The organism is Pseudomonas sp. BAY1663 (assembly GCF_000582595.1).
In the GTDB taxonomy this organism is placed as follows: Bacteria; Pseudomonadota; Gammaproteobacteria; order Pseudomonadales; family Pseudomonadaceae; genus Stutzerimonas; species Stutzerimonas stutzeri_AF.
Window position 1 is genome coordinate 1 of record NZ_AZSV01000019.1, and the last position, 57,671, is coordinate 57,671.

At 67.0% G+C, this 57,671-nt stretch carries 38 protein-coding genes, 1 tRNA gene, 9 pseudogenes and 2 riboswitches (1 of these 50 running past the window's edge); of the genes and pseudogenes, 15 read left to right on the forward strand and 33 right to left on the reverse strand.

Annotated elements, in window-relative coordinates; genetic code table 11:
• From BAY1663_RS07870 to BAY1663_RS07880, 3 genes and pseudogenes are all read left to right on the forward strand, one after another.
• On the forward strand, positions 1–336 hold a 336-nt coding region (locus tag BAY1663_RS07870; RefSeq protein ID WP_164838440.1), incomplete at its 5' end, for an energy transducer TonB.
• Positions 337–347: 11 nt separating this feature from the next.
• Complete coding sequence (locus tag BAY1663_RS07875) at positions 348–2,309, forward strand: PhoX family phosphatase (protein WP_037039260.1); 1,962 nt, start codon at positions 348–350, stop codon at positions 2,307–2,309.
• Positions 2,310–2,738: 429 nt separating this feature from the next.
• Positions 2,739–4,690, forward strand: a pseudogene (locus BAY1663_RS07880) (UvrD-helicase domain-containing protein).
• Between the two features lie 45 nt (positions 4,691–4,735).
• Here the strand turns inward: BAY1663_RS07880 and BAY1663_RS07885 are convergent.
• Positions 4,736–5,494: an NAD-dependent deacylase gene (locus tag BAY1663_RS07885; protein WP_037039263.1), complete on the reverse strand. Its 759-nt coding sequence runs from the start codon at positions 5,492–5,494 to the stop codon at positions 4,736–4,738.
• Between the two features lie 330 nt (positions 5,495–5,824).
• Here BAY1663_RS07885 and BAY1663_RS07890 point away from each other — a divergent pair, with 330 nt between their 5' ends.
• From BAY1663_RS07890 to hemH, 4 genes and pseudogenes are all read left to right on the forward strand, one after another.
• Positions 5,825–6,139, forward strand: coding sequence for a c-type cytochrome (locus BAY1663_RS07890; protein WP_037039266.1), 315 nt, complete (start codon positions 5,825–5,827; stop codon positions 6,137–6,139).
• A 202-nt stretch (positions 6,140–6,341) separates the two neighbouring features.
• Positions 6,342–7,757, forward strand: coding sequence for a coproporphyrinogen III oxidase (locus BAY1663_RS07895; RefSeq protein WP_128576162.1), 1,416 nt, complete (start codon positions 6,342–6,344; stop codon positions 7,755–7,757).
• A gap of 123 nt (positions 7,758–7,880) precedes the next feature.
• Positions 7,881–8,797 (forward strand): annotated as a pseudogene (locus tag BAY1663_RS07900) (TIGR01777 family oxidoreductase).
• A gap of 114 nt (positions 8,798–8,911) precedes the next feature.
• Positions 8,912–9,937 carry a ferrochelatase gene (hemH, locus tag BAY1663_RS07905; protein ID WP_037039268.1) on the forward strand — a complete coding sequence of 342 codons (1,026 nt, stop codon included), beginning with the start codon at positions 8,912–8,914 and terminating at the stop codon, positions 9,935–9,937.
• Between the two features lie 125 nt (positions 9,938–10,062).
• On the opposite strand, the gene BAY1663_RS07910 is transcribed toward hemH, so the two are convergent.
• Complete coding sequence (locus tag BAY1663_RS07910) at positions 10,063–12,684, reverse strand: EAL domain-containing protein (protein WP_371257596.1); 2,622 nt, start codon at positions 12,682–12,684, stop codon at positions 10,063–10,065.
• A gap of 446 nt (positions 12,685–13,130) precedes the next feature.
• On the opposite strand from BAY1663_RS07910, the gene pqqF reads away from it, so the two are divergent.
• The 4 genes from pqqF (at position 13,131) to nahK (ending at position 21,203) form a co-directional block, all read left to right on the forward strand.
• A complete protein-coding gene (gene pqqF / locus BAY1663_RS07915; RefSeq protein ID WP_037039274.1) occupies positions 13,131–15,656 on the forward strand; it encodes a pyrroloquinoline quinone biosynthesis protein PqqF in 2,526 nt (841 codons plus the stop codon).
• 226 nt (positions 15,657–15,882) lie between these two features.
• A complete protein-coding gene (locus BAY1663_RS07920) occupies positions 15,883–17,070 on the forward strand; it encodes a porin (RefSeq protein ID WP_037039277.1) in 1,188 nt (395 codons plus the stop codon).
• Between the two features lie 436 nt (positions 17,071–17,506).
• Entirely contained in the window at positions 17,507–18,634 is a 1,128-nt protein-coding gene (gene nosP / locus BAY1663_RS07925; RefSeq protein WP_164838441.1) for a nitric oxide-sensing protein NosP, read from the forward strand.
• Entirely contained in the window at positions 18,564–21,203 is a 2,640-nt protein-coding gene (gene nahK, locus BAY1663_RS07930) for a hybrid sensor histidine kinase/response regulator NahK/ErcS' (protein WP_128576163.1), read from the forward strand. The genes nosP and nahK overlap by 71 nt, the downstream gene beginning before the upstream one ends.
• A gap of 202 nt (positions 21,204–21,405) precedes the next feature.
• On the opposite strand, the gene BAY1663_RS07935 is transcribed toward nahK, so the two are convergent.
• The 7 genes and pseudogenes from BAY1663_RS07935 to BAY1663_RS07965 all read right to left on the reverse strand — a co-directional run bounded on the left by BAY1663_RS07935 (position 21,406) and on the right by BAY1663_RS07965 (position 25,730).
• Positions 21,406–22,407, reverse strand: a complete 1,002-nt coding sequence (locus BAY1663_RS07935; RefSeq protein WP_037039285.1) for a glutathione S-transferase family protein — start codon at positions 22,405–22,407, stop codon at positions 21,406–21,408.
• Positions 22,408–22,491: 84 nt separating this feature from the next.
• Positions 22,492–23,474, reverse strand: a pseudogene (locus BAY1663_RS07940) (glycosyl transferase family protein).
• The gene (locus BAY1663_RS07945; protein WP_037039287.1) at positions 23,471–23,806 is read right to left on the reverse strand and encodes a TusE/DsrC/DsvC family sulfur relay protein; all 336 of its coding nucleotides are present in this window, start codon (positions 23,804–23,806) and stop codon (positions 23,471–23,473) included. Before BAY1663_RS07945 ends, BAY1663_RS07940 begins: the two are co-directional and overlap by 4 nt.
• Positions 23,803–24,105 (reverse strand): sulfurtransferase complex subunit TusB, encoded by a 303-nt coding sequence (gene tusB / locus BAY1663_RS07950; RefSeq protein ID WP_037039290.1) that lies wholly within the window; start codon positions 24,103–24,105, stop codon positions 23,803–23,805. The genes BAY1663_RS07945 and tusB overlap by 4 nt, the downstream gene beginning before the upstream one ends.
• Complete coding sequence (gene tusC, locus BAY1663_RS07955) at positions 24,105–24,464, reverse strand: sulfurtransferase complex subunit TusC (protein WP_037039293.1); 360 nt, start codon at positions 24,462–24,464, stop codon at positions 24,105–24,107. The genes tusB and tusC overlap by 1 nt, the downstream gene beginning before the upstream one ends.
• Positions 24,464–24,856 (reverse strand): sulfurtransferase complex subunit TusD, encoded by a 393-nt coding sequence (gene tusD / locus BAY1663_RS07960; RefSeq protein WP_037039295.1) that lies wholly within the window; start codon positions 24,854–24,856, stop codon positions 24,464–24,466. The genes tusC and tusD overlap by 1 nt, the downstream gene beginning before the upstream one ends.
• Positions 24,857–25,061: 205 nt before the next feature.
• Entirely contained in the window at positions 25,062–25,730 is a 669-nt protein-coding gene (locus BAY1663_RS07965) for a Bax inhibitor-1/YccA family protein (RefSeq protein ID WP_037039297.1), read from the reverse strand.
• A gap of 125 nt (positions 25,731–25,855) precedes the next feature.
• Between BAY1663_RS07965 and BAY1663_RS07970 the strand changes: the two genes are divergently transcribed.
• Positions 25,856–25,945, forward strand: a tRNA-Ser gene (locus BAY1663_RS07970).
• 63 nt (positions 25,946–26,008) lie between these two features.
• Here BAY1663_RS07970 and BAY1663_RS07975 read toward each other — a convergent pair.
• The 3 genes and pseudogenes from BAY1663_RS07975 to glnT all read right to left on the reverse strand — a co-directional run bounded on the left by BAY1663_RS07975 (position 26,009) and on the right by glnT (position 29,146).
• Positions 26,009–26,635 carry a TetR family transcriptional regulator gene (locus BAY1663_RS07975; RefSeq protein ID WP_037039298.1) on the reverse strand — a complete coding sequence of 209 codons (627 nt, stop codon included), beginning with the start codon at positions 26,633–26,635 and terminating at the stop codon, positions 26,009–26,011.
• Between the two features lie 64 nt (positions 26,636–26,699).
• Positions 26,700–27,766, reverse strand: a pseudogene (locus BAY1663_RS07980) (putative urea ABC transporter substrate-binding protein).
• Between the two features lie 15 nt (positions 27,767–27,781).
• A complete protein-coding gene (gene glnT / locus BAY1663_RS07985; protein WP_037039300.1) occupies positions 27,782–29,146 on the reverse strand; it encodes a type III glutamate--ammonia ligase in 1,365 nt (454 codons plus the stop codon).
• Positions 29,147–29,289: 143 nt separating this feature from the next.
• Here glnT and BAY1663_RS07990 point away from each other — a divergent pair, with 143 nt between their 5' ends.
• On the forward strand, positions 29,290–30,315 hold the full coding sequence (locus tag BAY1663_RS07990) for an alpha/beta fold hydrolase (protein WP_037039302.1): 1,026 nt from the start codon (positions 29,290–29,292) through the stop codon (positions 30,313–30,315).
• A 161-nt stretch (positions 30,316–30,476) separates the two neighbouring features.
• The gene (gene amt, locus BAY1663_RS07995) at positions 30,477–33,884 is read left to right on the forward strand and encodes an ammonium transporter (protein WP_037039363.1); all 3,408 of its coding nucleotides are present in this window, start codon (positions 30,477–30,479) and stop codon (positions 33,882–33,884) included.
• A 7-nt stretch (positions 33,885–33,891) separates the two neighbouring features.
• On the opposite strand, the gene BAY1663_RS08000 is transcribed toward amt, so the two are convergent.
• The 21 genes and pseudogenes from BAY1663_RS08000 to BAY1663_RS08095 all read right to left on the reverse strand — a co-directional run bounded on the left by BAY1663_RS08000 (position 33,892) and on the right by BAY1663_RS08095 (position 56,704).
• Entirely contained in the window at positions 33,892–34,731 is an 840-nt protein-coding gene (locus tag BAY1663_RS08000; RefSeq protein ID WP_177325803.1) for an ABC transporter ATP-binding protein, read from the reverse strand.
• Between the two features lie 2 nt (positions 34,732–34,733).
• A pseudogene (locus tag BAY1663_RS25855) lies at positions 34,734–35,527 on the reverse strand (ABC transporter permease).
• 74 nt (positions 35,528–35,601) lie between these two features.
• Positions 35,602–36,411, reverse strand: a complete 810-nt coding sequence (locus BAY1663_RS08010; RefSeq protein ID WP_037039307.1) for a hypothetical protein — start codon at positions 36,409–36,411, stop codon at positions 35,602–35,604.
• Complete coding sequence (locus tag BAY1663_RS08015) at positions 36,408–37,190, reverse strand: N-acyl homoserine lactonase family protein (RefSeq protein WP_037039310.1); 783 nt, start codon at positions 37,188–37,190, stop codon at positions 36,408–36,410. Before BAY1663_RS08015 ends, BAY1663_RS08010 begins: the two co-directional genes overlap by 4 nt.
• Positions 37,187–37,846 carry a cysteine hydrolase family protein gene (locus BAY1663_RS08020; RefSeq protein WP_037039312.1) on the reverse strand — a complete coding sequence of 220 codons (660 nt, stop codon included), beginning with the start codon at positions 37,844–37,846 and terminating at the stop codon, positions 37,187–37,189. The genes BAY1663_RS08015 and BAY1663_RS08020 overlap by 4 nt, the downstream gene beginning before the upstream one ends.
• Positions 37,843–38,603, reverse strand: a pseudogene (locus tag BAY1663_RS08025) (creatininase). The gene BAY1663_RS08020 and the pseudogene BAY1663_RS08025 overlap by 4 nt, the downstream one beginning before the upstream one ends.
• Positions 38,600–39,483: pseudogene (locus tag BAY1663_RS08030) on the reverse strand (DMT family transporter). Before BAY1663_RS08030 ends, BAY1663_RS08025 begins: the two co-directional pseudogenes overlap by 4 nt.
• On the reverse strand, positions 39,480–40,235 hold the full coding sequence (locus tag BAY1663_RS08035) for an SDR family NAD(P)-dependent oxidoreductase (RefSeq protein ID WP_037039314.1): 756 nt from the start codon (positions 40,233–40,235) through the stop codon (positions 39,480–39,482). Before BAY1663_RS08035 ends, BAY1663_RS08030 begins: the two are co-directional and overlap by 4 nt.
• Positions 40,235–41,022 (reverse strand): annotated as a pseudogene (locus tag BAY1663_RS08040) (SDR family NAD(P)-dependent oxidoreductase). Before BAY1663_RS08040 ends, BAY1663_RS08035 begins: the two are co-directional and overlap by 1 nt.
• A 1-nt stretch (position 41,023) precedes the next feature.
• Positions 41,024–42,046 (reverse strand): fatty acid desaturase, encoded by a 1,023-nt coding sequence (locus BAY1663_RS08045; RefSeq protein ID WP_037039322.1) that lies wholly within the window; start codon positions 42,044–42,046, stop codon positions 41,024–41,026.
• Positions 42,047–42,090: 44 nt separating this feature from the next.
• Positions 42,091–43,092 (reverse strand): ABC transporter substrate-binding protein, encoded by a 1,002-nt coding sequence (locus BAY1663_RS08050; RefSeq protein WP_037039324.1) that lies wholly within the window; start codon positions 43,090–43,092, stop codon positions 42,091–42,093.
• A 48-nt stretch (positions 43,093–43,140) separates the two neighbouring features.
• Positions 43,141–43,243, reverse strand: a riboswitch (guanidine-I (ykkC/yxkD leader).
• Between the two features lie 576 nt (positions 43,244–43,819).
• Positions 43,820–44,791, reverse strand: a complete 972-nt coding sequence (locus BAY1663_RS08055) for an aldo/keto reductase (RefSeq protein ID WP_037039326.1) — start codon at positions 44,789–44,791, stop codon at positions 43,820–43,822.
• Between the two features lie 225 nt (positions 44,792–45,016).
• A pseudogene (gene atzF / locus BAY1663_RS08060) lies at positions 45,017–46,815 on the reverse strand (allophanate hydrolase).
• Positions 46,816–46,925: 110 nt separating this feature from the next.
• Positions 46,926–50,063, reverse strand: coding sequence for an urea carboxylase (gene uca, locus BAY1663_RS08065; protein ID WP_371257594.1), 3,138 nt, complete (start codon positions 50,061–50,063; stop codon positions 46,926–46,928).
• On the reverse strand, positions 50,063–50,524 hold the full coding sequence (locus tag BAY1663_RS25860) for a biotin carboxylase N-terminal domain-containing protein (protein WP_371257595.1): 462 nt from the start codon (positions 50,522–50,524) through the stop codon (positions 50,063–50,065). Before BAY1663_RS25860 ends, uca begins: the two co-directional genes overlap by 1 nt.
• A gap of 152 nt (positions 50,525–50,676) precedes the next feature.
• Positions 50,677–51,312 carry an urea amidolyase associated protein UAAP2 gene (locus BAY1663_RS08070; protein ID WP_037039330.1) on the reverse strand — a complete coding sequence of 212 codons (636 nt, stop codon included), beginning with the start codon at positions 51,310–51,312 and terminating at the stop codon, positions 50,677–50,679.
• A gap of 10 nt (positions 51,313–51,322) precedes the next feature.
• Complete coding sequence (locus BAY1663_RS08075; protein ID WP_037039333.1) at positions 51,323–52,051, reverse strand: urea amidolyase associated protein UAAP1; 729 nt, start codon at positions 52,049–52,051, stop codon at positions 51,323–51,325.
• Between the two features lies 1 nt (position 52,052).
• Entirely contained in the window at positions 52,053–52,874 is an 822-nt protein-coding gene (locus BAY1663_RS08080; RefSeq protein WP_037039336.1) for an ABC transporter ATP-binding protein, read from the reverse strand.
• Positions 52,871–53,686, reverse strand: a complete 816-nt coding sequence (locus BAY1663_RS08085) for an ABC transporter permease (RefSeq protein ID WP_037039338.1) — start codon at positions 53,684–53,686, stop codon at positions 52,871–52,873. Before BAY1663_RS08085 ends, BAY1663_RS08080 begins: the two co-directional genes overlap by 4 nt.
• A gap of 173 nt (positions 53,687–53,859) precedes the next feature.
• Positions 53,860–53,958, reverse strand: a riboswitch (guanidine-I (ykkC/yxkD leader).
• 368 nt (positions 53,959–54,326) lie between these two features.
• Entirely contained in the window at positions 54,327–55,796 is a 1,470-nt protein-coding gene (locus tag BAY1663_RS08090; protein WP_037039345.1) for a methyl-accepting chemotaxis protein, read from the reverse strand.
• Positions 55,797–55,897: 101 nt separating this feature from the next.
• Complete coding sequence (locus BAY1663_RS08095; protein WP_037039366.1) at positions 55,898–56,704, reverse strand: TatD family hydrolase; 807 nt, start codon at positions 56,702–56,704, stop codon at positions 55,898–55,900.
• Between the two features lie 172 nt (positions 56,705–56,876).
• On the opposite strand from BAY1663_RS08095, the gene BAY1663_RS08100 reads away from it, so the two are divergent.
• Positions 56,877–57,671: the 5' portion of a transglycosylase SLT domain-containing protein gene (locus BAY1663_RS08100; RefSeq protein ID WP_037039348.1), read on the forward strand. Its footprint extends 618 nt past the window's final position; the window shows 795 of its 1,413 coding nt (coding positions 1–795); it begins with the start codon at positions 56,877–56,879; the stop codon falls past the right edge of the window.

The following is a 57,671-nucleotide window of genomic DNA, read 5'->3' on the forward strand; positions in this document are numbered from 1 at the left end:
CTCGAAGCCGAGGCGGCTGCCCGCACCGAGGCGGCCGAGCGGGCCCGGCTGGCGGCCGAAGTGGCGAGCCGACAGTACCTGCCGATCGCCAAGCAGCCGCCTAGCTACCCGCAGCGGGCGCTGGACATGGGCCTGCAGGGCGAGTGCACGGTGAGCTACACGGTCGATCGGCAGGGGCGCGTCGAATCGCCGACGGTGGTGGGCGACTGCCATCCGCTATTCATCCGGCCCTCCCTGGCCGCCGCGAAGACCTTCCGCTACCAGCCGCGCATCGTCGACGGGCGCGCCGTGGCGGTGCCCGACGTGCGCAACACCTTCCACTACCGTATCGAGTGAACGAGCCCCACATGAAACAGGATTTCAACGACTTTCACGCCCGCCTCGCGGCCCATGACGACCAGGCGATCAACCCCAGCGGCAACGCCCCCCTGCGGGAACTGATCGACCCGCGCCGCCGCGGCTTGCTCAAGGGCAGCCTGGGCCTGGCCGGGCTGGCATTCCTCGGCGGCGGGCTGTCGGCCTGCAAGGCCGTGGCCCAGCGTAAATCGCTGCTCGGCTTCGAGGCGATTCCGCCGCAGCTCGACCCGGCGTTCGACAGCGTGCAGGTCGCGCCCGGCTATAGCGCGCGGGTGTTCTTCTCCTGGGGCGACCCGGTGCTGGCCGATGCGCCGGCTTGGAAGGCGGACGCCAGCGACGGCTGGCAGGCGCAGCTGATGCAGGCCGGCGACAACCACGACGGCATGCATTTCTTCCCGTTCCCGGACGCGCCCGATGACCATGGCCTGCTGGCCATCAACCACGAGTACGTCAACCCGCCGCTGCATCCGCACGGCATGAACCTGGTCGACGGCAAGCGCCCGCTGACCGAGGTGCGCAAGGAGCAGGCGGCCCACGGCGTGAGCGTCATCGAGGTCCGCAAGGACGCGCAGGGCCGCTGGCAGCGCGTGCTGCCGTCGCGCTACAACCGGCGCATCTCGACCCTGACGCCGATGGCACTGGCCGGGCCGCTGGCCGGCCATGCGCTGATGAAGACCGTCGCCGACCCCAGCGGCCTCGAGGTACTCGGCACGCTGAACAACTGCTCCAGCGGCTTCACGCCCTGGGGTACCTACCTCGCCTGTGAGGAGAACTGGCACAACTACTTCGTCAACCACGATCCCGACGACCTGGCCGCGCGCGTCTCGCACAACCGCTACGGCATTGCCGGCAGCGGCCCGAGCAAGAACTACGGCTGGGAAACCGCCGATCCGCGCTTCGATGCCACGCCGGACCCGCGGCAGCCGCATGGCGGCCACGTGCACGAGCCGCACCGTTTCGGCTGGGTGGTGGAAATCGACCCCTTCGACCCGGCGAGCACGCCGGTCAAGCGCACCGCGTTCGGCCGCTACTGCCGCGAATGCTCGGTGCTGTCGCTGGGCGAGGATGGCCGCATGGCCTTCTATTCCGGCGACGACACCAAGGGCGAGTACGTCTACAAGTTCGTGCCCGCCGGCCGCTATGTGCCCGGTGCGGACCAGTCCAATCGCCGCCTGCTCGACAGCGGCACGCTCTACGTTGCGCGTTTCGATGCCGATGGCAGCGGCGAGTGGCTGGCGCTGGAGCACGGGCGCAACGGCCTGACCGCCGAGAACGGTTTCCCCGGCCAGGCCGAGGTGCTGCTCAATGCCCGCGTCGCGGCGGACCGCGCCGGTGCGACGCCGATGGATCGCCCCGAATGGGTCGCGGTGCATCCGCACAGTCGCGAGGTCTACGTCACCCTGACCAACAACGACGAGCGCGGCGGCAGGCAGCCGCTGGACAAGGCCAATCCGCGCCCGCACAACCTGCACGGGCAGATCGTGCGCTGGCGGGAAGAGGGCGGCGATCCCACGGCCACGCGCTTCCAGTGGGAAATCTTCCTGCTCGCCGGCGAGCCGCAGGGCGCGCGCGACGCCGCCGGCCAGCCGCTGGCGGCGAACCTGATCGGCACCATCGAGGGCGACCGTTTTTCCTCGCCGGACGGCCTGGCCTTCGATGGCGAAGGGCGGCTGTGGATCGAGACCGACTACGGCGACGACGAACCGGCGATGCTGGCGATGGGCACCAACCAGTTGCTCTGCGCCGATCCCGTCACTCGCGAGGTGCGCCGCTTCCTGGTCGGCCCGCGTGGCTGCGAGATCACCGGCATCACCTGGAGTCCGGACTACCGCGCCATGTGGATCAACGTGCAGCACCCGGAACTGAGCTTCCCCGCCAGCGACGGCAAGACCCGCCCGCGCTCGTCCACGCTGTTGATCACCAAGGATGATGGTGGGGTAATCGGTACCTGATGTCGTTGCCCAAAGCCTGGAGCTTGAAGCTTAAGAGCATCGCCCCGAGGTCGGACAATCCATAGGAATGTGGTGAATGCCGCAAGTCCGTCGGCCGCCTTCCACAAAAGCAGCCGGTGCACGCCGAACCCCGTGGGAGGCGCGCCCTCGCGGCGATAGCAGGCCATAGGCCTGCCAGGGGCTGAAAAAGCGGTCGCCCCGGGTCGGGCCTCCCACCCGAGCAGCGAGCGCCCCGCGAGCCTGTAGGCGCGCCCTCGCGGCGATAGCAGGCCATAGGCCTGCCCAAAGCCTGCCAGGGCCTCCGACAAAAGAAAGCCCCCGCGCCATGCCCTTGTGCCACAACCTCGGCGCCGTTCCTCGCGCCGCCACCAGTGCCATGGGAAAAACATATACCATATCAACGACATACCTGAAGCCCTGGGTCGTTGCATGCTCTCTGCCGTCAAGCGCTACAAATCCCTCGTCACCGGAGCGCTGGCGCGTTGTTTTCCCCGTACCACGGCCTATCTGCGCGACGAGGACGAGCGAGTGTTCCGCCGCTGGCCCGATGCGCGACCGCAGCAAGTTAGTGGTCGAACAGCCAAGGCGAAGGGCAAGGCGAAGGCGAAGAAGCCGGCGCGCAAGCCTGCCGCCAAGCCGCGCAAACCCGCCGCCGAGGGTATCTACGCGGCGGCGCAGCTGCCGATCGACGAGGCGCAGGTCCAGGCCATGCGCGCGCAGGTCGCGCGGGCGGTGACGGCCGGGGTCGTCAATCCCCCTTCGCAAGAGCAGTGGGCAATGATCCTTGGCCGCAGTCCGGTGACGCGGGTCTTCGCCGGCGCGGGATCGGGCAAGTCGACCACCTTGCTGCTGCGCGTGGTGTTCATGCTCTGCCACCTGGGCATCGAGCCCGGGCGGCTGACGGTGATTTCCTTCACCAATGCCTCCTGCGCGCAACTGCGCGAACAGCTGATCGCGGTACTGGCCTTCTGGGACTACCCGTTCGACGCGGCGCAGGCGCGCCAGTGCGTGCGCACCTTTCATTCCGCCATGGCCATGCTGGCCCGAGACGTACTGGTCAAGCCGGTCTGGTTCGAGCAACTGGCCGACAAGACCGCCACGGACGACGAACCGGACAATGCGCTGGCCGCCACGCGCCTGCGTCCCGCCCAGCAGCGCCTGCTCAAGCAGGCTTACCAGCGCTGCTATGCCGAGCAGGCGGATTTTCGCCGGCTGGTGCACGAGCTGCTGGGATTGCCGTCGCCGGCCGACGAACCGAAGGGCCGGCGCGGTGCCGTGAAAGCGCCGCTGGATGGCTTCAGGCTGGCCGGCGAACTGAACGCGTTGCCGCTCTACGAGCCTTTCATGTCCAGGCCGGCTTCGTCGAGAGCATCGGCATTCGCATCGACCGGATCGAGCCCGCGGCGCTGCAGTGTTCGGCGCGGGAGCGACAGTTCGTCGAGGCGCTGGTTCTGTTCCAGCGCTGCTTCGAGGACGATCTGCGCGCGCAGGGCCTGGTCACTTTCAATGGCGCCTTCCAGCAGCTCGGCAAGCGCCTGGCCGACGGCGCGCAGGGTATCGCCAGGGAGAGCCTGCTGCCGTTCAGCCATCTGCTGATCGACGAGTTCCAGGACATCTCCCCGCAGATCGTCCAGTGGCTGCAGGCGCTGCACCGACAGCTGGCGCGCCAGGGCACTGCGCCGAGCCTGATGGCCATCGGCGACGACTGGCAGTCGATCTACGGCTGGCGCGGCAGTTCGCCGGAGCTGTTCATGGACTTCGACCGCTACTTCCCGCGCAAGGGCTCGGCGAAGAACAGCGCGGTGCTGATGCTGGAGGCCAATTACCGCTCCATCGAGCCGGTGATCCGCGACGGCGAGGCGGTGCTGGCCGGCGTCGCCTTCAAGCAGGCCAAGACCAGCCGGGCCTGCCGGCCGATGCAGCCGGGCGACCACGGGGTGAAGCTGGTGACTGGCTTCGACCTGCAAAACCGCCTGCCGGAACTGGCCGACGCGATCCGCGCGCAATGCGCACAGGCGGCCCAGCGCGGCAGTCGCGAGCGGACCGCGGTGCTGCTGCTCAGCCGGCGCAACGAGCCGCTGCGCATGATCCAGGCGCAGCTGGAGCGCAAGTTGCCGGTCAAGGCCTATACCATCCACCGCGCCAAGGGCTTGCAGGCGGAAGTGGCGATCATCGTCGACGATATCCTGCCGCCGGAGCCGCATCCGCTGCGCAATGCGCTGTATGCCTATTCGGGATTCTTCCGCAACAGCTACGACCAGGCGATGGCCGACGAGAGCCTGCGCCTGGCCTATGTGGCGATCACCCGTGGCGTCAGCCGGGTGCTGTGGTACAGCCGCAAGCCCCAGGGCGCGGCACGAGTGCTGGCGGCGCGCGGTTGACGCCGCTCCACGTGCCTGTCGGGCTTCGCTGCGCTCAGCGCCAACCTACGCTCCGAAGGCCTGGCGCAGCAGCTCCGGCAGTTCTTCGCCGGCCGGGCCGCGCAGGACGAACTCCCGTTCCCCCGGTTGCGCGACCGCCTGCGGGTTGACGTGCAGCACCACGGCCCCCGCATCCAGGGCGACTCGCGGGACCTCCGCCGCCGGATAGACCACGCCCGAGGTACCCACCGAGATCAGCAGGTCGCATCGCCGGGCGGCGTCGAACGCGGCGTTCAGCGCCGCGGCCGGCAGGCTTTCGCCGAACCACACCACGCCGGGCCGCAGGCGCCCGCCGCAATGCGCGCAGCGCGGTGGTTCCAGGCGGCGACCGTCTTCGGGCTCGTCCGCGGGGGCGAGCGGTGCGGCGGGTGAACGGGCACAGGCGAAGCAGCGCGGCTGATGCAGGCTGCCGTGCAGATGGATCGCTGCGTCGCTGCCGGCGCGCTCGTGCAGGTCATCGACGTTCTGCGTGATCAGGGTGAATTCGGGAACGTGCCGGGCCAGTTCGGCGATGGCCCGGTGTGCCGGGTTCGGCTGCGCTTGCAGCACTTTCATGCGGCGCCATTCGTACCAGCCCCAGACCAGCGCCGGGTCCCGGCGGAAGGCTTGCGGCGTGGCCAGCGCAGCGGGGTCGAAGCGTTGCCAGAGGCCACTCAGCGCATCACGGAAGGTCGGGATGCCGCTTTCGGCGGAAACCCCGGCTCCGGTGAAAACCACCAGATGGCGTGCCGAGCGCAGGGCGGTAAGCAGCGGGGATGGGAGCACGGTCGGGGTCCTCTAAGCAGGGTTGCGACTACCGGCAGCACCGTGACGCCACGCTTTCCGAACGGCCGTGTTGGCGTGCATGCCGGTCGATTCAAAAAAGTTGTTGCCAAGCAGCAATGTTATTCATTGGAGTCGAGCAATTGCCGCGCGGACAATGTCCGAGTTTCCGGATGGAGCTGGAAGGGAAGCTGGAACGATACTGCCCAGGTGCCAGTCGCCTTCCGCTCCGGATACAGAGCTCTAAAACCATATCAGGCCGATGGCAACCGCGCTCCTCTGGGCTCTGAGGAATGTCTTGCGCAGCTGCCGTAACGCCTCAAGGAACTTCGCATGAAAAAAATCGTGATTGCATTGCTGGCGGGTAGCGGGCTTCTGGCCTTGCAACCGGCCCTGGCCGCAGATGGCGAGTCGCTCTTCAAGAGCAAGGCCTGTGCGGCCTGCCATGCCATCGATACCAAGCTTGTCGGCCCGGCCTACAAGGATGTCGCGGCCAAGTACGCCGGTCAGGCGGATGCGGTGGAGCTGCTGTCGGGGCACATCAAGAATGGCAGCCAGGGTGTCTGGGGCCCGATCCCCATGCCGCCAAACGCAGTGACCGACGAAGAGGCGAAGATCCTCGCCGAGTGGGTGCTGAGCCACAAGTAAGGCCAGCGGCATGCAACGGTCCCGCTTGCGCAGGCAGGACGGGACCGTTTTTCTTTCCCGAACCCAAGCGCAAGCCTCGTTTTAGAACCGTTCGGCTGTTCCCGCGCTCCATTCGTCCCGTACTTGACGGGGGTCAACGCCGTCCATCAGCGCAACCGGATGATGCCAACGTGAAGCGATAATCGATGCCGGGAGGCTCCTTATGCTTGGCTCAGTTATCTGGGACGACAGCCTGGTACAACGCTACGGACAGGCCCGACAGCCGCAGTGCGGCTATCCGACGGCCGACGATTTCAACGAGCGGATCGCGCCCCTCGACCTGCTGCGCGCATTACGCGAGAGCCGCAAGGCCCGGCGCCCGCTTTCGATTGCCATTCATCTACCCGCCAATGCCGCGCTGCAACACGACGACCTGACGACCTACCTGGGGCAGCTGCAGCGAGAAATCGAACAGCTCAGCTGCCACGTCGGGCCCGCGCAGCAGGTCGAGCAATTGTGGTTGCATGTCGGCGCCCTGGGCATCACCGAGTTGCGCAGCCTGGTTGCCCTGCTCGAATCCCGCTTTCGCTTCGCCGAACCCGCTGTCGCCAGTTTCACCGCCGAGGTCGAACTGGCCCACGCCGACTGGTCGCTGGTCGGTGCGCTGCACGAGCTGGGCTTCGACCACCTGAGCGTGAGCGTTCCCGACCTGGGGGCGGACGAGGGCGGGACGGTGGAATGGTTTCGCAGCTCGACGCGCATCCGTGCGGTCGTCGAGGCGGCGCATACGCTGCATTACCGCTCGGTGAACGTCGACCTCGGCTACGGCAGGGCCTGGCAGACGCCGGCCACGTTCGCCCGCAAGCTGGCGGCGATCATCGAACTGGCGCCCGACCGGGTGAGCCTGTTCGACTATCGCGATTCGCTGCAGGCGGCGCAAGGAAACGCCAGGCTCGGCCTGGCATCACCCGCGGATACCCTGGCCATGCATCGGCATGGCATCGAGCAGCTCGGCGCTGCGGGCTATCGCCATATCGGCCTGGGCAGGTTCGTGCTGCCGCACGACGACCTGGCGATGGCCCAGGAGACCGGTACGCTCAATCACGGTGTCATGGGCTATACGCCGCACGGCGACTGCGATCATCTCGGCCTGGGCGTTGGCGCAATCAGCCGAGTGGGGGAGCTGTTTTCCCGCAACCTGGTCGACGCCCGGGCCTACCAGCAGGCGCTCGACCGGGGCCTGCTGCCGAGCGACCTCGGTGTGCGTCCGGCGAGCATCGACAGGCTCCGCCTGGCACTCTTCGACAGTCTGCTGTGCGAATTCCAGCTGGACTTCGCCGCGCTCGCCGCCCGAACCGGGGTGGACGTACGCCAGCGCTATGCCCAGCACTGGCCGGCACTGCAGCAACTGCACCGCGATGGCCTCGTGTTGCTGGAGGAGGATCGGCTCGAGATCCTGCCGCGTGGCTGCCTGCTGCTCGCGCCGATATGCGCCATCTTCAACCTGCCAACCGACGCCGTGGCAGACGCTGCGAGCGGCCGCGGGGTTCCCCGCAGGCGTACGGCGCTCGATGGCGGGAGCCATTCGCTGCGTCGTGGAGCGCGCGGGCCGCAGAATTCATACGGAGTGGATTGGTGAACGGCGGGTTGTCGCTATGCTGATTGATAGGGGCCGTTGAGATCCCCTTACCTTCGCAGGGTATTGGGCGGCCTCCATGCGCTTTCGAATGATCGGGCAGAGCGACAGGACGCGAGGTTCACCATGAACATATTGCTGACTGGCGGTACCGGGCTGATCGGTCGTGCCCTGTGCCGTCGCTGGATCGCCGAAGGGCACCGGTTGTGGGTCTGGAGCCGGACGCCGGAGCGGGTCGCACAGGTATGCGGGCCGCAGGTGCAAGGCGTTGGCGAGCTGCAGCAGATCACCACGGTGCCGCTGGATGCGGTCATCAACCTGGCCGGTGCGCCGATCGCCGATCGCCCCTGGACCAAGGCCCGCAAGACGCTGCTGTGGGACAGCCGGGTGAAGCTCACCGAGCATTTGCTCGAGTGGTTCGCACGGCGCGAGCAAAGGCCGGCGCTGCTGATTTCCGGTTCGGCGATGGCTGGTACGGCGATGCCGGCGAACACCGCCTGACCGAGGCAGACCCGGTCGTCACCAGCGATTTCGCCAGCCAGCTGTGCAACGCCTGGGAGGAGCGCGCCAGCGAGGCGACGGCCTTGGGGACGCGCGTGGTGCTGGTGCGTACCGCGCTGGTGCTGGCGCGCGACGGCGGCTTCCTCCAGCGGCTGCTGCCGCTGTTCCGTCTCGGCCTGGGCGGTCGCCTGGGCACTGGCCGGCAATGGATGTCCTGGGTCCATATCGAAGATCAAATCGGCCTGATCGATTTTCTCCTGCACCAGCCTGACGCCAGCGGCCCTTACAATGCCTGCGCGCCCGCACCGGTACGCAATGCCGATTTCGCCCGCAGCCTCGCGCATTGCCTGCATCGTCCGTTGCTGCTGCCGGTGCCGGCCGTAGTCATGAAGGCGACGCTCGGCGAGCTCGCCGGGTTGCTGCTCGGTGGCCAGCATGGGCAACCGGCACGCCTGCAGGACGAGGGCTTTCGCTTTCGTTTCGGCGATCTGGATGCGGCGCTGGCCGATCTGCTGGATCAGGCCGCCAAGCCCAACGGGTAGACGCGGTCGCGAGCGAAACGGGAACGGCGCCCGGAAGCGCTTTCCTGTGTGAGAATAGCCGCGCCTGCCGCTTGGAGCCGGGCATCACCTTCAAACCGTAGTCAGGAAACGTGCATGACAGAGCAGGCGTTGTTGTTGGTCAATCTGGGCTCGCCGGCCTCCACCGAAGTAGCCGATGTACGCCGCTATCTCGACCAGTTCCTCATGGACCCCTATGTGGTCGATCTGCCGTGGCCGCTGCGGCGCCTGCTGGTTTCGCTGATCCTGATCAAGCGCCCGGCGCAATCGGCGCATGCCTATGCCTCGATCTGGTGGCCGGAAGGCTCGCCGCTGATCGTGCTCAGCCGCCGCCTGCAGGATGCACTGCGCCCGCACTGGCCGCAGGGGCCGGTGGAACTGGCGATGCGTTACGGCGAACCCTCCATCGAAGGTGCGCTGGTCAAGCTGGCCGGGCAAGGCATCAGCCAGGTGACCCTGGCACCGCTCTACCCGCAGTTCGCCGACAGCACCACCACCACCGTCATCCAGGAAGCACGGCGGGTCATCCGCGAGCGCGGCCTGGCGCTGCAACTGTCGATCCTGCAACCGTTCTACGACCAGCCGGAATACCTCGATGCGCTGGTGGCCAGCGCCAGGCCGTATCTGGAGCAGGACTTCGACCATCTGCTGCTGAGTTTCCACGGCCTCCCCGAGCGCCATCTGCACAAGAGCGATCCGACCGGCGCGCATTGCCTGAAAGGCGCCGATTGCTGCCAGCGGGCCGAGGGCGAGGTGCTCGCCAGCTGCTACCGCGCGCAATGCCTGCGCAGCGCTGCCGGCTTCGCGGCACGTGCCGGGCTGCGGGACGATCAGTGGTCGGTTTCATTCCAGTCGCGCCTGGGACGGGCGAAGTGGATCGAGCCCTACACCGAAACGCGGCTGGATGAACTGGCCGGGCAGGGCGTGAAGAAGTTGCTGGTGATGTGCCCGGCGTTCGTTTCCGACTGTATCGAGACCCTCGAGGAAATCGGTGATCGCGGACGCGAGCAGTTCGTCGCTGCCGGCGGCGAGGAGCTGCTGCTGGTGCCGTGCCTGAATAGCCACGAAGAATGGGTGCAGGCGCTGGCCAAACTCTGCAGCCGCGCACCGCAGGTGCTTTGACGGCAGGAGGCGCGTAGGAGCCGGGGGGGCGCCGAGTCCTTGCCGGCGATCATCGACGTTGCGGCGGATCGCCCGCTAGCGGGTTCCTACCGCGCGGCTACCTGTCTTTTCGGCACGCCACGGGCTCAGCCGGGAACTGTTTCCCCTTCCGCATACTCGTTGGCCAGGCGCTCGAATTCCTCCACCGGCAGGGGTTTGCCGAACAGGTAGCCCTGGAAACGGTGGCAGCCATTGGCGAGCAGCAGGCTGCGTTGTGACTCCTGCTCGACCCCCTCGGCAATGACCTCCAGGCCGAGCCCGGCGGCCAGTGCGCAGGTGGCGCGAACGATGGTCAGGCTGCTGGTATCGTCCGGCAGGCCGCGCACGAAGGCCTGGTCGATCTTCAACTGGTCCAGCGGCAGCTGCTGCAAGTAGCTCATCGACGAATAGCCGGTGCCGAAGTCGTCGATGGAGAAGCGAATGCCATGCTGCTTGAGCTGGTTCATCCTGGCGATGGCTTCGGGCATGTTGTCCAGCAGCAGGGTTTCGGTCAGTTCGAGCTTGAGCCGGGTGGGGTTGGCGCCGGTGCGTTCCAGCAGCTCGAGCACGCGGGCGACGAAATGCTCCTGGTAGAGCAGGTGGGCGCTGAGGTTGACGGCCAGGGTCAGGTCGGCGAAATGCGGCATCCTGGCCCAGCGTGCAAGCTGCTCGCAGGCCTGCTTGAGCACCACGATATCCAGTTCCTGGATCAGCCCGGCGCGTTCCGCCTGGCTGATGAAGGCGGCCGGAGCCAGCAGGCCCCGCTGCGGATGCCGCCAGCGCACCAGCGCCTCGGCTCCGACCACGCCTCCGGCCTGTTCGAGCTGCGGCTGGAAATGCAGTACGAACTCACCGGCCCGGAGACCTTCGCGAATCTGCTCCTCCAGGCGCAGCCGTTCCTGCACTGCCTGCTGCATGTGCGGGTCGAAGAAGCGCAGGGCGTTCTTGCCCGACACCTTGGCCTCGTACATGGACATGTCGGCACGCTTCATCAGCTCTTCGCGGCTGCTGTCGTCTTCGCCGAACAGCACCACGCCGATGCTGGCGCTGCTGTGCAGGCCCAGCTCGCCCAGGCGGTAGGGCTTGTCCAGCGAGGCGAGCAGCTTCATGCCGACGTGTTCGGCCTGGCTGGCGGCGTGCTCGGGATCGACACCGAGCCTGCCGAGCATCACCACGAATTCGTCGCCACCCAGGCGAGCCACGGTATCGCTGGCGCGAACTTCGTGGCTCAGCCGCTCGGCCGTCAGGCAGAGCATCTGGTCGCCGGTCTGGTGGCCGTGCAGGTCATTGATGTTCTTGAAGTTATCCAGATCGATGAACATCAGTGCGCCGATCTGGCCGCTGCGCTTGCTGGCGGCCATGGCCTGCTGCAGGCGGTCGAGTAGCAGGCGCCGGTTGGGCAGCCCGGTCAACGGGTCATAGAACGCCAGTTGATGGATATGTTCTTCGGCGGCCTTGCGTTCGGTAATGTCGGTGAAGGCGGCGACGTAATGGCTGATCTCGCCCTGGGCGTTGCGGACCGTGCTGATCGTCAGCCACTCGGGGTAGATTTCGCCGCTCTTGCGCCGGTTCCAGACCTCGCCCTCCCAGGCCCCGGTGTTCATGATGTCGGCCCACATTGCATGGTAGAACTCCGGGCCGTGCTTGCCGGAGGCCAGCAGACGGGTTGTCTGGCCCACGGCTTCCTCGGCGCTGAAGCCACTGATCTGGGTGAAGGCGCGGTTGACGCGGATGATGCGGTTCTGGGCATCGGCGATCAGCATGCCCTGCTGCGATTCGAAGGCGATGGCGGCGATCCGCCGCTCCAGCTCGGACTGGACGCGTTCGGTGATATCGCGGCTGAGCCAGACCACGGCACGTTTGCTGCCGGCGTACATCTCCAGCGGCAGGGCACGGCCTTCGAAGACCCGCGGGCCGTTCAGGGTCTGCTTCGAATATTCGATCAGCTGGGGCGCGTTGTTGCGCAGTGTCTGCTGGATGAAGGCGAGCAGGCGCTGTTCCTCGATGGCCGGCATCACGTCACGCAGGTGTCGGCCCACCAGCCGGGCGGCGTCGTCATAAAGCGGGCTGTGCCGAGAGCAGATGACTTCCTCGTAGCGGCCGTCCTCGTCGATGACCAGCAACAGGTCCGGGATGGCCTGAGTGATGGCCCGCAGACGTGCCTCGCTGAATTTCAGCGCCTGTTCGGTCTGGTTGCGTTCGAGCAGGTCATTGAGCAGCAGGCCGAGCGCAGCGGTGGCCAGCGGCAATGCCAGCAGCACCGGCAGGGCGACTTCCTGCACCGTTGCCCATGCCAGCGATTGCGGCAACAGCATGAGTACCGCCAGCACGCCGAGATGCAGCACCAGGCCGAACCCGAACAGTTGCCAGAATCCGAAGCCCAGCAGGCCGCGGCGATAGGCTTGCCGGTAGGCGAGGCCGAGCAGGACTGCCAGCAGGATATTGATGAGCCCCGGTAGCGTCCCGATGCCGCCCAGCCAGAGACGATAGCCGGCGGCCATCGCGCCGGCCACGCCGGCAACCAGGGGCCCGCCAAACAAGCCGGCCATGCTCAGTACCACGGTCCGGGCATCGAACACGATGCCGGCCTCGATGGCGCCGGGAAGGGCCATGCCGAAGATGCAGGCGCTACCGAACCACAGGCCGGCGAGGAATTTTGCGGAGGGCTTCGGGTTCTCGTTCCAGTCGCGGGTATTGAAGGCCAGCAACCAGCACAACGCGAGCAACATGACCGCGTTTTCTGCAAGGGCGTAGGTAGTCAAGAGCTTCTTCCAAGGCGCAGCGGCGCCGACTGCGGAGAGGGTATGGCTGTTTGCCATTATTCCATATCGTCAATACCTGGGGGTATATGCCCTTGGTCGGGAAGGCTGGGCATGTATGGCTCCAGGCAGGTCAGCGATGCCCTCGCTCCAGCTCTTTCGTCGCCGTACAGGTTGGTAGAGGCCGCTGGAAACGCTGGGTTACACTGTCGCCACCTTTCCCGGCCTGGATCGAACGCGGCGTAGCGGTGAGCAGGGCCGGCGACATCGTCGTGTATCCGGAAGATACCCGGGCCTGTATGGCAGCTGTTGCTGTGCCAGGACGAATCGGCCGGACCCGTGGGCGGTCGTTCCTTGCCGGCCGGCTCGATAGCCAAGCGGCGCAACCTGCGGGGCCGCAATCACGAGTGCTTTCCATGTCTTCAGCCAGCTTCGAGTTCTGTTCGCCTCCGCAGCGCCTGGTATTGCCCGATGGCCTGCGGCTGGGATTCCTCCCGCAGCCGCCGGGGGGGCAGGCTGCGGCGCTGGTGCGGGTGCATGCCGGTTCGCACGACGCTCCGGCTGCCTATCCTGGCCTGGCGCATTTCCTCGAGCACCTGCTGTTCCTGGGCAGCGCGGCCTATCCGCCGGCACAGGGCCTGATGCCCTTCGTGCAGGGATGCGGCGGCCAGCTGAACGCCTCGACCCGCGAGCGGCACACCGACTATTTCTTTCAGGTGCCGGCCGAGGCGTTTGCCGAAGCGCTCAAGCGGCTGCTCGACATGCTTGCCCGGCCGCTGCTCGACCCTGCGGCACAACGGCGTGAGCGCGAGGTGTTGCAGGCGGAGTTCCTGGCCCGCGCCAAGGACCGCGAAACCCTCTGCGATGCCGCGATCGGCACCGTCCTGGCTGCGCCGCATCCCTTCGCCGGCTTCCATGCCGGCCACCGTGACACCCTGCCTGTCGAAAGCGCCGAATTCCAGCAGGCGCTGCTGGGCTACCACCAGCGCTTCTACCATGCGGGACAGCTGGAATTGCTGGTCGCCGCGCCCTGCAACCTCGAACGGCTGCAGGCATTGCTGCGCAGCGACGAATGCCGGCTGCCGGCCGCGCCGGAGGTTTGCCGGCCGCTCATCCCGCTGCCGGCGGCCGATGCCGCGCCGCTGTACTTGCAGGTCGAGGGATCCCGGACTTACCTCGACCTGGCGTTCGTCCTGGATGGCCTGCCGGATGGCATCGCCGTCGCGCTGGATGTGCTGGCCACCTGGCTCGGGTCGCAGGCTCCCGGCAGCCTGTTCGCAACCCTGCGTGGCGAAGGATGGTGCGAGGCCGTGGCACTGCGCGTGCCGTATTGGCATGCCGGGCAGGGCGTGATCATCGTCGAGCTGCAATTGAGCGAACAGGGCGTGCCGGCCCGCGGGCAGATCGTCGCGGCGGTGCGCGACTGGCTGGGCTTCCTCACCCGGCAGGCTCCCTGGGCCGAGCTCTGGCACGAGTACGTGCGGATTCGCCAGCGCAGCCTGCTCGGCAAGGAGCCGCTGGCCTGCCTGCGTTATTGGGTGGAGCCCGCTGCCTGGCAGCCCTCGACCGATGCGCATCGGGTACAGCAGGCATTGCAGGTGCTTGGCGCACAGCTGCGCGGCAGGGTGCCGATCGTGCTCAGTGTCGGCCGGGCAGCCGGCACGGGAGAACGAATCGTCAACACGGGGGCCGGCTTCCCCCTGCAGCTGGCAACGGATCGCTTGCCGGATGCCGCCCCACGCCAATGGCACTGGCGCCTGCCCGAGCGCAACCGCTGGCTGGATATCCGGCCGCAGCCACGTGTAGCGCCGCTGGCAGCGATGCCGTGCTGGGTGCAGGCGGATGCCGCGAGCGGGGAGGGTGCGCTTTATGTGCGCTGGCGCTTCGACGACGGGCAGCCGCCGGCAGGCCTCTGGCACGTGCTGCAGGCGGCATTGCGGGGCTATATCCCGGCGGCTGCGCAGGCTGGCGTCGAGCTGCGCTTCGAGAACCATGGGCATGGCTGGTGCCTGACGCTGTTCGGCTATGCCGAAGCGCTGCCGGTGGTATTGCAGGATCTGCTCGATGTGCTGGCCAGGCCACCGGCCTCGGCGTTCGACGAAGGGCAGCGGCTGGCGGTCGAGGCGCAGCGGCCTGGCGCCGACGAGTTGCTCCTGCGCCAACTGATGCGGCAGTTGCCGCTGTTGCTCGATCCCGTTCCGCCTGCCGCGGGTTTGCCGCTTCTGGACCAGGCTGCCTTGACCCGCGCCTGGCGGCATGCCCGCTGGGATGTCCTGGCCATGGGGCTGGCGGCATCGCTGAGCGGGCCGCTGCAGGATGCCTTGCGCGCGATGCCCGGGATACCGGAAACGCAGGCCTTGCCGGTCCCAGCCGCTGCCGTCGCCCATCCTTACGTGTGGTGTGGTTTCGGCGAGCCGGCGGCGGAGACCGCCCTGTTGCTGTTCTGCCCACTGCCCCTGCGCACAGCGCCGGTGGAGGCGGCCTGGCGCCAGCTATCGCGGCTGATGGAGGGGGCGTTCTTCCGTCGTCTGCGCAGCGAGTTGCAGCTCGGCTATGCGGTGTTCTGCGGCTTTCGCCAGTTCGGCGAGCGGGCCGGCATGTTCTTCGCCGTGCAATCGCCCAGTGCGTCGCCCGGTGAGATCCTCGGGCATATCGAGACCTTCCTCGCTGGGTTCGCCCGCGAGCTCGATGCCCGACCGGCCGCCTCGGCCGCGGGGGCCGACTTCGCCCGCGGCGGCGACCTGCGGCGTCGCGCCGAGCAGATCTGGCAGGCCCGGCTGGCGGGTCGCGATAGCGACTATCCCGCCCAGGTCGAGCGGGCCATGGCGGCGTTGCGGCCCGAAGATCTCCAGCATCAGCTGCAGGCCCTGCGCGAGGCCAAGGGCGGCTGGTGCGTGGTCGCCAATGCCGCCGCCCCGGATGCCCGCTGGCTAGGGCGTTAGGCGACATCCACCGCCCCGTTCCAGGCGATCGGGGTGCTGCGCAATGCTTTGGATGTACGACCTAAGCGCCGCTCCTGCGGCCGGCGGATGAATGCTTCCAGCGCAAGACGGCCTCTGCGGCCAAAGTGCTAGCCTTTCGCCGCTATCGCAGCGTATGTGCAGCGTGGCCGTCTTTCGATAATCGCTCCCGTCACGACTGTCTGTCGTCAATACAGCGGAGAGCGCCATGCACAACAACAAGAAAGCCGTTTCAACCCTGCTGCCACTGGCCCTGGCCAGTGCCGTCGCCATGACCGTGAGCCAATCGGCAGTCGCCGAAATCGTGCTCTACGACGAGGGTGACACCACTTTCTCCACCGACGGGTATTTCAACACCTTCTACGTGAACAGCGACGTGGACCGCGACGGCGAGCAGTTCGATCGCCGGCAGTCGCGGGTCAAGATGGGCTTTCTGCCCAACTGGATCGGCTTCAATTTCACCAAGCAGGTCGGCGACCTCAAGCTCGGCGGCCGCTCCTCGTTCTGGGTGACGATCAACGACAGCGATACCAACGGCACCGAGACCGGCATCGACGTCCGTCAGTTCTACGCCACTGCCGGCAACGAGCAATGGGGTGAAGTGCTGTTCGGTAAGGACTTCGGCTTGTTCGCCCGCTCCAACATCCTGCTCGACGAGATGCTCAGCGGTTATGGCCAGGTGAGCGATACCCTGGGCCTGGTGGATGGCGGCGGCGTGTCCTTCGGCAACATCGGTACCGGCTACCCGTACCCGTTCCCGACCTCGCAGATCACCTACCGCTCGCCCGAGATGAGCGGCCTGCGCATCGCCGCCGGCATCATGGACCCGGTGGACACCACCGAGGACACCAGCTCCACGCTGGACAAGGCCTACCAGGAGGCCCCGCGCTTCGAAGCCGAGGTGACCTACCAGTTCGATCTCGGCGGCACCCAGTTCTACACCTGGATCAACGGCATGCAGCAGAGCTCGGACAACACCGACAGCAGCATCGATAAGGTCACGTCCAAGGGCCTCGGCTACGGTGTGCAGGCGAAGATGGGCAATCTGTCGCTGACCGCCTCGGGTTTCCAGGCCGAGGGCATCAACCCGTTCTTCACCAACAACGCCGGCGAGGCGCTGCTGCGTGAGGTCGACAGCGACGGCTACCTGCTGCAGGGCTCCTACCGCTTCGGCAAGAACCGCCTGGCGTTGTCCTACGGCAAGACCAAGGACGACGGCAACGGCCTGGGTAGTGCAGCCGACTACGAAACCCGCGGTGTGGCGCTGTTCCACAGCATCAACGACAACCTCACCCTGGTTGCCGAGCTGAATCAGTTCGAAATCTCCGGTCGCGACGATTCGACTCTCGACGAAGACACCCGCACCTTCGCGGTGGGGGCAGCGCTGAGCTTCTAAGCCGCCCTCCGCGTGCGCCGGGGCGATCGGCGCGTGCGGACCGACGGTCGGGCTCAGGCGGGACCGGCGAAGCGGGCCACCGTGGGTGAGCGCCGCCCGCCGCTGGAAAAGGGCTGGTTAGCAGCGTGAACGCCGTGGTGCGTCACGCTGCTAACCAGCCGGAGGCGGACATCTGCAAAGGTGTCCGCCTTTGCCGTTTTCGGCGCCCTGGCGCAGGCGCGGCGCCAGCCGCCCGGATCGGGAGGCCAGCGCCGCGATGGGGAATCCGCCGCCTGCCCTGCGTTGTTTCGTCGCGATGCTACCTAGGCAGGCCTTTTCCGGTACTCAAGTAGCATTTTCGTGCCATATGCCCTGACCAAGAATGGGGTCGATCCTATTCGGTAGTGCGGGAGTGCGGTGCGTGGGCGAACAACAGAGCGAGGTAATCCGCACGGCAATGTCCGAGGCGCGCCTGGCCGAGACGGTGGCGCAGGATCTGGCACGCCAGTTGATGCATCCGCATCTGGGCTTCGTGCTGTTCTTCTGCTCGGCCGAATACGACCTGCCGGCGCTGGGCGACGCGCTGCGCCAGTATTTCGGCGGGGTCCGGCTGGTCGGCTGCACCTCTGCCGGCGAGATCACCGCGCAGGGCTATGGACGCAGCTGCGTCACCGCCATCGGCTTCGACCACCGCAGCTTCTCGATCGCCTGCGAGCTGATCGACGAGATGGAGCGCTTCAGCCTGATCGAGGCCCAGCAGCTGGTCGAGCGCCTGGGCAGCGACTGTCGCAGCAACTCGCTGGCGCCGATCAAGGACCACAGTTTCGCGTTGACCCTGCTCGATGGCCTGTCCAGCCGCGAGGAGGTGGTGCTGGCCGCGCTCAGCGCGGCGTTCGGCAGCATTCCGCATTTCGGTGGTTCGGCCGGCGACGACAATCACCTGACCGACACCCACGTGTATTACGACGGCCAATTCCACAGCGGGGCGGCCATCGTGGTGCTGGTCAACACCTGGCTGGATTTCGAGGTGTTCACCACCCACCACATCCTGCCGCGCGGCGAGAAGCTGGTGGTGACCCATGCCGATAGCAACAGCCGCCGGGTCTACGAGCTGAACGCCGAGCCGGCGGCCGAAGAGTACGCCCGGCTGATCGGGGTGCGCGTCGACGAGCTCGACCATCGCCTGTTCGCCGCCCACCCCCTGGCGGTGCGCATCAACGAGCACTACTACGTGCGCTCGATCCAGAAGGTCAACGAGGACCTCAGCCTGACCTTCTATTGCGCGGTGGAGAACGGCATCGTGCTCACCGCCATGCAGCCGGGGCCGCTGATGCCCAACCTCGAAGCGCTGTTCGAGCGCCTGGAGCAGCGCCTCGGGCCACCGTTGCTGACCATCGGTTGCGACTGTTTCCTGCGCCGCCTGGAGATCGAGGCCAACGGCACCAGCGAGCAGACGTCGGCCTTTCTGAGGCGCCAGCAGGTGATTGGCTTCAACACCTACGGAGAGCAGTTCAATGGCATGCACATCAACCAGACCTTCACCGGCGTCGCCATTGGCCGGCCCGGAGGGCGGGGTGGTCGCTGAGCTGCTGGCCCGCCAGGCCGAACTCGAGCGCGAGAACCTCAAGCTCAAGCGCATCAATGCCGCGCTGATCGAACGGGTCGAATCCAGCGGTGCAGGGCGCGATGCCTCCTACGCGGCCTTCCAGCATTCGGTGGAACTGGCCGAACAGGTGCGCGAGCGTACCGACGCGCTGAACCAGGCGATGGCCGAGCTCAAGGGCAGCAACCAGTTGCTCAGCGACGCGCGGCTGCGCGCGGAGACCGCCCACCAGCACCTGGTCGATGCCATCGAGAGTATCTCCGATGCCTTCGTGCTGTTCGACCGGGACCAGCGCATCGTGCTGTTCAACCGCCGCTTCAAGTCGCTGTGGACGCGCACGCGCGCGCGCATCAACGCCGGTACCCGGCTGGCGGAGGTGCGGCGCCTGGCCGAAAGCACCGGGCTGATCGTCGAGGAGCACCGCGGCAAGGGCGACGAGCCGACGGTCTACCGGCTGAACAACGGGCGCTGGGTGCAGGTCAGCGAGCGCCCGACCCGCGAGGGCGGGCTGGTCATCCTCTACACCGACATCACCGAGGTGAAGGTCAGCGAAACCATGCGCCGCGAGCAGGCGCTGGCGCAGAAGTCGCGGCTGCTGCAGCGCGCCGTGGACAACCTGTCCCAGGGCGTGGCGATGGTCAGCGCGGAGGGCGCGCTGGAACTGTGGAACCGGCGCTTCCTCGAACTCTGCGGGCTGGCGCCGATCGAGGCGCACCGGCCGTTCGCCGAGGTCATGGCCGACAGCGAGCTGAAACTGCTGACACCCGGCACGCGCGACACCAAGGGCCGGCCGGTGCGCGAACTGGAGCAGCGCCTGTTCGACGGCCGCATGCTGGAGATCCGCACCCACGCGCTGCCCACCGGCGGCTTCGTCAACACCTTCACCGACATCACCGAGCGCTACCGCCACGCCGAGGCGCTGCGCGAGAGCGAGCGCTGGATCCGCCTGATCACCGACCACGTGCCGGCATTGATCGCCTACGTGTCCGCCGACCTGACCTACGAATTCACCAACAAGGTCTACGAGGAATGGTACCGCTGGCCCAGCGACGGCATGCTCGGGCAGAGCCTGCGCGAAGTGCACAGCGGCGAGCACTGGCGGCAGCTGGAACCCTACATCGACCGCGCCCTGTCCGGCGAGAGCGTCAGCTTCGAGATGGCCGAGCGCAATCATGCCGGCCAGCAGCGCTACATGCTGCGTTCCTACGTGCCGAACCGCCAGGCCAACGGCGAAGTGGCGGGCATCTTCGTGCTGATCCAGGACATCACCGACCGTCGGCGCACCGCCGAGGCGCTGCACCAGGCCTATCAGAACCTGGAACAGCGGGTGCGCGAGCGCACCGCCGAGCTGACCAGCCTCAACGATCAGCTGCTGCGCGAGATCGACGAACGCAGCCACGTCGAGGCACGGCTGCGCGAGGCCAAGCGCGAAGCGGAACTGGCCAACCTGTCGAAGACCAAGTTCCTCGCTGCGGTCAGCCATGACCTGCTGCAGCCGCTGAATGCCGCGCGGCTGTTCACCAGTGCGCTGCTGGAGCAACCGGCGACGCCCAACGGCGGGCTGATCCGCAACATCAGCAATTCGCTGGAGGACGTGGAGAACCTGCTCGGCACGCTGGTCGACATCTCCAAACTGGACGCCGGCGTGATCAAGCCGGACATCGCCCCGTTCGCCGTCAGCGAGCTGCTCGAGAACCTTTCCACGGAGTTCCACCAGATCGCTGCCACCGAGCAGCTGCAGCTGGATTTCATCCCCTGTTCGGCGCTGGTGCGCAGCGACATCCAGCTGCTCGCGCGCATCCTGCGCAACCTGCTGACCAATGCCATCCGCTACACGCCGCAGGGCCGCGTGCTGCTGGGCTGCCGGCGGCGCCGGCAGAGCCTGTCCATCGAGGTCTGGGATACCGGCGTCGGCATCGCCGACGACAAGCTCGAGGAGATTTTCCAGGAGTTCAAGCGTGGCGAGGGCGTACGGCCGAATCAGGATCGCGGGCTGGGCCTGGGGCTGGCCATCGTCGAGAAGATCGCGCGCATGCTCGGCCACCGCATCCAGGTCACCTCGCGGCCGGGGCGCGGTTCGCGCTTCGCCATCGAAGTACCACTGGCGAAGCGCGCACCCAAGGCCCGCGCCGAACCGAACACCACCGAACTGCTGTTGCAACGGCTACAGGGCGCGCGCGTCTGGGTGCTGGACAACGACACGGCGATCTGCGCCGGCATGCGCACCCTGCTGGAAGGGTGGGGCTGCGTGGTGGTGACGGCGCTGTCCGAGGAGGACCTGGCGCGCCAGGTGGACAACTTCCATGCCGAGGCCGATCTGCTGATCGCCGACTACCACCTGGACAACGGCCACACCGGCATCGATGTGGTCGCCACGGTCAACGCGCGGCGCGCCAGCCCGCTGCCGGCGCTGATGATCACCGCCAACTACAGCAACGAGCTCAAGCAGCAGGTGCGCGAGCTGGGGCACATGCTGATGCACAAGCCGGTGCGGCCGATGAAGCTGAAGACCGCCATGTGCCATATGCTCGAGCACGGTATGGCTGGGTGACCGAAGCCGGTGGGCACTGTTGTAGCCCTGTAGCCATGTGAAGGATGGGGCAGGCCTGCGGCCTGTATCGCCGCGAGGGCGCGCCTCCCACTGGTTCAGTGCACCGTCTGCTTTTGTGGGAGGCCGCGCCCGTTCCCGGCGGGCTGACGGCATTCACCCCATCCCTGTGGATTGCCCGACCTCGGGGCGATGCTTTTCAAGCTTAAGGCGAGCGCATCCAGATCCCACGGCCCGGCAGGCGTTCACGGTCATGCGGGCGGTCGAGTTCCAGCCGCGGGCCTTTCGGGATGATGCCGTTGGCATTGATCTGCCGGTGGCTGGCGTAGTAGTGCCCCTTGATATGCGTGAAATCCACCGTCTCGGCCACGCCCGGCCACTGGTACAGCTCGCGCAGCCAGTTGGACAGGTTCGGGTAGTCTGCGATGCGTCGCAGATTGCACTTGAAGTGCCCGAAATAGACGGCGTCGAAGCGAACCATGGTGGTGAACAGACGCCAGTCGGCCTCGGTCAGGTATTCGCCAGCCAGGTAGCGTTGCTTGCCCAGGCGGCTCTCGATGCGCTCCAGTTCGTCGAACAGCTCGTCGAAGGCCTCTTCGTAGGCCGCCTGTGTGGTGGCGAAACCGGCGCGATAGACACCGTTGTTGATGGCGGGGTAGATCCGCGCATTGAGCGCATCGATCTCGTCGCGCAGGATCCCGGGATAGAAATCCAGTCGTGAGCCGGTGAGTTCGTCGAACGCACCGTTGAACATGCGGATGATTTCGGAGGACTCGTTGTTGACGATGCACTGGCGTTCGCGGTCCCAGAGCACCGGCACCGTGACCCGGCCCGAATAGTCCGGGGTGTCGCGGGTGTAGCGCTGGTGCAGGTACTCGAGGCCGTCCAGGGCGTCGCCGCTGGAGCCGGTCGCCGGGTCGAAGGTCCAGCCGTGTTCGGCCATCAGCCAACTGACCACCGAGACGCCGATCAAGGGCTCGAGCCCCTTCAGCTTGCGGTAGATCAGCGTGCGGTGCGCCCAGGGGCAGGCCAGTGATACGTACAGGTGATAACGCCCGGCTTCGGCCTTGAACCCCTCCAGGCCGTCGGGGCCAGGGGGTCCGTCGGCCGTCACCCAGTGGCGGCGCTTGGCCTGTTCGCGCTCGAATTTCCCGTCTGTGCTTTCATACCAGCGATCATGCCACTGGCCGTCGATGAGCAGACCCATATGTTCCTCCCGTATACGAATTAGGAGGCAGTCTAGGGACGATGGTTCGATCGATGTGCCCGAAAAGTCGGTTGGTTCTATCGTCTAGTTGGATAAATGGCGCTGCTGCCAATAGCGCCGCGCCTGCTCGAATGCCGCTTCGCGCGTCTGTCCCAGCCCGCGCAATGCCAGGGCCATGGTGGCGATTACCGCCAGTTCGCCGTAAGCGTCTTCTTCGCTGCCGTTCCAGACCGCGAGCAGATGCTGCGGCTCCAGGCGCTCCGGTTTCACGTGGCGGCGTTCGGACAGTGGCGGCCATTCCTCGTCCCAGGCGGTACCGGCGCGGGTGCCGTAGAGGTGGGAGAGGTTGTCCGGATTCATTTCGACTTCGCCGCCTTCGCCCTTGATGACGATGGCGTTGTCGCCCAGCAGCGTGCTGGCCTGGCGGTGGGTGTCCTGGTAGCCGGGGTGGAAGATGCTCTGCAGGCCGCAGCGGGCGCCAGCGGGTTGAGGAGGCGCGCCAGCGAGTGGATCGGCGAGCGCAGCCCGAGCAGGTTGCGCATGTCGATCATGCGCTGCAAGACCGGCATCCAGGCGCCGAGGGGAATGAAGGCGATGTGCTCGCGCTCGATCGTCGCCGCGACCTGTTCCCAGCCCTCGCAGTGGCGGATGCCGAGCAGCTGCAGTTGCTGCTCGGTATAGATGCGCCCGGCGGTGTGCGCGCCGCCGCCATGCAGCAGGATGCGGATGCCGTTGGCGGCCAGGCACTTGGCCGCCAGCAGATACCAGGGCAGGTGGCGCTTCTTGCCGGCATAGCTCGGCCAGTCCAGGTCGACCTCGACGGAGGGGATGGGCAGGCGCTCGCGCACGGCGTCGGTGAAGCCGGCCAGCTCTTCGGCGCACTCTTCCTTGTGCCGCAGCAGCATCAGGAAGGCGCCCAGCTGGGCGTCCTCGACCTTGCCGTCGAGCAGCATGCCCATGGCCTCACGGGCTTCTTCACGGGTCAGGTCGCGCGCGCCGCGCTTGCCCTTGCCGAGAATGCGCACGAAGGGGGCGAAAGGGTGTTCTGCTGGGGTTTCGAGGCTCATAGGCAATTGCTCGGCTTCGGCAGCCCGGCCAGCTTGGCGGCCAGCTTGGCGGGGGTGCCCTTGAATAGGCGATTGAGGTAAAGGCTGTTGCCCTTGTCCGGCCCCAGCTTCAATGCGGTGTATTTGATCAGCGCTCGCGTCGCCGGCGAAAGCTGGAATTCGGCGTAGAACTCGCGCAGCAGGCGGAGGATCTCCCAGTGCCCGGCTTCCAGCGGCAGTTCCTCCCGTTCGGCCAGGGCCTGGGCCACGGCTTCGCTCCAGTCCTGCAGGTCGAGCAGGAAACCGTCCTTGTCCAGGGCGATCTGGCGCCCCTCCACGCGCAGGCTGTTCATAACCAGCTGTTGGTTCGCGGATAGCGGCAGGTCAGCTCGACGAAGCCGGGGTAATCCAGCAGGCCCACGCGCGCCGGCAGCGCGCCGAGTGCGCGGGCCTGGACATCCTCCTCCAGGGCGAACACGGCGACGCCTGCGGGCAGCCGCAGCAACGCCTCGCAAGGACCGCTACCGGCGCGCAGGGCATAGGTGGCGTCGCCGGTCAGCAGCAGGGCGTCGTCGCCGGCCAGCAGTTGCAGGCAGCTCGTGAGCCGGCTGTCGGCGAACGGCGAATGGGAAAGCAGGTGCAGGGTCGCCATCAGATCGTGATCACATGGTCATAGCGGTTGATGAGGGCGCGCAGGCCGGCCTCGTCGAGGACTTCGACGGGCAAGGGCAGCGCCTGTTCGTCGAGGCCGCGCTCGGCAAGGCTGTGGCGTGCGACGTAGAGCGATTCGATACCGAACAGCGGCAGCGCCTGCAGGTTGGCGGTCAGGTCCTTCTGCTCGAGTTGCGCCGGTTGCTGGGCGGCGGCGAGCTGGAACACGCCGTCATCGAGAAACAGCAGTCCCAACGGCAGTTCGAAGGCGCCGCCGGCCAGTACGACGTCCAGCGCCTCGCGGGCCGACGGCCCAGCCCAGGGCGCCTGGCGGCTGATGATGAGCATCGAGCGGGCCATCAGTGACCTCCGAAGCAGACCAGGCGGTCGGCCTGCTGCGCTGCTTCATGCAGCTGGCCGAGGCCGGATAGCTCCCAGCCCGGCGCCAGGTTCGCGGCCGGACGCTGGTAGCGTTGCGCCTCGCTCTCATCCAGCACGCCGCGGCGCAGCCCGGCGGCGATGCAGACCACGCCGTCCAGCTGATGGGCGGTGACGAAGCGGCTCCACTCGGCCGCCACATCCGGTTCATCCTGTGCCGCCACGACATTCGCCGAGGCCGTGTGCACGCCGTCCTGATAGAAGAACAGGCGGACGATCTGGTGCCCGCCGGCGAGCACCGCTTCGGCGAAGCGCAGCGCCCGGCGCGCGGCCGGCGAGTGGGGTGGGGCGAACAGGGCGATCGTGAATTTCATCGGGGCACCATTGCGAAACAGCCGACATGATACGCCAGCTGCGAGGCGCGTAGGTTGGGTCGGACAGCGTTCCGCTGAGCAGCGAAGCGACGAAGCCCAACAAGTTTCATGCCGATCCCCGTTGGGCTTCGCTGCGCTCAGCGCCAACCTGCCTGCGAGCATGAAAAAAGCCCGCCGAAGCGGGCTCGTTGCAGGCCGTGGCCGATCAGTCGTCGCCGCCGAAGATGCCCAGCAGTTGCAGCAGGCTGAGGAACAGGTTGTACAGCGAAACGAACAGGCTGATGGTCGCCATGATGTAGTTGCGTTCGCCGCCATGGATGATGGCGCTGGTCTGGAACAGGATGCACGCCGAGGAGAACAGCACGAAGCCGGCACTGATCGCCAGCTGCAGGCCGGTGATCTGGAAGAAGAACCCGGCCAGCATGGCGCCGATCAGCACGAAGAAGCCGGCGGTGATGAAGCCGCTGAGGAAGCTCATGTCCTTGCGGGTGATCAGTACGTAGGCCGAGAGGCCGAAGAACACCAGCGCGGTCATCGACAGCGCCGAGCTGATCAGCTCGCCACCGTTGGCCAGGCCCAGGTACATGTTGAGGATCGGGCCGAGGGTATAGCCCATGAAGCCGGTCAGGGCGAAGGTGGAAACCAGGCCCCACGCCGAGTTGCGCAGTTTCGCGGTGAGGAAGAACAGCCCGTAGAAGCCGATCAGCACCACGAAGATGCTCGGGTAGGCGGCGTTGGCCTGCATGGCCAGGTAGGCGACCAGGCCGCTGAAGGCGAGCGTCATGGCCAGCAGCCCATAGGTGTTGCGCAGGACCTTGCTGACCTCACGCTGCTCGACCTGCGCGTGGCTAAGCGCGTATTCGTGTTCGTGCATGGCGACACTCCTTGGATGAAATCAAGCCTGGGACGATTTGTCCCGGATCATAACAGAGGCAAGTTCGATGCCCAGCATCAGTGTTTGACAGTGTATTTCTATCCGGTACTATTGCGCCGCCTTATGGAAGTGTGGCCGAGTGGTTGAAGGCAGCGGTCTTGAAAACCGCCGAAGGGGAGACCCTTCCCAGAGTTCGAATCTCTGCGCTTCCGCCATATTCAGCGAAAAGCCCCTGAACCAAGTTCAGGGGCTTTTTCGTTTCTGCTCCTGCAGCCGTCTCAGGCCTGTTCGGAAGGCCTGGCCGCCAGCAGCTCCATCAGGCCGTCGCCCAGCTGCTCGGCCTGTTCGCGCAAGGAAAACAGCTTCGGCGAGAACAGCCAGGTGTGGGTGATGCCCATCAGGCTGGAATAGAGCAGCACCGCCAGCGAGCGCGGAGGTTGCTGCGCGCCGATGCGTTGTTCGCGCTGGGCCTGTTCGATGAGCTCTTCGAGCAGTTGCACCATGTCGCGGGTCAGCTTGCGCTCGCGTTTGAGGGTGCTGGCCATCTGCGCGGTGAGTTCGGTCTTGTTCAGCAGGATCTCGAAGGACTGGCGATACCAGCGGTCTTCCAGCAGCAGGCGGAACCACTCGCGCACGAAGTGCCCGATGGCGGCGAGCGGGTCCGCACCCAGCTTCCGGCTGCGTTCGATCAGCCGTTCCAGCGGTTCCTGGGAGAAGGTCAGCACCGCCTGGTACAACTCGTCCTTGTTCTTGAAATGCCAGTAGATCGGGCCGCGGCTGAAGCCGGCGGCCTGGGCGATCATCGCCAGCGTGGTGTTCGAATAACCGTTGCGGCTGAACAGCTCGAGCGCCGCGGCGATCACCTTGCGGCGGGTTTGTTCGGCGTCTTCTTTGGTACGGCGCATGGGGCTCCTCGAAATGCGCAGCGGCCACGCAGCGTGCCGTTGGCGGGCGCTGCGTGGCAAGCCTTCATAGCGCGCCGTCGGCGGCCAGCTGCATGTAGGTGGTGTCGAAGCGCAGCTTGAGATTGCCCTGCTCACCGAGCGCGCCGGCCGGCATGGCGATGCCGACGAAATCCACCGAATCGGCGCCGTCGCCCAGCAGGCCGTGGTCGAAGGAGAACTTGCGCACGCTGTCCATTGCTTCGTGGGCCGGTTCGCCGGAGATGAAGGCGACCGCTTCGGCTGGCTGATAGAACATGTGCGTGCCTTCAACTGCGCCTCGTAGCCGGCCTGGTCGGTGCCGGAGGCTGCGCCCAGCTGGGCACGCAGTTCGGCGCCTTGCGGCGTGTCGCTGGCCATGATCGCCATCACCTCGTACCAGGCGCCGGTGACCGCCTTGCCGAAGGCGGGGTTGTCGGCCAGCGTCTCGCTGTTGACGATCAGCAGGTCCTTGACATGGCCTGGCACGCTGGCCGAGTCGAAGACCTGGTGCGCGTCCGGTGTGGCGGCGACTTCCTGCAGCAGCGGACTCCAGGTCGCCACGTTGCGCACATCGGCCGTGCTGAAGGCAGCGACGATGTCGGCGTCCGAGGTGTTGACCACCTGCACGTCCTTCTCCGACAGGCCGACGCTGTCCAGCGCCTTGGCCAGGATGTAGTGCGACACCGACAGTTCCACCAGGTGTACCTGCTGGCCCTTGATCTGCTTGAGATCGCTGGTGCCCTTCATCACCAGGCCGTCGTTGCCGTTGGAGTAGCTGCCGACGATCAGCGCGGTGGTGTCGACGCCACCGGCCGCCGGGATCGACAGCGCATCCATGCTGGTGGCGACCACGCCGTCGAACTGACCGGCGCTGTACTGGTTGATGGACTCGACGTAGTCGTTGATCTGGCTGATATTCACCTCGATCCCGTACTTGTCGGCCCATTTCTTCATGATTCCCGACTCGTCGGCGTACTTCCAGGGCATCCAGCCGACGTAGATGGTCCAGGCCAGGTTGAAGGTCTTTTTCTCCTCCGCCTGGGCCAGCGGGGCGAGGGCGGCGAGGGCAATGGCCCCGGCGCAGAGCAGCTTTTTCATCATCGTGCCGTGCATGGCGGTACTCCCGGTTCAGAAGAACTTCAGATAGCGCTGGATTTCCCAGTCGGAAACATGGGTGTGGTAGGCGTTCCATTCGTCGCGCTTGAACTCGACAAAGGCCTGGTACATGGCATCGCCGAACACCTGGCGCGACAGCGGGTCGGCCTCGAAGGCGTCGATGGCTTCGCTGAGGGTGCGCGGCAGGGTCTCGATACCCATCTGCGCGACCTCCCGTTCGCTGTAGTGATACATGTTCTCGCGGTGCGGCTGGCCGGGATCGAGCTTGTCGCGGATGCCCTCGAGGCCGGCAGCGAGGATCATCGCGGCACCGAGGTAGGGGTTGCAGCCGATGTCGGCGGCGCGGCATTCGACCCGCGCGCCCTGGGACGGAATGCGCAGCATGTTGGTGCGGTTGTTGTTGCCGTAGCAGCAGAACACCGGCGCCCAGGTCGAGCCGGACATGGCGCCCTTGCGGATCAGCCGCTTGTAGCTGTTGACCGTAGGCGCGATGACCGCGCAGATGGCCTTGGCGTGTTTCAGCACCCCGGCGATGAAGTGATAGGCCAGCGGGGTCACGCCGCAGCCGTAGGGGTCTTCGCCATCGACTTCGAACAGGTTCTTGCCGGTCTCGATGTCGGCGAGCGACATGTTGTAGTGCGCGCCGCTGCCGGTGCGGTTGGCCGAGGGCTTGGGCATGAAGGTGGCGAAGGCGCCGTGCTTGCGGGCGATCTCGCCCGCCATCATGCGGAAGAACACGAAACGGTCGGCCATGCCGAGGGCGTCGGTGTACTTGAAATCGGTTTCGAACTGGCCGTTGGCGTCCTCGTGGTCGAAGGAGTAGACGCCCCAGCCCATCTCGTTCATCGCCTGCACCAGTTCGTCGACGATGGGCAGGTTGTCCATCAGCAGGCGCGGGTCGTAGCAGGGCTTGGCCATGTCGTCGCGCGCGGAAATGGGCGCGAAGCCGCCATCCGGGGTGTCCTTGAACAGGAAGAACTCGGTCTCGATGCCGAGGTTGAAGGTGTAGCCCAGCGCCGCAGCGGCTTCGGTCTGGCGCTTGAGAATGCCGCGCGAGCAGGCATCGAAGGGCTTGCCGTCCAGGTAGAGGTCGCTGGCGAACCAGGCGAGATCGCGGTTCCAGCTGCACTGGGTGGCGGTCGCCGGATCTGGCATGGCGGCCACCTCGTTGTCGCTGATCTCCTGCGGAACGCCGTCCAGCGCCGCACCGGTGTAGAGCTCGGAGCCGCGGAGCATCTGGCCGAGATGGGCGATGGGGACGAACTTGCCCTTGATCACGCCGTGGAGGTCGACGTAGCTGGCCATCGCGTACTTCACACCCTTGTCCTGCAACTGCTGTTTCAACTCCTCGACGGAGGAGAGGGGAAAGCTGGTCATCGGCTTGCGCTCCTTGGAGTCATGAATGGCGGCCGGGGGCCGCTGGCACGATTCCTTCATCCAATATACATGCCAGCGTGTATAGAAACGGGCCGCCGCTGGTGCCGTCCGGTCCCCGATGCGTCGATGCAGGAGTTACGCAGATGCTTGAAATCAAAAGGGAAAAGAAATTTTTCGCGCTGGGCGACATGCGCCTGGAAAGCGGCGAGCATCTGCGCAACGCGCGGCTCTGCTATCAGGTGGTGGGTACACCGAACCGCGCGCGGGACAACCTGGTGCTGATTCCGAGCTACTACGGTGGTACACATTGGGGCAGCCTGCCCCTGCTTGGTGCAGATGGGCCGCTCGGAACCGGCGACTATTGCGTGGTGCTGACCGATCTGCTGGGCGCCGGCTGGTCGACGTCGCCGAGCAACGCGGCGCCCGGACAGGAGGCGGCAGGCTTTCCGCAGCTCAGTCTGCTGGACAACGTGCGAGCGCAAAAGGCGTTGCTCGACCGGCTGTACGGTGACGGCTGGCAGCTCGCCCTGGTGACCGGCTGGTCCATGGGCGGCATGCAGACGCTGTTCTGGGCGATGGCCTATCCCGAGCGGATGCGCGCGATCCTGCCGTTCTGCTGCACGGCACGCTGCTGGCCGCACAACCGGGTGTTTCTCGAAGGAGTGAAGGCGGCCCTGTGCGCCGACGGCGCCTGGCAGGGCGGGCGCTACGCCACGCCACCCGAGCGCGGCCTGCGCGCCTTCGGCCGGGCCTATGCCGGCTGGGCCTATTCCCAGGCGTTCTTCCGCCGCGAGCTGTGGCGTGACCTCGGCTTCGAGAGCCTCGAGGCGCTGCTCGACTACTGGGAGCGCGACCATCTGGAACAGGACGCCAACGATCTGCTCTGCGTGCTGCATACCTGGCAATCGGCCGACCCGGCCCGCAGTTTCGCTGCCGGCTCGCTGGCCGAAGCGCTGGGGCGCATCCAGGCGCGCGCGATCCTCATGCCCAGCAGCAGCGACCTGTATTTCACCGTCGAGGATGCCCGCCACGAGGCCTCGCTGATCCCGGGTGCCGAGCTGCGGGTGCTCGACTCGGACTGGGGCCATTGCGCCGGCGGGCCGGGGCGCGAGCCGCAGGCGATGGCGCAGGTTTTCGCGGCGATGCGGGAGCTTCTTGGCCAGCCGTGAGGGTGATCGAGTCCCGAGGCGCCGCGCGGCGGGCGTCGGGCTTCGCTGCGCTCAGCGCCAACCTACGGTTCGATCGGCTTCTGCCATGGCATGAATCTGGCTAGTGGCTTAGTGCCATCTCCGTCTTCGGGCGGATGCGCAGCCTGGTGATCCCTCCTTTGATGCGGACACATGATGCCAACAGCTCGATCGATACCCTCTGGGTAGTGCTATGCGCCGGCCTGGTGTTCAACATGCAGATCGGCTTCCTCTGCCTCGAAGCGGGGCTGACCCGCAGCAAGAACGCCATCAACGTCGCGACCAAGAACATGGTCGATCTGTGCATCGCACTGATGGTCTACTGGCTGTTCGGTTTCGCGCTGATGTTCGGCGCCAGCCACTACGGCCTGGCCGGGAGCGGGCCGTTCCTCACTTCCTTCGCCATCGACGAGAGCTGGTCGCTGGCGTTCTTCCTGTTCCAGGCGATGTTCTGCACCACGGCGGCGACCATCGTTTCCGGCGCCGCGGCGGAGCGGATGCGCTTCAACGCCTACCTGATCGTCGCCGCGTTGTCGGCCGGGTTGATCTATCCGCTGTTCGGCCACTGGGCCTGGGGCGGCGCCTTCCGCGAAGGACAGGGTTGGCTGGCCGGGCGCGGTTTCGTCGATTTCGCCGGCTCCACCGTGGTGCACGGTGTCGGCGGCTGGATCGCGCTGGCGACGGTGATGGTCATCGGGCCGCGTTCGGGGCGCTTCGACCCGGCCTGGCGGCGGCGCGGCATGCCCGGTTCGAACCTGCCGCTGGCGATGCTCGGCGGCCTGCTGCTGCTGTTCGGCTGGTTCGGTTTCAATGGCGGCAGCACGCTGGCATTCGACCTGCGCGTGCCCGGCATCATCGTCAATACGGTGCTGGCCGCCATGGCTGGCATCGCGACGGCAATGGCGGTGTCCTGGTGGCGCCATGGCTACGTCGAACCGGTGCTGCCGCTCAACGGCATGCTGGCCGGGCTGGTGGCGATCACCGCTGGCGCGCATGCCGTCAGCGTGCCGGCCGCGATCCTGATCGGCCTGGGCGGCAGCCTGACCATGTGCCTGGCCGAGCGGCTGCTGCTGCACTGGCGCATCGACGATGTGGTGGGGGCGGTGCCGGTGCATCTGGCCGCCGGCGTCTGGGGCACCTTGGCCGTGGCGCTGCTCGGCGACCCGCTGTTGCTGGGCACCGGTCTCGGCCGTGGCGAGCAGTTGCTGGTGCAGGTCGAAGGGGTGCTGGCCTGCGCCCTCTGGGCCTTCGGGCTGACCTACCTGTTGTTGCGGCTGATCGATCGTCATTACCCGCTGCGGGTCGATCCGGAAGACGAGCGCATCGGCTTGAACGTCAGCGAGCACGGCGCGCGCACCGAGCTGATCGAACTGCTCGACGCCATGGACGAGCACCAGCGCCAAGGCCAGTTCCACCGTGAGGTCGAGGTCGAGCCGTTCACCGAGGTGGGGCTGATCGCCGCGCAGTACAACAAGGTCATCCGTGCGCTGCAGAGCGCGGTGGCGAAGACCCAGAGCATCGTGCGCGACATCCGCGACGGCATCGTCACCTACACCGGCGACGGCGTGCTGACCAGCTGCAACCCCGGCGCCGAGCGCCTGCTGGGCCTGCCCGCCGAACATATCGTCGGCCAGCCGCTGCAGCGCTTCATCGCCTGTGGCTCGCCCTGGTCCGGCGCGCTGCTGCCGCCGATGGGCGGCGAGGTCACCTGCGAGCTGCTGCTGCACGGCCGCGACGGCCAGCCGTTCGCGGCCGAACTGACCGCCAGCCAGGGCGACGCCCAGGAAGCCTATGTGTGCACCGTGCGCGACATCACCGAGCGGCGGCGCATCGAGGAACAGCTGTTCGCCGAGAAGCGCCTGGCCCAGGTGACGCTGGCGTCCATCGGCGATGGCGTGATCACCACCGACCGCGAAGGGCGTGTGCGCTATCTCAATCCCAGCGCCGAACAGCTGACCGGCTGGCAGCAGGAGCAGGCGCGGGATCTGCCGCTGGAAGAGGTCTACCGGGTATTCGACGAGACCTCCGGTGCGCGCCTGCCCACGGCCGCCGGCGAGGCGCTGCGCCGGCGCAGCGATGCCAGCGGCCATGCCGAACGACCGCCGGGCATTCTCGAGCGGCGCGACGGCAGCCGCATCGCGATCCAGGACGCGCTGGCGCCGATCCGCGATTCGGACGGCACGGTCATCGGCCTGGTGCTGACCTTTCGCGACGTCACCGTCACCCGCCAGCTGGCGCGCAAGCTGACCTTCCAGGCCAACCACGACAACCTCACCGGCCTGGTCAACCGCTCGGCGTTCGAACGCCAGCTCGAACGGTTGCTGCGCGAACAGCCGGAGGACGGCCGCGAACACGTGCTCTGCTACATGGACCTCGACCAGTTCAAGGTGGTCAACGACACCTGCGGGCATGCCGCCGGCGACGAGCTGCTGCGCCAGCTGGGACGCCTGCTGAAGACGCGCATGCGCAGCACCGACGTGCTCGCGCGCCTGGGCGGCGACGAGTTCGGCATCCTCTTTCTCGATTGCCCGCTGCAGCAGGCGGTGCTGATCGCCGAGGGCATTCGCCGCGCCGTGGACGAATTCCGCTTCAACTGGGAGGGCAAGAGCTTCGCCATCGGCGCCAGCATCGGCCTGGTTGGCATCGATGCCAACGCGCGCAGCCTCGGCCCGCTGCTCGGCGCGGCGGACAGCGCCTGCTACGCGGCGAAGGAGGGCGGGCGCAACCGGGTGCATGTCTACCAGGCCGACGACCAGCAACTGCTGGAACGCCGCGGCGAGATGCAGTGGACCCATCGTCTGCGCCAGGCGCTGGACGGCGACCGCCTGCGGCTGTACGTGCAGCCGATCGTTTCCTCGTGCCAACCGGATGACCTGCCGCGCTACGAAGTGCTGGTGCGCATGCTTGGCGAGGACGGCAGCATCATCCCGCCCGGGGCCTTCATGCCGGCGGCCGAGCGCTACGACCTGGCGCCGGCGGTGGACCGCTGGGTGGTGGGCAACTTCCTCGCCTGGGTCGGCGATCTGTGCCGGCGGCAGAAGGAGGCGATCGGGCATTATTCGATCAATCTCTCGGCGATGTCGCTGGGCGAGGAGAGCTTTCTCGAATTCATCCTGGCGGCTATCGAGCGCCACCGGATACCCAGCGAATGCCTGTGCTTCGAGGTGACCGAAACGGCGGCCATCGCCAATCTCAGCCGCGCGATGAAGTTCATCGAGCAGCTCAAGGCGGCCGGCTGCAGCTTCGCCCTCGACGACTTCGGCTCCGGCCTGTCGTCCTTCGGCTACCTGAAGACGCTGCCGGTGGACTACCTGAAGATCGACGGCGTGTTCGTCCGCGACATCGAGCACGACCCCATCGCCCGCGCCATGGTGGCCTCGATCAATGCCATCGGCCACGAGATGGGGTTGCAGACAGTGGCCGAGTTCGTCGAATCGCAGGCCATCCTCGACCGCCTGCAGGAGATCGGCGTGGACTTCGTGCAGGGCTATCACCTGGGCCGGCCGCGACCGCTGACCGAGCTGTCCGGGGTGCGGATGATGCCGCGCTGAGCAGGCTTCAGCCGGCCACGGCGCTGAGCTTGGCCAGCTGTTCCAGATCGGTCTGCATGCCCGACGTCTCGCGGATACGGGCGAGGATCTCGCGCTTGAGCTCGGTGAATTCCGGCGCAAGCTTCATGTCCTGGTGGCGCTGGGCCGGCAGCGGCACCTCGTAGATCGAATCGATGCGCCCGGGGCGTGGCGCCATCAGCACGATGCGGCTGCCCAGATAGATGGCCTCCTCGACATCGTGGGTGACGAACAGGATGGTGCTCTTCTCCAGCCGGTGCACGTGACGGATCAGGTCGTGCATGACTTCGCGGGTTTGCGCATCCAGCGCGCCGAACGGCTCGTCCATCAGCAGTGTCGCGGGCTTGGGCAGCAGCGCGCGGGCGATGGCGACGCGTTGCTGCATGCCGCCGGAGAGCTGGCTGGGGTAGGCATCGGCGAAGCGCGTCAGGCCCATCAGGTTGAGCAGGGCATCGGCGCGGCCGGCGGCGGACTCCACGTCTCCATCGTGGCGCACGGTGTCGCCGATCACCTTGAGCTGGCGGCAGAACTTGATGTTCTGCATCACCGTCAGCCAGGGGTAGAGGCTGTAGTGCTGGAAGACCATGGCGCGGTCGACGCCGGGGCCGTCGATGGGCCTGCCGTCGAGCAGGATTTCGCCGCGGCTCAGCGTCTCCAGCCCGGCGATGATGCGCAGCAGGGTGGACTTGCCGCAGCCCGAGGCGCCGACGAAGGTGACGAACTCATTGGGCTGGATATCCAGGTCGATCGACTGCAGCGCCTGCACCTTGCGGCGCTCGCTGACGAAGGTCTTGCCGACCTGGCGTACACGAATCTTGGCATCGGACATGGTCATTTCCTCATCCAGGGAAAGGCGCGGCGGTGCAACCAGCGGAAAGCCTGGTCGGTGAGCAGGCCGATGAGACCGATCAGCAGGATGCCGGCGAAGATCTTGTCGGTGTGCATGTAACGCTGCGCCTTGAGGATGGCGTAGCCGAGGCCGGAGTTGGCCGCGACCAGTTCGGCCACCACCAGGTAGGTCCAGGCCCAGCCGCAGGTGATGCGCAGGGTGTCGAGCAGCGCCGGCTTGGCCGACGGCAGGATCACCAGCTTGACGATCTCGCTGCGGTTGGCGCCCATGGTCTGCGCCGCCTCGATCTGCGCCATGGGTACGCGGCGCACATCCTCGGCGACCATCAGCACCATCTGGAAAAGGTGCCGATGAAGATGATCAACACCTTGGAGCCTTCGTCGATGCCGACCCAGAGCATCACCAGCGGAATGAAGGCCACCGCCGGCATGTAGCGGATGAAGTCGGTGAGCGGTTCGAGAAAAGCCTGCACCGGCCGGTAGGTGCCGATGTACAGCCCCAGTGGCAGGGCGATCAGCGCCGAGGCGCCGAAGCCCGCCATGACCCGCCAGACGCTGATGCCGATGTCTCCCAGCAGCCCCTCGCTGGTCCACCAGCGGCCGATGCGCTCGAGCACTGCGCCGGGGCTGGGCATGAACATCGGGTCGGCCAGGCCGAGGGCGGTCCACAGCCACCAGACGACGAAGGGCAGGCTCAGCCCGGCGCCGGTGAGCAGCCAGGCGCTGCGCCGCGAGAGGTCGCCGCGAATGCGCCAGAAGCTGCTTTTACGTACCAGCGATACGCTCGGTTCGGCGGGCGCGGCCCGGTTCGTTTGCTCGACGCCGGGCGTGGCAATGGTGATCTGCGCGGTCATGCGGGCACCTCCAGGGGCGTGCTGGAAAGGGGAAGCTCGGCGCGCTGCCAGCCGCCGCTCGGCACATAGCGGCCCAGCCGCGCCAGGTCTTCGTCAGGCAGGCTGGCCGGATCGGCGAAGCGCCAGTAGCTGGGCAGCAGCGCATCGCCGACACGCCCCGGCAGTGTCGAATGGGTGATCTGCCAGGGCGTGGCGCCGTTGCGATGGCGGCCGAAGGAGAGTTCGAAGGCCAGCAGCTGCGGTCGCAGCGCGGGGCCGACCGCGGCCAACTGGTCGCGCAGGTGACTGCCGTCCGGCGAGAGCGGCAGCGGGCGATCGGCGGCGAACAGGAAGTAGTCGCCCGCCACCAGCAGGCAGGCCTGGCGCGAGGGCTGCCCGGCAGCTTCAAGCCAGAGCCCCCAGTTGACCCCATCCGATTCCGGTACCTGCTGCCAGATTTCGTGATAGCTGCCGTCCAGCCCGTCTTCCAGCAGTCGCTCCGGGGTCTCGAAGCGCATCAGGCCGATATCCGCGGGGCCGCCCGGCGGCTGGAAGTCGATCAGGCGATGCCACTGGCAGATATCGCCGTTGACCTCGGTGATGCCGGCGAAGCCAGCCTGTTCGCTCAGCGCCAACTGCTGGGCATGGCTGCAGGTTTCCAGCGAGGCTGCCGGTGCCACGGGGTGCGGCCGCGGCAGGCGCAGGTCGGCGTGCAGGCTGGCGGTCTGCAGCCAGTAGACTTCGCTGGTTTCGTCGCGCAGGCCGGCCGTGGTGGTCAGCAGGCGACGGCGCCAGACGCCGAGATAGCCATCGGGAACGCTCTTCATGCGTGGTACTCCGGGAAGCGTCTGAGGGTGCGCCAGAAGGCCATGTCGTGATTCGGCCAGATTTCGGCATCGGTCTCGGCAGCGGTCGCCTTGAGCTTGCGGATGCTGGCCAGCGCCAGGTCTTCGCGGTCCTGCCAGCAGAGTCCGGGCGCGACTTCGTCGACCAGGTTCTCGTGCAGGTCCGCAGCATCCCCGGCGAGAATCACCGGCTTGCCGTGTGGCAGCTCGATCAGCAGCGACATGTGGCCGGCGGTGTGTCCGGGGGTATTGATGGCGCGCAGTCCGGGCAGCAGTTCGTATTCGGCGCGCTGTAATTTCCAGCGATGCTCGCCGGCAAAGTCATCGGCGAAGTAGGCGTCGTCCGCCTGGGCACGGGCGGCGGTGAGTTCCGCTTCGTGCACATGCACGTCGCAGCCGCACAACTCGCACAGGCCACCGGCGTGATCGAAATGCAGATGGCTGAGGAACACGAGATCGATATCGGCGGGTGACAGCCCGTGCCGGACGAGGTGAGCGGGTAGCCGCTGCTCCTCGCTCATCTCGGGCGGCCCCATGGGAAACTCCAGCGGATCGAACCAGCGTGCACGCAGTTGCGGATCGCTGAGCTTGGCGTAGTCGCAGCCGACATCGAACAGCACGCGACCCTGTCGGGTTTCGATAAGAAAGGCGAGGATCGGCGCGTCGATCAGCCTGCCCTGGCCGCGATTACGGGTAGAGATCGACTTGTCGTAGCGATGCGTGGCAGTCAGCAGCGGCCAGAGCTTCAGTACATCGGTCATGCGGCACTCTCCAGACGCCGGAGCAGGCTGACACTGTCGGTCACGCTGCCGAACAGGCCGCCTTCGACCGCGATCATCGCCAGCGCAGCCGCATGCAGTTGCGGGTCGGACGAGGCGCAGGCGTCGCGGACGGTCAGGCAGTCGAAGCCAAGGTCGATGGCCTGGCGTAGCGTCGAGGCGACGCAGACCTCGGTGGTCACGCCAGTCAGGATCAGCCGCTCGATACCGCGACGGCGCAGGATCAGTTCGAGATCGGTATGGGCGAAGGCGCTGTAGCCCGGCTTGTCGATCACCGGCTCGCCGGCGCGCGGTTGCAGCTCGTCGATCAGGTCATGACCGAATTCGCCGCGCACCAGCAGGCGGCCGAGCGGGCCGGGGCTGCCGATGGGAGCGCCGGTGGCCTGGGCGCGGCGACGTTTGGGCTCGGGCAGGTCGGAAAGATCCGGACGATGGCCTTCACGGGTGTGCACCACCAGCATGCCCACGCCGCGGGCGCGATCCAGCAGCGCCTGGATCGCCGGGATCGGCGCGCGCAGGCGGCTGACGTCCATGCCGGCCTGGTCGGCGTAGCCGCCCAGCGCGCAGAAGTCGCGCTGCATGTCGATCACCAGCAGCGCCGTATGCTCGAGGAACAGCGGGTTCGTCGTCAGGCTCACAGGGCAAACTCCTTGCACACCGCGGTGGCGATGCCGTCGACGATGTCTTCGGCCAGCCGCTGGCCTTTCGCCGCGCTGGAGCCTTTGGCCGAGGACAGCACGCCGGAAGGCGGCACCCACTGGGTACGGGTGGGGTACATGTCGTAGGGCGGGAAGTCGGCCGGGGCGTGGTCGGGAATCTTCTCCAGCGCGACCAGTTGCGGATGGAAATGCAGCATCAGCGAGGTCTCGATCACCGCGGCATGCTCCAGCGCGAAACCGGGAAAGCCTTCCGGGAAGATGTCGGTCAGGGTCTGCTCGTGGCAGAAATCCCAGTGCTCCAGGCGCATCACCTCCAGCCCGGCGTCCGGCCCGAGGTCGCGCAGCGCCAGCTGGATGCCCTCGGCGACGAACCACTGGTTCTCGTAATGGCCGAGCACCAGCACCAGGCGGCGCACACCGTGGCGATGGAACTCACGCACGGCGTCGCGCACCAGGCGCTCAAGGTCGCACCGTCCAGACTGGTGGTACCGCAGAAGTGCTGGCCGCCGCCGCATTTCGGCTGCGACTTGTAGCCGTATGACAGCGCCGGTGCCACCAGCCCGCCGACTCGTGCTGCCACATCGGCGCTGATGGCACTGGCCAGCAGCGCGTCGGTGCCCAGCGGCAGGTGCGGACCATGCTGCTCGGTGGCGCCGCAGGGCAGGAAGACCACGGCGCCTTCGCCGATGCGGCGTTCGTAATCGACCCAGCTCAGTTGATCCATGTGCACGATCATGCGCAGGTGCTCCTTGTCGCGATTGAAAGGGGACGTTCCGGCCAGCCGGCGATCAGCGCGGCGGTGGTGATCAGGGCGGCACCGAGCCATTCGTTCGGGCCGATGGCGTGGCTGCCGAACCAGGCGGACGACAGCACCGCGGCGATCAGCTCGAACACCACCAGCACCGCGGCGCGGCCGGCTTCCAGATGAGTCAGGCCGTACTGCACGGCGGCCATGCTGACCAGCCAGCCGAGGGCGAGCAGGGCGATCTGCCAGCTCAGGGTCAGATCCAAGGGTGGCAGCGGCTGGCGCAGCAGCAGGCAGAACAGCCCACCGAGCAGCGCGCTGCCGACGAAACTGACCAGCGCCTTGCTGGCCAGCGGCACCCGGTCGGCGGCGCGGGTGGCGAGGTTGTTGAGGCTGAAGGCGAGGCCGGCGGAAAGCGCCAGCCAGTCGTTCGCACCCGGCGCGTCCAGGGCTTCGCTCGTGACGCCGAGGGTCAGGCCGATGCCGAGCATCGCCAGCCCGAGGGCGAACAGCCGTGTGCCGCTGAGGCGTTCGCCCAGCAGCAGCCAGCCGCCGACCATCGCCCACACCGGTGCCAGGTAGAACAGCAGCATCACCCGCACCACGTTGCCCTCGGCCAGGGCGGTGATCAGGCCGCGGTGGCCCAGCCGCCGCACAGGCCCATGGTGAGCACCTGGCGATACTGACTCGCCCACTGCTGGCGCTGCTGCCAGAGCACCGGCAGCGCCAGCAGGCTGAGCAGCGAATAGGTCAGCAGCACCAGCGGCATACCGGCCAGGCCGCGGGCCGCGAAGAACTGCAGCGGCAGCCAGCCCAGGCCCCACATGATGGCGCCGCCGATCAGCATGCCCTGTGGCATCAGGCTGTTCATGCGCCCATCCAGGAGCCGCCGTTGGGCCCGAGCAGCTGTCCGGTGAAATAGCTCGCCTGCGGCGAAAGCAGGAAGACGATGGCCGCGGCGACTTCCTCCGGTGTGCCCAGGCGCGCCATGGGGATCGCCAGCTCCTTGGCCATCCACTCGTCGCTCATGTGCTCCGGGCTGACCATCGCCGTGGCGATGGGGCCGGGTGCGACGCCATTGATGCGGATGCCGTCTGCAGCGAATTCGCGGGCCAGCGAGCGGGTCAGGCCGATCACCCCAGCCTTGGCCGTGCAATAGGCGACGTACTGTTCGCGGCCGAGAAATCCGAGGTCCGAGGCGACATTGACGATGGCGCCGCTACGCTGCGGCTGCATGTGTGCCAGTGCATGGCGGCAGCAGCGGTAGACGCCGGCGAGGTCGACGCCCAGCACCCTTGCCCAGTCCGCCTCGCTGGTCTCGAGAAAGGGCTTTTCCAGGATCACCCCGGCGTTGTTGACCAACAGATCCAGCGGTCCCTGCGCCTCGATGGTCTCGAACATTGCCGCGACTGCGGCCGGATCGCTGACATCGGCCTCGATGGCCCAGGCGTCGCCGCCGTTGGCGATGATCTGCTCGACCACGCGTTCCGCCAGGTCGTGTTGATCGCGATGGTTGATCCAGAGCCGCGCGCCTTCGGCGGCCAGCGCGAGTGCGGTGGCGCGGCCGATACCGGTCGCCGCGCCGGTGACCAGAGCGGTCTGCCCGGTAAGGATGGCAGCCATCAGTGCATCACCTCGCCGTGGCTGACCGACAGCGCCTGGCCGGTCAGGGCGGCGGCCAGCGGTGAGCCGAGGAACAGGAAGGTGCCGCCCAGATCGGCCGGTGTCAGCAGCTCCGGAATGGCCTGGTTGGCGAGTATCGCCGCGAGCTCGGCGCTGTCGCTGCGGCCGTTGGCGTCCGCCATCACCTGCAGCGAGCGCATGGCCGCATCGGTGCCGATCCAGCCGGGGCACACCGCGTTCACCCGGATGCGCCGCGGGCCCAGCTCCCAGGCCAGCGAACGGGTCAGGCCGACCACCGCGTGCTTGCTGGCGACATAGGCGGAAAAGCCCGGCACGCCTTTCAGACCCCAGATGGAGGCCTGATTGATCACGCTGGCGCCGGCGCGCAGGCGTGGCAGCAATGCGCGGGTCAGGCGCTGCATGGAACCGACGTTGTTCTCCAGTAGGGCCGACCAGCGCTGATCGGCCTCGAAGCTGCACTCGCCCAGCGGCGTGGCGTGCTCGACTCCGGCGTTGTTGATCAGCACATCGGCGTTGAGGCCGCGGCAGGCGAGGTCATCGGCGTACTGCTGCACCGCCTGGCGATCGCCCAGGTCCAGTGCGGTGCAGTGCAGCGGCGTCTCGCCAGCGAGTTCGTCGGCGAGCCGGGCGAGCGCCTCGGCGTCACGGTCCAGCAGCTCCAGGGTGGCGCCGGCGGCGGCGAAGCTCTGCGCCAGGCCCCGGCCGATGCCCCCGGCGGCGCCGGTGATGACCACGCAACGGCTCGGTAATCCAGTGCCTTGTGCATGTCACACCGCCGTCAGGAACGAGACGCCCACGGCGCCGTAGAAGTTGTCGGCCTTGTTCGGCCCTTCGCTGACCACGCCGTAGTCGTCGTCCAGCACGCGGCGCACGCGGTAGCGGTGGAAGCTGCCGAGCAGCTTGCGCATCGGGATGACCTGGTTGTAGGTGCTGCCGTACAGCTCGGCGTGCAGCTTGGGCAGGCGATACCAGGGCGCCACCGGCTTCTCGTGGTGGGCGTTGTGGAAGGAGAAGTTGAGCAGCAGCAGGTTCAGCGCCGGCCAGCGCTCGGAAACCACGTTGCTGTAGGTGTTCTGCTGCTCGTAGCTACGGTCGCGGCGTTTGTCCTCCGGCAGCTTGCCACCGTCTTCCAGCACGGCGAAGGCCTCGTAGGTGTGCTGATAGGCATCGGCGAAACGCAGCACGCTGAGCATGATCATCCAGGCCACGGCGTAGAGCAGCACGGCCTTCGGCGAGAGCACCGCGAGCCCGGCGAAGAGCAGTGTGCGAATGGCCAGCACCGCAGCGACCTTGCCGCGCCGGGCGCGGTGCTTGTCGTTGTCGGTGATGAAGGGCAGGGCGATCACGTAGAAATGCATGATCAGTTCCACCGCCGGCACATAGGCCCATTCCAGCGCCAGCACCAGCTTCTGCAACCACAGCGGGCGTGCCTTGAGGAAGGCCTTGCTGTCGAAGGTGATCACGTCGGCGCGGTCGACGTGGTGGCGCATGTGCTTCTTGCGCAGGTCCTGGAACTCGGCGTAGCAGCTGCCGCACAGCCAGCTGCAGATATTGCCGGTCCATTCGTTGTGCTTGGGCACGCTGAAGATGGCGCCGTGGGCGAATTCGTGGATCAGGTAGGCGGCGATGATCATGCCGTGGGCCAGCAGCAACGTGCCCAGCGCGTTCAGCCAGCCGTTACCGGCGAACAGCAGAGCCAGGCCGCCGCCGTAGGCGAGCGCGGTGTAGAGGATCGCCAGGGTATTTGGGACGCGGCCATCGGCGTAGCGGTACAGGGGTTTGGCAGTCATGGTCTTCTCCAGCACAGGCGGGCGACGGCCCGCCCGGCGTCGGCTTACTGGGCGAGCGCTTCGGTGAATCGGGCGTCGTAGGTCTGGCTGAAATCCGGGATGGTCGGGATCTGCCCGTTGTCCTTGAGCAGCTTGGCGATGATCGCGCCGCTGCCATGGAAGGAATGGGTGTCGTCGCCTGGGGTGAAGCTCTTGCCCATCTCCGCAAGGGGGATGTTGTAGGCGCCGGCCATCTGCTCGACGGCTTCTTCGGCGCTGACGCCGAGCACCTCGCCGATGATCTTCGCCGACTCCTCGGGGTGCGCCTGCATGTAGGCCAGGCCGTCGAGATAGCCCTGGATCATTGCCTTGATGGCGGCGGGCTTCTTGGCGATCACCGCCTCGTCGAAGACCAGCACGTCGGTGATCAGGCCTGGTGCGTCCTTGGACGAATAGACCACCTTGAATTTGTCGCCGCCGCCCATGGAGAGGATCTGCGAGACGTTGGGCTCGTAGGTCACGCCGACCGGCAGGTTGCCCGAGGCCATGGCGCCGGGGATGCCTTCCGGAGTCATGTTGACGGCGTCGATGTCCTTGTCGCTCATGCCGTTCTGCTGCAGCGCGTAGGCCAGCAGGAAGTCCGAGGGCGACAGCGGGTTGAAGCCGACCTTCTTGCCCTTGAAGTCGGCGATGGACTGGATCGACGCGTCGGCGACGATGGCGTCACCGCCGTTGGAGAAGTCGATGGGCATCACCACCCGGTGCTTCAAGCCCTTGGCGACCGAGGCCACCACCTGGTCGTAGGTGAGCATGCCGCCGTCCAGCGCGCGGCTGACCATGGCGGTGGGAATCAGCGCCGGGTCGTTGAAGAACTGCAGGTCCACGTCCAGGCCGTGGGGCTTGAACAGGTCGAGCTTGTCGGCGACGTAGAAGGGGCCATAGCCGGCCCAGACCACGGTGCCGATCTTCAGCTTCTCGGCGGCCTGGCTGGCCAGCGGTGAAAACAACGTCGCGACGGCCAGGCCGGCGGCGAGGAGGGTCTTGTTCAGCGAGCGCAGTGTGGACATGGCGTGATTTCCCTACACATTGGAATGACAGGCACGGGATGACATCGCGTCTCCCGGGCTTTTATCCCTCCGTGTAGTCCCGTCCCTGGGACCGGAGAACTCTCGGACCAGCGCCCACTCCCTGTGAGCCGGAACCCTAGTTCTCCTTGAAGTTGCTCCTGATTGTGCCCAGAGGCCTGTTTGGTAAGTTCAGCTGGTCAATTTCGGCGCCCATGACCCCCGCGACTGTGTTGCTGCTCCTCGCCATAGCCCGCTATGACTCGTCGCAGCGCCTTGTCTCGGAACCATGGTCATCCGAACTTGCCTCAACCAACTCACCGCACAGGCCACTAGCGTCATGAGTGCCGGAGGCGACTCATCCCGTTCACCTGTAGCAGAGCAGATTGCGTGCCATTTTTTCATTTTCGGTATTTGTCGTTTGGATTCAGGTGCTTGGGCGCGATGAGGGGATTTTTTCGCGCAGCCGTGACGCGTGGCGCGTGCGCACAAATGGGGAGGGGTGCGCTGCGATGGTGCTGGTTTTGCCAGCCGGGTCGCGACTCAGAGCGCCTGTTCACGCTCTGCTGCGCGTCGGCCCTGCTTCCGCTTCCTCATCTGTTTGATTCGCTGGCGCTCATCCTTCGGGCCAGCCTTCGGCTGTTACTCCCGTTGGTCGTTGCGCCTTGCAGGACCCTCGCTCGCCAGATCGTGAACAGGCTCTCAGGGCGCCGCGGCACGGCGTCGGGCTTCAGGCGGGCAGCGGTACGTCCGCGCGCAACAGGCCTTCGTCGACCAGCACCCGCCAGAATTCGCCGGGCACATGGCTATCGAGATAATCCATGTACTGCTGCGGCCGCTTGGGGTTCGCCGTGCCGGGGATGACCGAAACCACCACCGGATTGGCCAGGCAGAAGTGCAGGGCGGCGGCGCGCAGGTCGACGCCGCAGCGCTCGGCGATGGCCTCCAGCCGCTGCCGGCGCTCGTCGACGTCAGGCGGAATCCTGTCGTATTCGTAATGGCTGCCGCCGGCCAGCACGCCGGAGTTGAACGGCCCGCCGACGACGATGCCGACCCCGCGTTCGCGACAGCTCGGGAACAGCGTATCCAGCGCTTCGTCATGCTCGAGCAGCGAATAGCGCCCCGCCAGCAGGAATACGTCGGGATCGCTCTGTTCCAGGGCCATGTGGCAGGGTTCGACCCGGTTGACTCCCAGCCCCCAGCCGCGAATCTCGCCCTCGTCACGCAGTTGCGTGAGCGCCTTGGCCGCACCGTCCATGGCCTGCTGGAAGTAGTCGCGCCACTGCGGGCCCCATTGGTCCTCGGAGACGTCATGGATGAACACCATGTCGAGGCGCTCGACGCCCATGCGCTTGAGGCTGTCCTCGATGGAGCGGCGTGCGCCGTCGGCGGAATAGTCCGGCACGCGCCGGTTGGGCAGTTCGTCGACGAAGGGCTTGGCGTTTTCCGGCTGCTCGGCTGGCCGTAGCAGGCGGCCGACCTTGCTGCTCAGCACGAATTCGTCGCGTGGCTTGTGGCTGAGCAGGCGGCCGAAACGCGCTTCGGCGAGGCCGGCACCGTAATGCGGGGATACATCGTAATAGCGGAAACCCGCGTCCCACGCGGCATTGAGCGTGGCGTCGGCGGTTTCTTCGCTGATCGGGTGGAACATGTTGCCCAGCGGCGCGCCGCCGAGGCCGATGCGTGGCAGGGTGATACGCATGACGGTCCTCCTTCGATGCAGTCGAGGCCGGGATCGGCCGGTATTGCATGGGAGGACAGCGTCGAACGGATGTTCCGGACCGTGAAGAGCGAACGTTCGGCCGCTCACGGGTAGGTTGGTGCTGAGCGCAGCGAAGCCCAACTGGGATGGGGATATGACCATGTTGGGCTTCGTCGCTGCGCTCCTCAACCCAACCTACACTCCTCGACCAACATACGGCGTCGGCTATTGGCTCTGCAGGTAGGCGCGCCAGCCGCCGAAGCCGGTGATGTCCTGCGCGCCTTCCAGGCCGTAGGGTTCGCAGATGAAGCCGGTTTCCCAGCGGCCATCTTCGAGCTGCACCTTGCCCAGGCCGAGCGGCGCGGGGATGCCGGTGAGAAAGGAGCCCAGCTCCGCGCTCGGCAGCTCCCAGACTTCCACCTCGATGGCCACTCCGCCTTCGGTGACGCGAACCATGCCCGGGCGCAGCGGCGGGCCGCCGGCCAGGGCGTAGAGCTGGTAGTCCGGCGCGCTGCGGGTGGCTTCGAGCAGGCGTGCGCCGCGCTGCCTGAGCTGCCCGTTCAGCGGCAGGCCGTCCAGGTGCGCGCCGCAGACGACGATACGGGCGCGGTCGTTGCGCGCCGGGTTCCGGGGTGCCGGCGTGTCGAGGGCGTTGCCGCCGATCAGCTTCAGCGCGGTCTGGCGCTGCAGGGCGCCGGCCAGGCTCAGCAGGTACTGGTCGGTGAACACCCGGCCGAACAGCGTCACGCCCCAGGGCAGGCCGTTGTCCATGACGCTGGCCGGCACCGCCACCGCGGCGTAGTCCAGCATGTTCATGAAGTTGGTGTACCAGCCAGGTCCGAGTTGCGCTTGACCGGCTCGGCATGCAGCTCGGCGAGGGTCACCGGGCGCGGGTAGGCTGGCGTCAGCACGCAATCGACCTCGGCCATGATCCGGTCGCAGATGGCCTTGAGTTGCTGCAGGCGGTACTGGGCGCGGAACAGCTCCACCGCAGTGGCGCCGGGTGCCTTTTCCAGCACGGCCTTGATCACCGGCAGCACGGCATCCGGCTGCCGTTCGATCAGTTCGCCAGCGACGCTGTAGCGCTCGGCGACCCAGGGGCCTTCATAAAGCAGGCGCGCGGCTTCGAGAAAGGGCGAAAAATCGATCTCCACCGGCTCGCCGCCGAGGGCTTTCAGATGCTCGATGGTGGCGGCGAACAGCGCCGGGCTTTCCGCGCAGCCGAGAAATTCCAGGTTTTTCGGCACGCCGAAGCGGAACGATCCGATCCGGCCGAAGGCCGAACCGTCGTTCCATAGCGGATTGACGCGGCTGTACTCGTCGCGCGGATCGAGCCGGGCGGTGAGCGCCAGCAGCTGGCTGGCTTCGTCCGCTGTGGCGGTGAAGAAGGTCACGCAGTCCAGCGTGCGGCAGGCCGGCACCACCCCGGCGGTGGAGATCAGGCCCTTGCTGGCCTTGAGCCCGACCAGATTGTTCAGCGCCGCCGGCACCCGGCCGGAGCCGGCGGTGTCGGTGCCCAGGGCGAAGCTGGCCAGGCCCAGCGCCACCGCCAGCGAGGAGCCGGCGCTGGAGCCGCCGGAGGGATAGTCCGGATGCACTGAGTTGCGGCACTCGCCGTAGGGTGAGCGGGTGCCGTTGAGGCCGGTGGCGAACTGGTCGAGGTTGGTCTTGCCCAGCGGCACCGCGCCCAGGGCGATCAGTTGCGCGACGATGGTCGCGCTGGTTTCCGGCGTGTAGGCGAAGGCCGGGCAGGCGGCGGTGGTGGGGATGCCGGCCAGGTCGATATTGTCCTTGATGGCGAAGGGGATGCCGTAGAGCGGCAGCTCGGCGGGCGACTTGCCGTCCAGCGCGGCGAGGTAGGGCTCAAGTTCCTCGGCGCTCAGCAGGTGGATGAATGCGTTGAATTCGCCGTTCAATGCGGCGGCCTTGTCGCGCAGTTCGACGATCAGCCGGCGCGGGGTGGTTTCACCGGCGGCATAGGCGCCGCGCAGGGTATCGAGGCGCAGGTCGAATGTATCGTTCATGCTCGTTTCCTTCGTAGGGTGGAAAACGGCGCAGCCTTTTCCACCGTGTGGTTCGGCCGGCCCGGTGGGCCGGTTGGTGGATCGATGGAGCACGATCCACCCTACGGTTGTCAGGCTTGCTCGATCACCACCACGCGCTGGCCGGCGCGCACCGGCGAGCCGGGTTGGGCGCGGACTTCCCTGACCACGCCGCCGACCGGTGCGATGAGCGGGATTTCCATCTTCATCGACTCGAGGATCACCAGCACGTCGCCGGCGCTGACCGTCTCGCCTTCGCTCACCGACACCTGCCAGAGGTTGCCGGCGATATGGCTTTCGATGCCATGCTGGCCCTGCCCGAGCGGGGCGTCCTCACCGAGGTCGGCGGCGACCTCCTCGCTGTCGAAGTGCGCCTGGCCGGATTCGATCCAGCGCTGGCGTTCGGCATCGAAGGCGGCGCGCTGCTGTCCACGGAAGGCGCCGATACCTTCGGCTTCCTCGGCGAGGAATGCCTGGTAGTCGGCCAGGCGCAGCTCGCTGTCCTCGATGCGCAGCTCGAAACGGCCGAGCGGGAAGTCGCGGCGGATGCGCAGCAGCTCGTCGGCGGATACCGGATAGAAGCGGATCTGGTCGAAGAAACGCAATAGCCACGGCTGGCCGTCGAAGGCCTTCACGGCGCGGTAGCGGTTCCACATCTGCAGGGTGCGGCCGACGAACTGGTAGCCGCCGGGGCCTTCCATGCCGTAGATGCACATGTAGGCACCGCCGATACCCACCGAGTTCTCCGCGGTCCAGGTGCGCGCCGGGTTGTACTTGGTGGTGACCAGACGGTGACGCGGGTCCAGCGGGGTGGCCACCGGCGCGCCGAGGTAGACGTCGCCCAGGCCCATCACCAGGTAGCTGGCGTCGAACACCGTGCGATGCACCGCGTCGAGGTTTTCCAGGTCGTTGATGCGGCGGATGAACTCCAGGTTGCTCGGGCACCAGGGCGCGTCCTTGCGCACCGTGGTCATGTACTTCTCTATGGCGAGCTGGCAGGCCGGATCGTCCCAGGACAGCGGCAGGTGGACGATGCGCGACGGCACCTTGAGGTCCTGCGCCGAGCACACCGCGTCCCACAGGCCGGCGACGGTGTCGAGCAGTGTCTGCAGCGACAGGGTTTCCGGCTGGTAGTGCACCTGCAGCGAGCGGATGCCGGGGGTGAGATCGATAACTCCATCGAGGTTCTTCGCCTCTAGCGCCTGCATCAGCGCATGGCCACGGAAACGCAGGACGAGGTCCAGTTCCGGCTGGCCGATCTCAAGCAGCAAATGGGTGTCGCCGGAGAGGCGGGCGACCAGGCGCTTGTCGAGACTGCCGATGTCCAGCACCACCGGCGGCTCCAGCGGGATCGGCAGCCAGTCGACGGGCACGACTTGCAGCCCGGCGACTTCCGCCTGGCGGGCTTTGGCCAGCTGGCGGGCGGTGCCGATATTCACCGGCACGAAGCGCACCTTGTCGCCGGCCTTGAGCTGGCCGAGCTGCCACAGATCGGCCTCGATGATGGTCACCGGGCAGACGAAACCGCCCAGGCTCGGACCGTCCGGGCCGAGGATCACCGGCATGTCGCCGGTGAAATCCACCGCGCCGATGGCGTAGGGGTTGTCGTGGATGTTCGACGGATGCAGGCCGGCTTCGCCGCCGCTCTCGCGCACCCATTCGGGTTTCGGGCCGATCAGCCGCACGCCGGTGCGGCTGGAATTGAAGTGCACCTCCCAGGCGGTGGCGAAGAAGGTCTCGATATAGCCCTCGCTGAAGTATTCCGGTGCACCGTGCGGGCCGTAGATCACGCGCAGCTCGCGCACCGTCGGCAGGGCGCTGCACAGTTCGGCCGGCAGACTGGCGCCGGCATCGCGCGCGGTCAGCGGCGCCAGGTGCAGCACGTCGCCGGCGCGCAGGGCGCGACCGCCATGACCGCCGAACTGACCGAGGGTGAAGGTGCTCTTGCTGCCCAGGTAATCCGGCACCTGCAGGCCGCCACGCAGGCAGAGATAGCTGCGCGCGCCGACCCCGGCGATGGTGCCGATGGCCAGGGTGCTGCCGGCCGGGACGAACAGCGCGGTGTTCATTGGCTGCGAGGCGCCATCCAGTTCCAGCGGGATCGCCGCACCGGTCACCGCCACCACGGCGTCGCAGTTGAAGCGCAGGGTTGGCCCGCTCATGGTGATTTCCAGCGCGGCGGCGCCTTCCGGGTTGCCCAGCAGGCGGTTGCCCAGGCGCAGCGCGCGGCTGTCCATCGGCCCCGACGGCGGTACGCCCACCGCCCAGTAGCCGAGGCGGCCGGGAAAGTCCTGCACGCTGGTCTGGGTGCCGGCCCCGATCACCTCGAAGGTATTGGTCTGATAGCGCAGGCCTTCCAGGCAGCGGGTCCAGGGCGAGCCTTCAGCGAAGGGCGCGTGGGCGAGGATCTGCCGCAGGTAGTCGCGGTTGGTCTCCACGCCGTAGAGCAGCGAGTCGCCCAGCGCGGCATCCAGCCCGGCGCGCGCCTGCTCGCGGTCCGGCGCCCAGGCGATGAGCTTGGCGATCATCGGGTCGAAGTAGGGCGGGATTTCGCAGCCGGCCTCGACCCAGGTGTCGATGCGCAGGGCCTTGCCGTCAGCTGCCGGGAAGGCCACGGCAGTGAGCAGGCCGGGGCTGGGCTGGAAGTCGCGGCCCGGGTCCTCGGCATAGAGGCGCGCCTGGATGGCATGGCCGTTGGGTTCGAGCGTCCGGGCCAGTTCGGCCAGTGGCGGCAGGTCGCCGGCGGCCAGTTCGATCATCCAGCGCACCAGGTCGATGCCCCAGACCTGCTCGGTGACGCCGTGCTCGACCTGCAGGCGGGTGTTCACCTCGAGGAAGTAGAAGCGCCGGGCCTCGGCGTCATAGACGAACTCCACGGTGCCGGCGCTGCGGTAGCTGACCGCCTTGGCCAGCGTGACCGCCGCGGCGCACAGTGCCTCGGCCATGCCGGCCGGCAGGTTCGGCGCCGGGGTTTCCTCCAGCACCTTCTGGTTGCGCCGCTGCACCGAGCAGTCGCGCACGCCGAGGGCGATGACTTCGCCCTGGCCATCGCCGAACACCTGCACTTCCAGGTGGCGCGCGCGTTCGATGTACTTCTCGATGAATACGCCGGCGTCGCTGAAGTTGTTCTGTCCGAGGCGCTTGACCGCCTCGAAGGCCTCGTTCAGTTCAGCCGCCGAACGGCAGACGCGCATGCCGATGCCGCCGCCGCCGGCGGTGCTCTTCAGCATCACCGGATAGCGACCCGTTCGCCGGCGGCCAGGGCCGCGTCGAGGTTTTCCAGCAGTTCGGTGCCTTCGAGCAGCGGCACGCCATGCTGCCTGGCCAGCGCGCGGGCGGTGTGCTTGAGGCCGAACACCCGCAGTTGCTCGGGCGTCGGCCCGACGAAGGCGATGCCGGCGGCTTCGCAGGCTTCGGCGAAGGCGGCGTTCTCGGAAAGGAAGCCGTAGCCGGGGTGGATGGCCTTGGCGCCGCTCTCGCGGGCGGCGTCGAGGATCTTGTCCACCACCAGGTAGGTCTGCGCGGCGGGGCCGTCACCCAGCGAGTACGCCTCGTCGGCCTGCTGGATGTGCAGGCTGGCGATATCGGCTTCGGAGTAGACGGCCACGCCTTTCACGTCCAGGGTACGCAAGGTTCGCAGGATGCGGCAGGCGATGGCGCCGCGGTTGGCGATCAGCAGTTTGTCGAACATGTTCTACGACCCTCAAAGGGCTGGGCGGGCCGTCCCGCTTTATTCGTTCGAAGCCACGGTCGTCCGTGGTTGGCTCTTAGCTGGAAGCTGGAAGCTGGAAGCGGTGCGGGACCTTTGCGCTTTCTTCCAGCTTCAGGCTTCCGGCTGCTCTTTCATTCCCACACCAGCACCTCGGCCGGGGTCGGGTTCCAGCCGTTGCACGGGTTGTTCAGCTGCGGGCAGTTGGAGATCAGCACGATCACGTCCGTCTCCGCGCGCAGCTCGACGTACTTGCCCGGCGCGGAGAGGCCGTCCTCGAAGGTCAGCCCGCCCTCGGGCGTGACCGGTACGTTCATGAAGAAGTTGATGTTGGCGCCGATGTCGCGCTTGCCCAGGCGGCCGTCGTGCAGGCTGGCGCGCAGGAAGTTGTCGCGGCAGCTGTGCATGTAGCGCTTGTCCAGCGCGTAGCGCACGCTGTTGCTCTCCTGGGCGCAGGCGCCGCCGAGGGTGTCGTGGCGGCCGCAGGTGTCGGCGACGATGGTCAACAGCGGCTTGCCGAGGTTGGAATAGAGCACCGTGCCGGTGGTGAGGTAGACCTTGTTCTGCCGGCGCAGGGTGCGCTGCGGGTCGAAGCGCTCGCGCGGGTTGTTCGCGGCGAAGAACAGCGTGTCGATGGCCTGGTTGCCCTCGACGTCCAGCAGGCGCAGGGTCTGGCCGGCCTTGACTTCGAACAGGTAGGGCTCGCCGGCCGGGATCAGGTGGCGGAAGACGGCGGTGTCGGGGTGCAGTTCACTTTCGATCAGGTTCATGGCGCCGTCCTTACAGATAAAGCCGTTCGGTGTTATGGAAGCCGCGGCCGTTCTCCGGGCGCGAGGTGCGGCAGAGCACGCTGATGCCGTCGCTCTCGACCTTGTGCCAGCTGAGCCGTACCGGCTTGGGGGCGTATTCGGGGTTGGGGTCCAGCGGGTGCTGCAGGGCGGTGAGCACCACGAGGGTGTCCATCGGTGCGTACAGCTCGATGTAGTCGCCGGCCTCGCTGTTGCCGGGCTGGAAGGTGAAGCTGCCATCGGCATCCACGCCGACCTTGCTGAACAGGTTGAGGGTCATCAGCAGGTCCTGCAGGTCGAGGTTCCACTTGCCCATTTCCACCAGCAGGTTGTCGCTGCCGTTGCGGAAGAAGCCGTTGCGCAGTTCCTGGTAGCGGCCTTCGCCGTACTTTTCCCGTACCTCCTCGGCATTCAGCACGCCGCCGAAGCTGTCGTGCCAGCCGCAGGTGTCGGCGGTGATCGCGGCGAGCACGCGGCCCATGTCCGAGTACAGGCAGTGGCCGGCGGTGAGCTTGGCGGTGTGCTGGCACTTGAGGGTGTCCGGCAGGTTCAGCCGTTCGCTCTTCTCCATGGCGTTGAACAGCAACAGGCTGACGTTGGCGCCGCCGTGGATGTCGGCGATGCGCAGCAGCTGGCCGCGCTTGAGCACGAAGGAGGTATGGCCGCCGCCGGGGACGGTTTCCTCGTAGAGGGTCGGGCGCAGGCTGAGGGAAGCGCTCATGTCAGGCTCCTTGGTAGGCAGTTCGAAAAGGGCCGGCGAGGTCGGCCGGCAGGCTGTCGGCCGCGGCGGCCGCGTGGCGGTCGGCATGCAGCGGAATGTCGTAGGTCACCCGCGCGCCATAGGCGCCCGGTGCGTGGGGATCGATGCGCGGCTTGTCGAAGACCAGGATGCGGCTGCCGAGGGTGAAGCCTTCCGAGAGGTCGTGGGTGACCATGAACACCGTCAGCCGGGTTTCCCGCCAGAGTTCCAGCAACAGCGCGTGCATGTCCTTGCGGATGCCCGGGTCGAGCGCGCCGAAGGGTTCGTCGAGCAGCAGCACGCGGGGCTTCATCACCAGCGCCTGGGCGATGGCCAGGCGTTGTTGCATGCCGCCGGACAACTGCGCCGGATACTTGTCCAGTGCATGGCCGAGGCCGACCCTGTGCAGCATCTGCGCCGCCTGTTCGCGGGCGTCGCGCTTGTCGCGGCCGAACAGCCGGCCCAGCAGCGGGGCGCGCGGCAGTTCCAGGCCGAGAGCGACATTGTCCAGTACGGTCAGGTGCGGAAATACCGAGTAGCGCTGGAACACCACGCCACGGCTGGCGTCCGGTTCGTCGGCCAGCGGCTGGCCGTCGAGCAGGATTTCACCACGGCTGGGCGCTTCCTGGCCGAGCAGCAGGCGCAGGAAGGTGGATTTGCCGCAGCCGGAGGCGCCGACCAGGGTGCAGAATTCGCCTTCGGCGATGCTCAGGTTCAGGCGCTCCAGCACCACTTGCTCGCCGTACTGTTGCCAGACGTTCTTCACCTGGATGAACGCGCCGGTTTCGCTCTTCTTGTCGCTCATGCCTTGGCTCCTTCGTACCAGGGGAACAGCAGGCGCGTGAGGCGCCGCAGCAGGTAGTCCATGGCCCAGGCCAGCAGCGTGATCCAGGCGACGTAGGGCAGGATCACGTCCATCGCCATGTAGCGGCGCACGAGGAAGATGCGGTAACCCAGGCCGTCGGTGGAGGCGATGGCCTCGGCGGCGATGAGGAACAGCCAGGCCGAGCCCAGCACCAGGCGCAGGCTGATCAGCAGGCGTGGCATCAACTGCGGCAGGACCAGGCGCAGGATCAGCGTCCAGGTGTTGGCGCCGAGGGTCTGGGCCTTGATCAGCAACTCGCGGGGGATTTCCCGGGCGCGCTGCTCCAGGTCGCGGGCCAGGATCGGCGTGATGCCGATGACGATCAGCATCACCTTGGACAGCTCGCCGAGGCCGAAGACGATGAACAGGATCGGCAGGATCGCCAGCGGCGGCACCATCGAGAGCACGGTGAGCAAGGGCGACAGCGGCGCGCCGAACAGCGGCAGGGTGCCGGCGGCGACCCCCAGGCAGAGGCCGGCGACGGCGGCGATGGCCAGGCCCGTGCCGAGGCGTTTCAGGCTGGCGACGGTGTCCTGCCAGAACAGGTAGTCGCCGGAACGCTTGTCGGGGGTGAAGGCGAGGCGTTCCACGGCCGCGCTCATCTGGGCGAAGCTGGGCAGCAGCTTGTCGTTGGGGTTGAGTTCCAGGCGCTGGGCCGAATGGGTCAGGTACAGCGCCAGCAGCAGGGCGAAGGGCAGGATGGCCAATGCCAGCCAGCCGCTGCGGCTGGGCGAGCGATTGATCAGGCGCATGAGCAGGCACCCCGGGCAGTGGTGGCGAGTGCTGGCGTGCGGCGGCGAGATCGAGGGGCGGCTAAGGCGCCGGTATGCGGCAGGGAGATGACCGGCAGAGCCGATTCGTACGGGCACATGGCAAACCCTCCAGTGTGTGGGAATAGCGGCAGGAGCTGCGCGGCATGACGCTCTTCTCCCGGGCTTTTGTCCCGCCGTGTAACCTCACCGGAGGTCGCCAACTCTCGGACCAGCCACTCGTCGTGCGAGTCGGAACCCTAGTCGGCTATTTCAGATTGTTCTCATTCCATGAGTTGCAGCTTCCTGCACCCTGGTCATAGCAAGAGCGGTGCCAAGACGTGAATGCCGCATTTCCGGGCGTTGCCGGCTTGCCGAGGGTTTTCTAGTTGCACCGTCGTGGTGCGTTGCTCGAAAGAGGTGCGTGCTTTTCTTGCACGGAGGGCGGGGACGCTGGTCCTGCTATGTAGCGGGGGATTGTTGGCAGTGTTGCGAAAACGGCCGGATTCGGGCGCTTGGCACACGCGGTAGGTTGGCGCTGAGCGTAGCGAAGCCCAACAGGGATAGGGCGGGTATGTTGGGCTTCGTCGCGATGCTCCTCAGGCTGCGCGCCCCGACCCAACCTACGCGCTACGTATTGTGGTTACAGCTTCAGCTGGCGGATGGCCCGGCTCAGTTCCGCCGACAACGCGGCCAGCTCCGCGCTGGTGGTGGCCGAGGTGACGGTCTGCTCCACGGTCCGCTCGGTGACGTCGCGGATGCCGGTGACCGAGCGGTTGAGTTCCTCGGCGACCTGGCTCTGCTGCTCGGCGGCGACGGCAATCTGGGTATTGCTCTCGCGCATCTGCGCCACCGCGCCGGTGATGGCTTCCAGCGCCAGCGCGGCTTCACCCGCTTCGCGCACGCAGTCGTCGGCCTTGAGCGAGCTTTCCTGCATGAACTCCACGGCATCGCGAGTCATGGCCTGCAGGTTGGTGATCATCTGGGTGATCTCGTCGGTCGAGTCCTGCACCCGCCTGGCCAGGTTGCGCACTTCGTCGGCGACCACGGCGAAGCCGCGACCCATCTCGCCGGCACGTGCCGCCTCGATGGCGGCATTGAGCGCGAGCAGGTTGGTCTGTTCGGCGATGCTGTGGATGACGTTGACCACGCCGTTGATCTTCTGGCTGTCGGCGGCCAGTTGCTCGATCATCTCGCCGGTCTGCTGTACGCCTTGCGACAGGCTGGAGATGGATTTCTCCACGCGCCCCACCACGCGATGGCCTTCCCCGGCCAGTCGATCGGCGTTCTGCGACTGGTCGCGGGTATCGCCGGCATGCTCGGCGATGTGGTAGACGGTGGCACTCATTTCGTTGATGGCGGTGGCGGCCTGGTCGGTTTCGCCCTGTTGGCCAAGCATGCCCTGGCGTACGTCATTCATGCTCGCGGCCAGGCGGCTGGCGCCTTCGTCGAGGCGCGCGGCAGCCTGGGCGACGGTGCCGACGATACGCTGGTAACCGCTCTGCATGGCGTTGAAGGCACCGGCCATCTGGCCGACCTCGTCGCGGCTGTCCAGCGGCACGCGCGCCTGCAGGTCGCCGCTGCGCTCGACGTGCAGCATGACGTCCTTGAGTGTGTTGAGATGGCTGAGCAGGAAGCGGATCAGCAATTGCGAGGCGGCGAGCAGGCCGAGCATGAGTACGGCGACCGCGCCGGCATAGCTGAAGAAATGCTGGCCGAGGACCTCCCGGGCGCCGGGCGCGTGGGCCAGCACGGCGAGCGTCTGGCCACTGGGGCGGGAGACCGTCTGCACGCCGATCAGCGGCTGGCGGGCGAACAGGCGGTCATGGGGCAGCGGCGTCCAGCCGCTGTCGGCGACGGGCTGGCCATCGACCACGGCCCGCTGGCCGGCCTGGAAGACGAGCAGATCCTGGCTCTGCGGCAACGCTGCAGCCTCCGGCCAGGCGGCCAGCAGGGTGGCGCGGGCCTGGGCGGCGACTCGTGCGTCGTCGCTGCGGGCACCCTGTTCCAGCTGGATGGCGTAGAGCACCAGTAACAGCGTGATGACGAAGGTCACCATGTTGAGGGCCCAGAACTTGTACTTCAGCGAGAGATCGCGAATCCAGACTGCCATGACTGCTCTTCTTCTGTGGTGATTGCCGGAGCGCCGCGGCCGCTCCGGTGGACTCAAGGCTTAACGGCCGCTGCGCGCGGAGCTTGAATGGATTTTGTGAATCAATCGAGCATGGGCAGCTCGAAGAACGCGCGTGCGCAGCGCGTGGTGTGGGCGGCCAGGCACGCTTCGCTCTCGCCGCGATGGCGCGCCACTTCGCGCAGGACCTCCGGCAGGTAGGCCGGTTCGTTGTGGCCGCTCTTGGGCTTCGGTCGCAGGGTGCGCGGCAGCAGGTAGGGCGCGTCGCTTTCCAGCATCAGGCGGCCCTCGGGGATTTCACGTACCAGCGGGTGCAGATGGGTGCCGCGGCGTTCGTCGCAGATCCAGCCGGTGATGCCGATGTGCAGGTCCAGATCGAGGTAGGCGTAGAGCGCCCGCTTGTCGCCGGTGAAGCAGTGCACCACGGCGGCCTCGAGCCGGTCGCGGAAGGGACGCAGGATCGCCGCCAGCCGCTCGCTGGCATCGCGTTCGTGGAGAAACACCGGCAGGTGCCGTTCCACCGCGAGCTGCAGGTGCTCTTCCAGCACCCGCTCCTGCTGGGGGCGCGGGGAGAAGTCGCGGTTGAAGTCCAGGCCGCATTCGCCGACCGCGCGCACCTGCGGCTCGCCCAGCAGCCCGCGCAACTGGCTGGCGCTGTCGGCGCTCCACTGGCTGGCATCATGCGGGTGGACGCCGGCGGTGCAGAAGAGCCTCTGGCCGGTTTCGTCCAGTTCCCGGCACAGCTGTAAAGCGGCCTCGCTCTCGCCGAGGCTGGTGCCGGTCAGCAGCAGCTGCGCCACGCCGGCCGCCCGGGCGCGCTCGACCACCGCGCGCGGGTCGGCGGCGAATGTCGGGTGAGTCAGGTTGACGCCGATGTCGACGAGCTGCATGAAGATCTCCTGCATGCTGAATGTTCAATGAAAACAGCGGGATGGAATATATAGCTAAACCACCCATCGAAAGTGAAATTGGCAGAAGCGCTGTGCTGTGAGAGTCTTTGCCACCTTTGCGGCAGGGAGCACCGCATTGGATTCTCTTCGTCTACGGTCCGGTGCGTCTTCCATGTCACGATTGCTGCCCCTTCTGTTCTGCCTGCTGGCGCTGTTGCCAGTGACCGCGAGCGCGCGGGTGGCGGGGCCGGAGGCCTGGCAGTCGACGGCCGCGGTACGTGACCTGGCCGAGATCCGCCGCAGCGGCGTGCTGCGGGTGCTGGTCAACCAGAGCCGCAACAGCGCGGGTGAAGTGAAGGGTGAGGCCATCGGCGTCGAGTACGCACGCCTGCGCGCCTTCGAACAGTACCTGAACCGCGACGCCGCGTCCGGGCGCACCATCACCCTGAAGATCATTCCCAAGGCCAAGGACCAGTTGCTCGGCGCCTTGCAGCGCGGCGAGGGCGACCTGGTGGCGCCCGGCGAACTGCTGCCGCTGGCCGGGATGAAAGGCATCAGCCGCAGTCGGCCGGTGGTCAGCGATGTGTCGCTGGTGCTGGTCGGCCGCCAGGGTGGTCCGCGCTACCAGCGCCTGGAACAGCTGTCCGGGCGCAGCCTCGCCTTGTCGCCGGGCAGCGCCGCCGGACCGCTGCTGGCACGGCTCAACAAGCAACTGATGGAACGCAAGCTGGCGCCGATCGTCGCCGAGTGGGTCGATCCGACCCTGGCGGTGGAGGATGTGCTGGAGATGGTCCACGCCGGCATCTACCCGGCTACCGTGGTGGAGCGGACCATCGCCGAGCGTTGGAGCAAGGTCATGCCCAGGCTGCGCATCGAGCCGCAGCTGAGCCTTGGCGACAAGGCCAGCATGCACTGGTTCGTGCGTAAGGAGGCGAGCATGCTGCGCGCCAGCGCCGATCGCTTCCTC

Bases quoted from the DNA above. Each gene is read 5' to 3' on its own strand.
- BAY1663_RS08070 (WP_037039330.1), bottom strand. From the start codon at position 51,312: ATGAACCTGATCGAAAGTGAACTGCACCCCGACACCGCCGTCTTCCGC.
- BAY1663_RS08000 (WP_177325803.1), bottom strand. From the start codon at position 34,731: ATGTCCGATGCCAAGATTCGTGTACGCCAGGTCGGCAAGACCTTCGTC.
- hemH (WP_037039268.1), top strand. From the start codon at position 8,912: ATGACAGAGCAGGCGTTGTTGTTGGTCAATCTGGGCTCGCCGGCCTCC.
- amt (WP_037039363.1), top strand. From the start codon at position 30,477: ATGCGGACACATGATGCCAACAGCTCGATCGATACCCTCTGGGTAGTG.
- BAY1663_RS07990 (WP_037039302.1), top strand. From the start codon at position 29,290: ATGCTTGAAATCAAAAGGGAAAAGAAATTTTTCGCGCTGGGCGACATG.
- BAY1663_RS25860 (WP_371257595.1), bottom strand. From the start codon at position 50,524: ATGTTCGACAAACTGCTGATCGCCAACCGCGGCGCCATCGCCTGCCGC.
- BAY1663_RS08010 (WP_037039307.1), bottom strand. From the start codon at position 36,411: ATGAAGAGCGTTCCCGATGGCTATCTCGGCGTCTGGCGCCGTCGCCTG.
- tusD (WP_037039295.1), bottom strand. From the start codon at position 24,856: ATGAAATTCACGATCGCCCTGTTCGCCCCACCCCACTCGCCGGCCGCG.
- BAY1663_RS08035 (WP_037039314.1), bottom strand. From the start codon at position 40,235: ATGGCTGCCATCCTTACCGGGCAGACCGCTCTGGTCACCGGCGCGGCG.
- BAY1663_RS07975 (WP_037039298.1), bottom strand. From the start codon at position 26,635: ATGCGCCGTACCAAAGAAGACGCCGAACAAACCCGCCGCAAGGTGATC.
- BAY1663_RS07920 (WP_037039277.1), top strand. From the start codon at position 15,883: ATGCACAACAACAAGAAAGCCGTTTCAACCCTGCTGCCACTGGCCCTG.
- BAY1663_RS07935 (WP_037039285.1), bottom strand. From the start codon at position 22,407: ATGGGTCTGCTCATCGACGGCCAGTGGCATGATCGCTGGTATGAAAGC.
- BAY1663_RS08075 (WP_037039333.1), bottom strand. From the start codon at position 52,051: ATGAGCGCTTCCCTCAGCCTGCGCCCGACCCTCTACGAGGAAACCGTC.
- BAY1663_RS08055 (WP_037039326.1), bottom strand. From the start codon at position 44,791: ATGCGTATCACCCTGCCACGCATCGGCCTCGGCGGCGCGCCGCTGGGC.
- BAY1663_RS07965 (WP_037039297.1), bottom strand. From the start codon at position 25,730: ATGCACGAACACGAATACGCGCTTAGCCACGCGCAGGTCGAGCAGCGT.
- BAY1663_RS07945 (WP_037039287.1), bottom strand. From the start codon at position 23,806: ATGAACAGCCTGCGCGTGGAGGGGCGCCAGATCGCCCTGGACAAGGAC.
- pqqF (WP_037039274.1), top strand. From the start codon at position 13,131: ATGTCTTCAGCCAGCTTCGAGTTCTGTTCGCCTCCGCAGCGCCTGGTA.
- BAY1663_RS08080 (WP_037039336.1), bottom strand. From the start codon at position 52,874: ATGAGCGACAAGAAGAGCGAAACCGGCGCGTTCATCCAGGTGAAGAAC.
- BAY1663_RS08050 (WP_037039324.1), bottom strand. From the start codon at position 43,092: ATGTCCACACTGCGCTCGCTGAACAAGACCCTCCTCGCCGCCGGCCTG.
- BAY1663_RS08085 (WP_037039338.1), bottom strand. From the start codon at position 53,686: ATGCGCCTGATCAATCGCTCGCCCAGCCGCAGCGGCTGGCTGGCATTG.
- BAY1663_RS07875 (WP_037039260.1), top strand. From the start codon at position 348: ATGAAACAGGATTTCAACGACTTTCACGCCCGCCTCGCGGCCCATGAC.
- tusB (WP_037039290.1), bottom strand. From the start codon at position 24,105: ATGGCGACCCTGCACCTGCTTTCCCATTCGCCGTTCGCCGACAGCCGG.
- glnT (WP_037039300.1), bottom strand. From the start codon at position 29,146: ATGACCAGCTTTCCCCTCTCCTCCGTCGAGGAGTTGAAACAGCAGTTG.
- BAY1663_RS07890 (WP_037039266.1), top strand. From the start codon at position 5,825: ATGAAAAAAATCGTGATTGCATTGCTGGCGGGTAGCGGGCTTCTGGCC.
- BAY1663_RS07910 (WP_371257596.1), bottom strand. From the start codon at position 12,684: ATGTTGCTCGCGTTGTGCTGGTTGCTGGCCTTCAATACCCGCGACTGG.
- nosP (WP_164838441.1), top strand. From the start codon at position 17,507: ATGTCCGAGGCGCGCCTGGCCGAGACGGTGGCGCAGGATCTGGCACGC.
- BAY1663_RS07895 (WP_128576162.1), top strand. From the start codon at position 6,342: ATGCTTGGCTCAGTTATCTGGGACGACAGCCTGGTACAACGCTACGGA.
- nahK (WP_128576163.1), top strand. From the start codon at position 18,564: ATGGCATGCACATCAACCAGACCTTCACCGGCGTCGCCATTGGCCGGC.
- BAY1663_RS08015 (WP_037039310.1), bottom strand. From the start codon at position 37,190: ATGACCGATGTACTGAAGCTCTGGCCGCTGCTGACTGCCACGCATCGC.
- BAY1663_RS08090 (WP_037039345.1), bottom strand. From the start codon at position 55,796: ATGGCAGTCTGGATTCGCGATCTCTCGCTGAAGTACAAGTTCTGGGCC.
- tusC (WP_037039293.1), bottom strand. From the start codon at position 24,464: ATGGCCCGCTCGATGCTCATCATCAGCCGCCAGGCGCCCTGGGCTGGG.
- uca (WP_371257594.1), bottom strand. From the start codon at position 50,063: ATGCTGAAGAGCACCGCCGGCGGCGGCGGCATCGGCATGCGCGTCTGC.
- BAY1663_RS08045 (WP_037039322.1), bottom strand. From the start codon at position 42,046: ATGACTGCCAAACCCCTGTACCGCTACGCCGATGGCCGCGTCCCAAAT.
- BAY1663_RS08095 (WP_037039366.1), bottom strand. From the start codon at position 56,704: ATGCAGCTCGTCGACATCGGCGTCAACCTGACTCACCCGACATTCGCC.